A 56,842-nucleotide genomic window follows, 5' to 3' on the forward strand; every position below is an offset into this window, starting at 1 on the left:
GGTGATCGTCGCGATCAACAAGGACGAGGAAGCTCCGATCTTCCAGGTCGCGGACTATGGCCTCGTGGCGGATCTCTTCGACGTGCTGCCGGAATTGAAGGCTGCCGTCGAGTAACACCTGCGGCAAATTGATCACGGACCCCGGGGCGAATAACAGTTTTCGCTCCGGGGTTCTTGCTGTTCGGCGCAAGACTTGCCAAAAATAGCCGCAACCCGTCCAATCGGGATGTTTTCTAAAGATCGGATTTTCAGGATGGCAGTCGAAATCAAGAAAGTCGGCGTAATCGGCGCTGGTCAGATGGGCAGCGGCATTGCGCATGTGTGTGCACTTGCGGGCTTCGACGTGGGATTGAGCGATCTCTCCATGGAACGGATCGAATCCGGCCTGGCTTCGATCAACGGCAACCTGGCGCGCCAGGTGTCCAAGTCCATGATCACCGAGGAAGAGCGCAACGCGGCGCTGGATCGCATCAAGGCAGCCGAAGACCTCGATCTTCTGCGTGATGCAGACCTGGTGATTGAATCCGCCGTCGAGAACGAGCAGGTCAAACGCAAGATCTTTTCGCAGCTTTGTCCGATCCTGAAGCCCGAAGCGATCCTGGCGACCAACACTTCGTCGATCTCGATCACGCGTCTTGCCGCTTCGACCGATCGTCCGGAACGCTTTATCGGCATCCACTTCATGAACCCGGTTCCGGTCATGGAGCTGGTCGAGCTGGTGCGCGGCATAGCCACGGAAGACGAGACTTTCGAAGCCTCGAAAGGGTTCTGCGTCCGTCTCGGCAAGCAGATTGCCGTCGCAGAGGATTTCCCGGCCTTCATGGTCAACCGTATCCTTCTGCCGATGATCAACGAAGCGATCTATACGCTCTATGAAGGCGTCGGTTCTGTTGATTCCATCGACAAGGCCATGCGTCTCGGGGCCAATCATCCGATGGGGCCTCTGCAGCTTGCGGATTTCATCGGCCTCGATACCTGCCTGTCGATCATGCAGGTGCTTTACGAAGGTCTGGCGGACACCAAGTATCGTCCGTGCCCACTGCTCGTGAAATACGTTGAAGCAGGCTGGCTCGGCCGCAAGACCCAACGCGGTTTCTATGATTACCGCGGCGAGCACCCGGTTCCGACCCGGTAATCGGTTCGCCAGCCACCGCAGAAGCCCCGGTAACGATGAACCTAGCCCGCTATTGCCTGACCAGCGCCGCCCCGGACCCGGGCAAGACGGCGCTGGAACTGGTCGGGGCCGGTGGCGCCCTTCTGGAAACATGGAGCTATGGCTCGCTGACGCGGGCCGTTCTTTCGGTTGCCGCGGGTTTGCGCGCCACGGATCTTTCGCCCGGTGACCGTATCCTTCTCAGGATCGGTCACTCCAGTGATTTTCCGCTGGCGTTCTTCGGGGCGATTGCGGGTGGTTTCGTGCCGATCCCGACGTCTTCCCAACTTACTGCATCCGAAGCAGAAGCGATCCTGGCCGACAGCGGCGCGCGGATGGTGCTGCACGATGGTCACACCGTGCTGCCGACCGCGGGCAGCGCGATGTTGCTGGGTCCAGAGGCCTTGGTCGAACTGAAGCAGGCAGAGCCGGGAGACTTCGCGGAGACCCACGCTGACGACCCGGCTTTTCTTGTCTATACGTCCGGTACCAGCGGCACGCCGAAGGGCGTCCTGCATGCGCAGCGCGCCGCCAGTGCGCGCCGGCCCATGTATTCCGGCTGGTATGGCATCGGCGCTTCCGACCGGCTGCTTCATGCCGGAGCATTCAACTGGACCTATACGCTTGGTGCCGGCTTGATGGACCCCTGGGCCAATGGCGCGACCAGTGTTGTTTATGATGGGCCCCGAGACCCGGACCTCTGGCCGGAACTGATGACAGACACAAGGGCGACGCTGTTTGCGGCCGTGCCCAGTCTCTACCGGCGTATCCTGAAGTATGGCGCTGTTACGCCCGCCTCCTTTCCCGACCTTCGCCACGGCCTGACGGCCGGAGAAGCGCTTCCGGCAAGTCTTTATCGGGAGTGGAGGGAACGCACCGGCCGCGAACTTTATGAAGCGCTCGGTATGAGCGAGATCTCCACCTATCTCTCCAGCAGCCCCAGCGTTCCGGTAAAGCCGGGTTCCCCGGGTAAACCTCAGGAAGGCCGGAAGGTTTCCATTCTCAGCGAGTTGGATGACACGCCGGTGCCGGTGTCCGGAACGGAGACAGGGCTTCTGGCTGTTCACAGGGATGAACCGGGCCTGATGCTGGGATATTGGAACCGTGCCGAGGAAACAGCGGCCGCATTCAGGGGCGACTGGTTCCTGACCGGCGACAGGGCGCGTACGGATGAAGACGGCTATTTCTGGTACGAAGGCCGTGCTGACGATCTGATGAACGCTTTCGGCTACAGGGTGGCCCCGGAAGAAGTGGAGCGGGTGCTGGCAGCTGACCCGCAAGTGCAGGAGGTGGCCGTGACGGCGGTGCCTGCGCGCGAAGGCGTCAGCCTGATAACGGCCTTCGTGGTGCCGGCCCTCCCCGGACAGCTGGATGCCGACCGTCTTGCCGCTCATGCGGCAGAAAACCTGGCGGAATACAAGCGTCCCAAGGTTTACAAGGTGCTGGAACAGTTGCCACGCACACCGTCCGGCAAGGTCCGGCGCAGTGTCTTGCGGGAGGGGCACTGACATTCGTTAACACCTGATTAAGGGTAGGGGGTTAGGATGGCCACAACCTCAGGAGTTAATGATGGACAGCGTTGGCATTGCCACGACATTCGTTGCGCAGACCCAGGCACAGACAGCCCAGACGCTTCAGGCAGAGATGATGAAGATGGCCGCCCAGCAGGACGCCAATCTGGTGGCGCTGCTGCAGCAAGGGGCTGACAATCTTCAGGCTCAACAGGCCACAACACCTCCCGGTCTCGGCGGACGGGTAGACGTCAGCGCCTGATCCCGTTCCTTTGCAGTTTTGTTAACGGCCCGTGCGGATTTGCCCCGCACGGGCCGTTTTCGTTGCGCCGCCGGGTGACTTTTTTCGGAGGAAGCCTGAAAAGGGCCTCTCGAGAGATGCTTCTGAAAGTTACGGTCTTTCAGATGCTTATCCATAATTACGTAAAGTTTTAAGAAAAATATTCCGATCAATTCAGTAATTGAGTCAGCAACTCTGAGAGTTGTTTTGGAAATTTACCTTTGAATTCAGGTATTTCATTCAAGATGAACATTGAAATCGTATCCAAGGATTGGAACGACCATGCCTGAAGCAATAGGATATGGAGCATCCCAGGCGTATCAGCCGAACCAGGCCAACACGCGTGCGGGCCAGGTTGCAGAACAAGCCGAAGCGTTCAAGACCAAACGCTCCGAAGCTGCAGCCGTGATCGCGCAACGTCAGGCGAGTTTCAGCACGAACCGGGCAGAATTTCTGAGCCGGCAAGCTGAGCAGCTGGAAAATCGCGCGGAAACGCGTCGGCTGGAAGATGGTGTCGGACTACAGGTCAACATCCTGGCCTGATGTGACGCATCATCCGGACAAGCCGACTGGAAGCGTAAGACGAACGAACAAAAGCCGGAGCGCCCGATTGCAAGGATGACGGGTGACTAACGGCTGCGGACAAGCCTCATCACCACGGCGAAGGAGTAACCCATCATGCCGAGTGCTATCGACAGTTCCTCTTCCTCGGCCGCCTACAGCGCTGCAAGTGTTCGCAGCGAACTTGCTGCCAATGCGGTAAGGGACCAGAACCAGCAGGAGCGCCAGGTCGCCGAGCGGCTGGAGCAGGCTCAGGCAACCCAGGAAGAAGACCGGCGCGAGTCGCGCCGCATTCCAGGTCTGGGCAACGCGGTCGACATCAGCGTCTGAACCGGAGGAGGTCACCTCCACCGGCTTCGAAAGGTCTGATGATCTTGATACTTCTGGCGGCAGCCGGACGTCAGGCGTCCGGGGCCGCCATTGCGTTTTTAATAAGCGCCTTGGCCTCGCCGGAGGCCCATTCGGCGGGGCCGTACATGGTACCGATCTCGCAGCCCTTCGGGCTAACCAGAATGGTTGTCGGCAAACCGGTTGCCCGCGCAACCTTGCGCAAGTCCTTCAGAAGATCGTTCGAGCTGTCCTGATAAAAGGCGAGATTGCCGACGCCGATCTCGTTCAAAAAGTCTTTCGGCTTTTCCGGTCCGCCCCGGTCGAGATTGACCGCAACCACCTCGAAATTGTCGTCTCCCATCTCCGCCTGCAGTTCGTCCAGCGCCGGCATTTCCTTGCGGCACGGGGCGCACCATGTTGCCCAGAGATTGAGGAGCACTGTCTTGCCGCCGAAGTCCGACAGCGCCATCTGCTGGTCGTCAGGCCCCTTGAAGGTCAGGTGCTGAAGGTCCAGCGGTGCGCTTGCGGGAAGGAAGGCGGCCACTTCTCCAGTGGCGAAAGGCTTGGCTGCCGCCGCAAAATCGAGCGCAGCCGAACAGCTTTGCGCACCGGCGATGTTGCCATTCGGTCCAGCGATCACGTATAGAGCCGCTACGGCGGCCACTGCACCCGCAAGCCCGGCGGCGACAATGCCGCGTCTGTTGGTTTTCGCTGGTTCGGTTGGCTTTGTCATTCGTTCACACCCCGCAAGGGGGCGCCTTCTAAGGGACAGGACATGAGCAATCGCATGTGGGGAGGCCGGTTCGCTGAGGGACCGGACGCCATCATGGAGGAGATCAACGCCTCCATCGACTTCGACCGGAAGCTATATAAGCAGGACATCGACGGCTCGAAAGCCCATGTGCGCATGCTCGCGGAAAAAGACATTGTGACGCGGGACGATGCCGACAAGATCGTTCAAGGTCTAGACACAATCCTGTCAGAGATCGAAAGCGGCAAATTCAAGTTTTCCCGCGCGCTTGAAGACATCCATATGAACATCGAGGCGCGCCTTGCCGAGCTGATCGGCCCGGCTGCCGGACGCCTGCATACGGCGCGCTCGCGCAATGACCAGGTGGCGACCGATTTCCGCCTGTGGGTGCGCGACACGCTCGATACGCTCGACGACCAGCTGGGTGAGCTGATGCAGGCTCTGGCGGAAAAGGCGGAAACCCATGCCGCCGACGTCATGCCCGGGTTCACGCACCTGCAGTCGGCCCAGCCGGTGACCTTCGGACACCACATGCTGGCCTACGTCGAAATGTTCGGCCGCGACAGGGGCCGTGTGCGCGACGCGCGCAAGCGCATGAACGAATGCCCGCTTGGTGCGGCGGCGCTAGCCGGCACGTCCTTCCCGATCGACCGGCGCATGACCGCCAAGGCGCTCGGCTTCGACCGTCCGTCTGCCAATTCGCTCGATGCCGTTTCCGACCGTGATTTCGTCATCGAGGCGCTGGCGACGGCGTCTCTCACCGCCATGCACCTGTCGCGCCTTGCCGAGGAAATCGTCATCTGGTGCTCGGCGCAGTTCGGCTTCGTGAAACTGTCGGACAAGTTTTCGACCGGTTCGTCGATCATGCCGCAGAAGAAGAACCCGGATGCGGCGGAACTGGTGCGTGCCAAGTCGGGCCGCATCTACGGTTCGCTGCAAGCGCTTCTGGTGATGATGAAGGGCCTGCCGCTCGCCTATTCCAAGGATATGCAGGAAGACAAGGAGCAGGCTTTCGACGGCCTGGCCAGCGTTTCCCTGGCTCTTGCGGCCATGACCGGCATGATCCGCGATCTGGAGCCTGTCACCAAGGCGCTGAAGAAGGCCGCGGGCTCGGGCTATTCGACTGCAACGGACCTCGCCGACTGGCTGGTTCGCGTTCTTGGTCTGCCGTTCCGCGACGCTCACCACGTGACCGGGCGCATCGTGGCGATTGCCGTCGAGAAGGGCATCGAACTGCACAAGGTTTCGCTGGAAGAGATGCAGGCGGTGGAACCGAAGATCACCAACGAGATCTTCCAGGTGCTGTCCGTCGACAAATCCGTACGCAGCCGAACCAGCTATGGTGGCACGTCGCCGGTAAACGTACGCAAGCAGGCACGCCGCTGGCTGAAAGAGCTGGCCAAGGCCTGATGGCCCATTGAAGGTCGGCTTTCCCCGCAACGCACGGCGCGAACTGGTCTTGCCGAACGCGCCGTGTCATGCGAGGAGAAGGACCGGTATGTGACTTTGTAAGAACTCCCGTGTCCGCCCGGACGCGGGGCAGTCGATCCAAAAAGGCATGATGGTGATGACAATGCGGTTCAAAACCCTGGCTCTGGTCGGTCTTTGCCTGAGCGTGACCCTGGCAGGGTGTGGCCGCAAGGGCGGGCTGGAAAACCCGGGAGCGCCTGTGCAGCAGGCGGACGCCGCGGTTGATCCTGCTGTGGCAGCACCGGTTCAGCCGGAAGCGCCGCAAAGCGACAAGCCCTTTTTCCTGGATTTCATGATCCGATAAACCATTCGCGCAGCGGCAGAGCCGGCTGCGCATCGGAGCGAGCCGGCTCTGCCGAGGCAACCGATACGCTCCATCGTTTCAATGCCGATCAGCTTCCGCACGGTCTGGTAACACCGACCGGCCCTGAACCTGATCCAGCCGCATGAGGGCCGTCCCTTGCATCACTTCGATTACAAGAATGGCGAGCTGTTTGCCGAAGACGTGGCGATCGAGACGATCGCGCGTGAAGTCGGCACACCGTTCTACTGCTATTCCACGGCAACGCTCACCCGTCACTACCAGGTGTTTGCCGCCGCATTCAGCGATATTCCGTCGTTGGTCTGCTATGCGATGAAGGCAAATTCCAACCAGGCGGTCCTGAAGACGCTTGCACAGCTTGGTGCCGGCATGGACGTGGTCTCGGAAGGTGAATTGCGCCGTGCACGGGCTGCGGGCGTTCCTGCGTCGAAGATCGTCTTTTCGGGGGTCGGCAAGACCGAGGCCGAACAAGCCTACGCGCTTCAGGAAGACATCTTGTGCTTCAACGTGGAGTCCGAGCCCGAGTTGCGCCAGCTTTCACGGGTTGCCACTGCAATGGGCAAGACCGCACGGGTGTCCATGCGCATCAACCCGGACGTCGATGCCAAGACCCATGCCAAGATTGCGACCGGCAAGGCCGAGAACAAGTTTGGTATTCCCTGGCAGCGTGCACGTGACGTTTATGCCGAGGCAGCGGCTCTGCCCGGTATCAAGGTCACCGGCATCGATATGCACATCGGCTCGCAGATCACGGAGCTGGAGCCTTTCGACAACGCATTTGCGCGTCTAGGCGAGCTGATCACGGATCTGCGCTCGCAAGGCCACACGATCGACCATGTCGATCTCGGTGGCGGACTGGGCATCCCCTATATCACCGATAACAATCCGCCGCCGCATCCGGACGCTTATGCCCAGGTGGTCAAGAAGCATGTGCGCGAACTGGACTGCATGGTCATGTTCGAGCCAGGCCGCATGATTGCCGGCAACGCCGGCATCCTGGTCACCGAAGTCGTCTATGTGAAGGAAGGCGCCGACAAGAATTTCGTCATTGTCGATGCCGCCATGAACGACCTGATCCGTCCGACGCTTTATGAGGCCTATCACGAGGTGCGCCCGGTGCGCGAACCGGGGAAAGAAACAGACCGAATCAAGGCCGATATCGTCGGTCCGGTGTGCGAAACCGGTGATTTTCTGGCCCAGAACCGGGATATGCCCAGGGTAGAAGCCGGGGATATGCTGGCGGTCTATTCGGCCGGCGCCTATGGCGCAGTCCAGTCCTGCACCTACAATTCGCGGCTTCTGGTGCCCGAAGTGCTCGTAAATGCAGACCAATTTGCCGTTATCCGCCCCCGGACCAGCTACGAAGACCTGCTCGGTCTGGACCGGATTCCGGACTGGCTCAAGGGTTCGTGAACAGATCGGCTGACAATTAGTTGAACCGACAGGTTGCCGGACAGCCCGCTATGCCTCACCTTATTGTATGGTGGGCAGGTCCAGCGGGCTGCGTTTCCGGAGAAACGGGCAGTTCGGGGGGCAAAACCGGAGGTGCCATTGAGCCCGAGCGACAGCGATCCCGATCAAGAACGACAGATTTCTTCCGAGACCTACGGCTGGCGGGCCTTGATCCGATCCCGGCTGGACAGGCTGGTGCGCCAAAGCCGCCGTGCCTTGTTCATCGAACGCCTGTGGCGTGCTCTGCTTCCGGTGCTGGTGGTACTCGGCCTGTTTGTCGGGCTGTCCTGGCTTGGTCTGTGGCTGGTCCTTCCCGCCTGGGCAGGCCCGCTCGGGCTTCTCGTATTCGCTGCCGCCACCGTTTGGGCGGCGCGGGATCTCTTCCACCTTGCCTGGCCGACGCGCGAGGATGCGCTTTCCCGGGTCGAAAAATCCTCGGGCCGTACCCACCGTCCCCTGACAACGCTTGAAGACGAATTGTCGGTCGGTGCGAGCGATCGCGAAAGCCAGGCCATCTGGGCGTTGCACCAACGTCGCACAGCCGAAGCAGTTGCAGCGATCCGTTCGAAAGCGCCGGATCCGCAGGCCTTCCGACGCGATCCCTGGGCGCTTCGCGTCCTGGCCGCCAGTGTACTCCTGATCGGCTTTTCGACAGCAAGTGGCGATCATTTCGGCCGGCTGGTCTCGGCCTTTCAGAACCCGTTCAAGACAGTGGAACCGCCCAGCCGTCTCGACGCCTGGGTCACGCCACCGCTCTATACCAGCGAGCCACCGATTTACCTGACGGGCGAAAGCGCCCAGTTGCGCGACCCGGGTGCGCCGATCTCCGTGCCGGAAGGGTCGATACTTGTGGTCCGCACGCAAGGCGCACGTGATCTCAAGATGACCTACGCCCGTGCGGAAGACGCCGAGCCTAAGGTGATCGAACCTGAACTTGGGACAGAAACGGAAGATCCGGATCTGAAAACGCTTTTGCCGGTTGAACGCCGGCTCGAGCTGGAAACCACCGGTATCGTCGAGCTGCTCAATGGCGAAGAGCCGATGCTGAGCTATGTCTTTGCGGTGAAGCCCGACGATGCGCCGGATATCCGGTTGACGGACGATCCTGAAGAACAGCTCAGCGGCGCGCTCAAGTTTTCCTATCTAGTGAATGACGACTATGGCGTTGTGGCCGCCGAGGCTCGCATCGCGCCCCTGCCTAATCCGGACAACAACAACCGGGCTCCGCGCCCGCTTGTGGAAGCACCCCAGTTCCCGCTTTCACTGCCGCCGCGCGCCGGCACAGCCAAGACGGCGGAAACCATCCGGGACCTGACGTCGCATCCCTGGGCCGGTTCTGAAGTCAATCTGTCGCTGCTGGCGCGTGACCAGGCCGGTCAGGAAGGGCAATCGCCCGCGTACCGCATTACCCTGCCCCAGAGACGCTTCGGCAAGCCCTTGGCCCGCGCTGTCGTCGAACAGCGCCGTAATCTTGCGCTTGATGCCGAAAGCCAGGGCGAGGTCATCATCGCGTTCGACGCCCTGATGCTGGCGCCGGAAATGTTCGACTTCAAGCCGCGCAACTATCTGGGCATGCGCTTTGCCTATGGCTCTCTCGTAAACGCAAAGACAGACGAAGACCTGAAGGCCCTGTTGCCGCTCTTGTGGGACCTGGCCCTGTCGATCGAGGACGGTGACCTTTCCGCAGCCGAACGCAAGCTGCGTGATGCCCAGGAGGCCCTGCGCAAGGCGCTGGAAGAAGGGGCGAGCGACGAGGAAATCGCCAAGCTGACCCAGCAGCTGCGGGAAGCCCTGAACGAATACATGCAGGCACTGGCCGAGCAGATGCGCCAGAACCCGCAGGCCATGCAGCCTTTCGACGGCAATCAGCAGACGCTCAGCGAACAGGACCTGAGCGAAATGCTGGACCGGATCGAGGAGCTGGCGCGTACCGGCTCCCGTGATGCTGCCCGCGAGCTGCTGGCACAGATGCAGCAGATGCTGGAAAACCTGCAAGCAGGCCGGCCGCAGATGATGCCCAACAGCATGTCCAGCGAAATGATGGAGATGCTCAACCAGTTGGGTGAAATGATCCAGCGGCAACAGCAGCTGATGGATGAAACCCACAAGTTCAACCAGGACCAGCAGCAGCAGCGCCGTGGTCAACAGCAGCAACCCGGTCAGCAACAACAGGGCCAGGGACAGCAGCTGACCCAGGAGCAACTGGAACAGATGCTTCAGCAGCTTCAGGAGGGCCAGGGTGACCTGGCACAGCGGCTGCAGGAACTCATGGACCAGCTTAGCCAGAACGGCATGGGCCAGAACCAGGCGCTGGGCGAAGCCGGCGAGTCCATGGGCGAGGCTCAGCAGTCCCTGGGTGATGGACAGGGTCAGCAGGCGCTCGGCGAGCAGGGCAACGCCCTGGATGCCCTTCGGCGCGGCGCTCAAGGCCTGACGGAGCAGATGATGGGTCAGGGCGAAGGTCCGGGATCGCCCAACGGCGCGTCGCCGATGGACGAAGACCCTCTTGGCCGTCCGCGGCGCACCGAGGGCCCGGACTTCAACAACCGGGTGCGCATCCCCGACGAAATCGATGTTCAGCGGGCGCGCAGGATCCTGGAAGAGCTCCGGCGTCGCTTCTCCGATCCTTCCCGGCCGCAGCTGGAGCTCGATTATCTGGAACGGCTCCTGAAGCGGTACTAGGCCCGTTTCTGACAAAGGTTCACGACCCCGCTTCGGCGGGGTCAATTGTTTTTGACGGTGATGTTTGTGTTTGTGGCCCATCCTTCGAGACAGCGCTTCGCGCTTCCTCAGGATGAGGTGGATCTTGTGGCAACGAGATATCCGAATGTGGCTGGGCTCTCCGCGGGGCTTACAAAAGGCCTCACCTCAAAAAGACAACCTTTTCCTGAGGAGCGCACGTGCGCGCGTCTCGAAGGATGGGCCGCTTGCTCAATTCTCTGTGTTCTGAAGGAATACGGTGACTACCGGCGTGATCAGCCCAAACAAAAACCCCGCCGAAGCGGGGTCTTGGGTTTCGGAATTGCGGCGGCAGGCCTTACGCGTAGCGGCGGGTCTCGCTCGGCAGATCGCCGGAAATGGCGTTGCGCACGGCCTTGCGGATATCGGCCAGCGAAAACGGCTTGGTGACCACGTCATGGACCAGGGATTCCAGGCCATTGGCCCGTTCACGCTGGTCGGCAAAGCCGGTCATGAGGAGGATCGGCAGCCGTGGATAGTCGCGCGCCGTATGCAGAGCCAGGGCGATGCCGTCCATGACGGGCATCTTGATGTCGGAAAGCAGCAGGTCGAAGCTGCCCTTCTCGCGGGTCAGAACTTCGACGGCTTCGCCGCCATCCTCGGCCGCTTCAACGGAATGACCGTCAAGCTCCAGGGCACGCTTTACGAAGCTGCGGACAGCTTCATCGTCTTCAGTAAGAAGAATGCGAGCCATGCTCACTCTCCTGTGTTGCCGTCAGCCGCTCCGTCGTCCGGGGCGACAACGTATCCAATATAGGGCAACTGCCGCCAAGCGTGGCCCATATCCATACCATATCCGACGACAAACTTATCAGGACAGGCAAAACCGACATAATCGGCAGATATGGCAGCTTTACGGCGCTCGGGTTTATCCAGCAGAGCTGCGATCTTCACCGAGTGTGCGCCCCTGTTCAGCAGCCGCTCCCGCGCGAAGGCGAGCGTGCGACCGGATTCCAGGATATCATCCACTAAAATAATATCGCGCTCGTTAACGTCACTTTCAACATCGCGCAAAATCCGGATGGTGTCGGAGCCTTCAGTCCCGGCGCCATAAGAGGACAGGTGCATGAACTCCATTTCCGGCTGCAGCCCTGCCCGGTGCATTGCCCGCACAAGATCGGCCGCAAAAATGAAGCTGCCTTTCAGAACCGCGACAACCAAAAGATTTTGCGGTTTGCCCTCGGCGATTTCCTCTGCGAGCGCGCCAACACGTTGGGCAATGGCGTCTTCATCGAACAGAGTATGGATATCTGATGTCATGGTCACTCTAGAACTACCTGGCGTTGGCCGCGTTCAACAAACCGGACCTGGATATCGGACGCGGTTTTCGGAGGGTCGGCTAATATCGTCCTGAACCGGGTTTCGTCCAGTGCGTTTAGCGATTTTGTTCTGGGCTCGACAGTCCAGGCATAAACTTCCTGCATGTCCGCACCACGGATCGACAGGCGCACGGCGGGCACCGAGTTCAGTTCATCAAGCAGGTTGCGGATCGATCCCTCGACCACGAGAACCTTCTTGCCGTCCTCGACCTCGGTGAAGGTGCGCAGGTTGCGGAATTCAAGTCCGCGCAGATTGACTTCAAACCCGATCATCCGGAACAGGCTTGCCAGGTCAGGAGACTGTTTGACGAGCGAGTCTCGCATGAGGACAAACAAAACACAGGCCGCAACCGCGACGCCGAACAGCGCAACGCCGCCAATGCGCCGATAATTTCGCCGCAGGATCCAGTTGAGGATCGCACCGATCTGGTCTCGCCGGAACTTGTTCGGATTGACGATGATCTTCGGCCGCTTGGCCATGGATTCGATGTCGGCCTTGTTTTCAGGCTCACCGGTCCGGGCGTCTTCCTTCAGATCCGCAGCGAATTTTGCCTCGTCGCTGGCCGTACGGGCGGCTGCGGGTTCGGGAGCGACGGCCGCTTCGGGTTCGTCGTCCTCGTCATCCGCTTCCGCGTCGAACGTTTCTTCTTCCGCGTCGGCTGCCCAATCGGCTTCGTCCTGTGCGGGATCTTCTTCAACGGAAGGAGGTGCAATTTCGTCGTCGTCGTTCTTTGCGCTGAACGCAACATCGCCTTCTTCGTCATCGTCGGGCGAAACGAACCAGCGGTTGCCGCACTTGGCGCATTTGACGCTACGCCCTTCCGGGCCAAGCGCCTCTACCTTAATCTCGTAGGACGTACTGCAGTCCGGACATTTGATCTTCATGTGCGAAGACCTTTCGCCATGGCATGCTCTAGCGGTTCACTTTGGAACCGGGGGGTCGAAATCCGGCACGAAATATTGGACAAGGGCCAAGCAAATCCTATGACGGGCTTTCAGGTCCTTAATGGACCTTTATATGATTAATGCACCGTTAACGGCCAGGCTATAGCGTTCGGGCCATCAACAGGAGTAATTTTGTGATCCGCTTTGAAAATGTCGGATTGAGATACGGAATGGGATCGGAAATCCTGCGCGACCTGACTTTTCAGATCGAGCCGCAGTCGTTTCAGTTCCTGACCGGTCCCTCGGGGGCAGGCAAGACCAGCCTGATCCGGCTCCTGTTCATGTCCCTGCGCCCGACCCGAGGTCTGATAAAGGTTTTCAACCGCGATCTGAGCGTGATCGACAAGCAGGAATTGCCGAAGCTCCGGCGCAAGATCGGCGTGGTGTTTCAGGATTTTCGCCTGCTGGACCATCTGACAACCTATGAAAACGTGGCCCTGCCACTGCGCGTGGTGGGAAAGGACGAATCCGAATACCGCTCCGATGTGATTGATCTGTTGAAATGGGTCGGACTTGGGGATCGCATGCATGTGCTGCCACCGGTGCTGTCGGGTGGGGAAAAGCAGCGTGCGGCCATTGCGCGGGCGCTGATCACCCGGCCGGAGGTGCTGCTCGCGGATGAGCCGACCGGTAACGTGGATCCGCCACTTGCACGTCGTCTGTTGCGCCTTTTCATCGAATTGAACAAACTCGGCACCTCTGTCGTCATCGCGACCCACGATATCGCGCTGCTGGAACAGGTGGACGCCCGGCGCATGGTGCTTGCCGACGGGCGCCTCTCAATTTTCGATTAGGCGGCATGATGGCTCAGTCCGACGACACAGACAAAAAACAGGCAAGCGCCGCCAGTGTTCGCCCGCCCAAGCGAGCCGAACGACCGAAGCGTGGCCGAAAGCCGACGCGCAAGGCCGCACCCAGGCCGAAGAACGAAGCACCCCAGGGGGACGATGCCAAGTTGCGGCCCTCCGCGGCGATCGTTCCGCCACAGGCAGTCGCCGGGCGGGCTCTCACGCTGGTGGTGGCCATCATGAGCTTTCTGGCCTGTTTGACGGTCGGTGCAGTGTCGGTGGTGTGGGACGCAGCCGATGCGTGGCAGAACGATCTGGTGCGTGAGATCACCATTCAGATCCGCCCGGCCGAAGGCGTCGACATGCTGCGGGAGATCGACAAGGCCGTTGCGCTTGCGCAGGAGTTTCCGGGCATCGATTCCGTACGGGCACTGTCCGATGCCGAAACCAAGTCACTGCTGGAGCCCTGGCTGGGCGAAGGCCTTCAGCTTGACGGCCTGCCGGTGCCGCGGCTCATTCAGATCACGGTCGGGGATCCGGAACTTCTGAACCTGTCGCAGTTGCGCTCGATGGTCTCGCAGAGCGTGACGGGCGCGAGTGTCGACGATCATTCCGTGTGGACATCTCGTCTGTCGGCCATGGCAGGCGCGGTGGTGCTGGGCGGCTTTGCGATCATGGTGCTTGTGCTCGGCTCGATGGTCTTGAGCGTCGTCTTTGCGACCCAGGCAGCCATGGCCGGCAACAAGGACGTCGTCTCCGTTCTGCATTTCGTTGGAGCGGAGGACGGTTTCATCGCTCGTGAATTCCAGCGCCACTTCCTGATGCTGGGCCTGAAGGGCGGTGTTTCCGGCGGTGTTGCGGCCATCCTGGCCTTTCTGACGGTTGACATGCTGACCCGGCAGAGCTCCGGCCAGGCGGGGTCGGACCAGATGTCGGCTCTCTTCGGCGGCATCTCCGTCAGCCTGCCCGGCTACCTCGGTGTATTCGGTGTGGTGTTCCTCGTCGCGATCCTGACAGCCCTGACTTCTGGCCTCGCCGTCAAGGCCCATTTGGCAAAAGTGGATTGATTTTATCGCACAATGCCGTGAAATTGGCCGAATCACTTATCATAGTCGCGCCATGACCCATGCTGACACAGTGTTAGACCCCGTTCTGGACGACGGTTCTTCCGTCGTTGGCGATCGGCGTGTGTCCGTATCAAAGGACAAGGGCACAGCACGCAGGAACGCCACAAGCGGCGATGCGCGCAAGAAACGCTTCGGTCTCAGAATCCTTTTCGTTGCCGTCATCACGGCTCTTGTTGCGGGAACCGTCGGACAGTTTGCCATGTTCGCGCAGAAGGTTGCCAATGCCAGAGTGCCGGCTTCCGCAAATGCGGATGCCATTGTCGTGCTGACGGGCGGGCATGCCCGCGTCAACGAGGCAATCCGCCTCCTGGAAGAAGGCCGTGCCAACCGGTTGCTGATTTCGGGCGTTCATCCCGGCACCACGCGTGAACAGCTTGCCGCCGTTACAGCGTCCAGCATGCCGCTGGAAAAAAACAGTGTCGATCTTGACCGGGTCGCGCTCAATACAGCGGGCAATGCGGTGGAAACCGCCAACTGGGTCAAGAAGAACGGGTTCTCGTCCCTCCTGGTCGTGACCAGTGCCTACCATCTGCCGCGTGCCAAGGTGGAACTTGCCGGCGCCCTGCCGAATGTCGCCCTGATTGCCTATCCGGTCTTTTCCAAGGACCTGAAGCTGGACAGCTGGTACAGGGAACCGGCAACGATGCGGCTTCTCATGCGCGAATATGTGAAGTATATCCTCGCCCGACTCCGGATTACCGTGCAGGGTGTGCGCTGACAGCTGTCGGACCACGGCCGAGCGGTGGCTTCACCCACGACCAGTCTTTATGGTGCCATGGTTTTTCTGCGCTCTACCCTTTTCCAGATCCTGTTCTATCTCGTCACGTTCGTGCTGATGATCCTGTTCGCACCAGTCATGCTGCTGCCGCGGCGCTGGGGCTGGTGGGTGGTGCCGACCTGGTCACGGGTGTTGCAGCTGCTGATGCGTGTCTTTGCGGGCATCAAGGTGGAAGTCCGGGGACGGGAAAACCTGCCTGACGGTGGTTTCATTGCCGCCATGAAGCACCAGTCCGCCTGGGAGACAGTGGCACTGATCCCCCTTTTCAGAAGCCCGACCTTCATCCTGAAACGCGAGCTGCGCTGGATACCGATTTTCGGCTGGTACACAGCCAAGTTCAAACAGATCCCGATCAACCGGGGCAAGCGGTCCGAAGCGCTGGCGGCAATGATGCTGGCCGCCAAGGAGGCGATTGCCGAAAAGCGCCAGATCCTGATCTTTCCGGAAGGCACCCGCCGGCCGGCCGGGGCAGAGCCGAAATACAAGTTCGGTATCGCGCATCTCTACCGCGACCTGAAATGCCCGGTTGTCCCGATCGCTCACAACGCCGGCCTCTACTGGCCTCGCGCCTCGTGGAAGGTCTATCCGGGCACGGTGATTGTCGAGATCCTGCCGCCGATCGAGCCGGGCCTGGCGCCCAATGCCTTTTACGAAAGAATGGTCACGGATATCGAAACGGCCAGCGATCGACTGATCGAGGAAGCCCGCACGGCCCGCAAGCCCTCGCCGGTGCTTGAAGAAGTCGACACGCGCCGCAAGGCACAGCCGGCCTGAAAAAAAGACCGCCCCAATGCGTTGAGACGGTCTTTCAGTTTGAAGGGGTCCAGGCGAGATGATCGCCTGAACCTGACTTCGGGCTGCCTTATTGTGCTGCCTTGCCGGCTTCGGCCGACTGCAGGCGCATCAGGCCCAGATGGAGTACACCACCCAGGACCGCGCCGATGACCCAGCCGTAGCCGGAGAGTTCCGACAGGGCCGGAACCCACACCGTTGCCACCGAAAACAGTGCGGCGATGGCAAAGGCAAAGATCGCCTTCATGTTCCAGCCGTTGTTGTAGTGGTAGCGGGCGTCCGGATCGGAGGAAAACAGCGCCTCGACATCGATGTTCTGCTTGCGAACCAGGTAGTAGTCCGCGACCAGAATGCCGTAGAGCGGTGCCAGGAACGCGCCGAGCGTATCGACGAAAGCGGCAATGCCGATGTTCGAGATGACCGACACCCACAGCGCGCCGATGAAGAAGGCAATGACAGCTGTGATGATGCCGCCGGTCTTGGCCGAGATCTTCTCCGGGTTGAGGTTGGCAATGTCATAGGCCGGCGGAATGAAGTTTGCCACCAGGTTGATGCCGACCGTTGCCGCAAAGAAAGTGACGGCAGCGATCAGCGTCAGCAGGACGTTGTCGACACGGTCGACGATATCAGCCGGGTTCACCAGCTTTTCTCCGAACAGCACCACGGTGCCGGCCGTCACGAACAGGGCGATGAAGGAGAAGAAGGCCATGGAAACCGGCAGGCCCCAGAAGTTGCCGCGCTTCATGGCGCGTTCATCCGACACGAAGCGGGAAAAGTCGCCGAAGTTGATCACAACGGCGGCGAAATAGGCGATCATCGTGCCGACCACCGCGACGAAGGCAGCAACAGGCCCACGCGGGTCGGTCGCTTCGCTGCCTTCGAAGATGGTGCCGAGAGCCGAGAAGATGCCGTTGCCGGCTTTCCACCAGATCACCAGGCACAGCGCGATCATGACGATGTAGACGAACGGACCTGCCCAGTTCAGGAACTTGCCGACCCAGTCGATGCCTTTCATGAACAGGGCAACCTGGAAGACGCAGACGATGAGATAGGAAATCCAGCCGACCGTTGTCATGCCGAGGAATTCCGCGCCGCCCTCAGTGCCGAGTAGCGTGTTGAACAGCAACGCAACCGCCGTGGAGGCGAAGTAGGTTTGCACGCCATACCAGAAGATGGCGACGATACCGCGTACGAGCGCCGGGAAACGGGCGCCGTAAACGCCCATCGAGGCGCGGGCGATTACCGGATAGGGCACGCCGTGCTTTACCGACGGGCGGCCGGTGAGATTGACCAGCACCATGACGAAGAAACCGGCCAGCACGATAGCCGCGAAAACCATCCAGCCGTTGAGGCCGTAGGTGATGAACAACGATGCAGCCAGCGTGTAGCCGAACAGGCTCTGGATATCGTTGTTCCAGACGTTGAAGATTTCGAAGGCGCCCCACTTGCGCTCCGAAGCTGGGATCGGCGCCAGGTCCTCGTTGTAGAGGCCTCCGTCTCGCGGACCCGATTTGCCAGATAAATTCGCCATAGTCTCCTCCTTGTGGCCGCATCCCCAGCGACCTCGGTGTTTTTCCGGACATTCGCAGGTCTTCTTGCGTTCTCCCGGACGCAGGAAGCTCTTGGCTGTGCATTGCAAAAAGTTTGTGCTTGCATCTAACATTTTACAAAGCATGTTAGGTAACAGACTATACGGAATTTCAAGCAGGTCCTTTCGGCTTTGCTTGGAAATGCCAGTGGCGACAACCTGCGATCATCCGGACCGGATCGACGGAGCTGCAATGAAGGACGCAAACAGAGGTGAATTGCTGAACGACAAGGCTTTTCAGGCGCTTGTCGAAGCCTTGCGCAGCGGTTCGCTGCGTAATGGCCAGTTCCTGTCGATGTCCCAGCTTGTCGATCAGCTGGACTATCCGATCGCGCCCGTGCGCGAAGCCGTCAAATACGCCAGCTCTCAGGGGTTCCTGACGACGGTGCCCAAACGCGGCCTTCAGGTGATGGAAGCTAGCCCGGACAACATTCGCGAATGTCTGGACGTGCGTCTGGTGCTGGACCAGGAAGGTGCGCGCCGGCGGATATCACAGGGAAATCTGGAGGGCCTCGACGCCTTGCGCCGGCGTCACGAGATCATGCGCGACGAGGTGCGGACGGGGCCTGCGGCCAGCCTGCCGCCCAAGGCGATCGAGGTGGACCTGTCCCTGCACACATACCTTGGCGAGGGACTTGGAAATTCGCTGCTGTCGGCTGCCTATGCCGCAAACCGTATCCGGATCGCCGTCATCCAGCATGCGCGGCCGTTTCTCGCGGATCGGATCGCCTCGGCCATGGACGAGCATCTGGCGGTTATCGAGGCGCTGGAAACCCGGAACGAGGCCGCTGCGGTGCAAGCCTTGAAATATCATTGCGAGCAAACACTGCGCTGGTGGGGTGTTCCCTGAACGTTAGCATCCTGCAAGACCTGTACTGCCGTCCCTGAGCCTGGCTCAGGCTTTCAGGCGCTCGGCCAGCCAGGCAAGACCCGTATCGGGAATGCCCATTTCCTGGAGGTGGGCGGCGGTGTTGATGACATAGTCCGGATTGGCGCCGGACTTGCCGACAGCGCCTCTTACGATTTCCAGCTGCTCTTCCAGAGGCAAGGAACCCGCATACTGGGCATGGCCGTGATCGACCATGTAGACCAGCGCTTCCACCTTCTCGCCGCTGTCGAGCTCGACGTGATGATGGTGCTCCTTGTAGACCATCGTCGTCTGTTCCCGGGCGCGCAGATATTCCAGCACTTGCGGCCAGATATCCCCGGAGACCTGATAGGCGATGCCCCGGCATGCGCCGCCGTTGTCGAGGCCGAACACGAGACCCGGTCTCTGCTGCGTACCCCGATGTACCCAGGAATAGACGCAAAGCGAGCGATGTGCACCGCGCAGCAGCGCCGGTTCGGCGCGCTGGTGATCAAATCCTGGGTTCCACATCAAAGAACCGTAGCCAAAGACCCAAAAATCGCTCATATCGACCTGTCTTGTGTTACCGCAGCTGCGGAGATAGCAAGCTGCACCGGTCGTTTCAATGGCACTCCGGCAGCGCCTGTCTTGCAGGTGGCCCTTGTCGGTAGTGTGACCGGTCCGGAAATCGCCGAACCAGAAGAGAGTGTCACCCAGTGTCCGATATCAAGACCAAGCCGCCGAAACCCACCAGACGCGGATATATTCTGCTGGCCGGAGCCATCGTTCTGGTGATCGCGGGCTGGTCGGCCGCCTGGTTTTATGGGCAGTCCGTCCTTCGGGAACAACTCGACCGGCAAATTGTCCGCATGGCGGACCAGGGCCTGGATGTGAGCTGCGCGGATCTTGCCATTGCCGGCTATCCGTTCCGCTATGAAGTCTCCTGCGCGGATATGCGCTCGGCCGATCGCTGGGGAACAGCCGCATCGCTCGGCGGGTTGAATGCCGTCGCCTTGATCTATAATCCGTGGCACGTGATCTTCGAGGCAAAGTCGCCTGCGGCCATGTCGGTGCCGGTGAACGGCCTCGAAGGTGGCCTGACCTGGCAGACGGCCCGCGCCAGCGTGAAGTTCAGCGACAATGCACTCGGATCGTTTGATGCGGTGATCGACAAACCGGAAGCAGCGTTCGACACCGCCCTCGCCCGGGGCCTGTTTGCGGCTGAAAAGTCCGAAGTGCATCTGCGCAAGCAGCCCGATAGTGCGGCGACGCTGGAAAGTTTCGTCACGGTTCAGGACCTCAGCCTCAAATCTCTGCCTGAACTTCAGCAGACGATTTCCCTGCGCAGCCATGCCCGTATCGAAGGTGGCACAGCCCTGCTTGCAGGAGCAGACCTCGTTTCGCTTGTGCGGGCGCAGGGCGGAGAATTGCCGGTCGAACTGGTGCTTACCGAAATACTGGTCGGGGCTGGCAAGGCCACGGCGAGTGGCAATCTGGTGCTTTCGGGTGACGGCACCTTGAGCGGTTCACTGGAGCTGAACCTCGGCAATCCGGACGCGCTTCTGGACAGCGTGAAGCCCTTGTTCCCGCCTGAAGACCAGACTTTTTCACTGCTGCAGAATGTGGTGAAGAGCCTGGAGCCCGCCGCCAGGGAAGTCGACGGTGTGCGCACCATCACGCTGCCGGTCTCGGTCGACCGCGGCGTGGTTCGCATCGGTTTTCTGCCGCTTGGCCAGATCCCGCCGTTGTTTCCAGCGGGATCCTGATCATTTGATGGCCTCAGTCCGCACCCTGAACAGCGGCATGCGGACTGAAACCTGCCTGAAACCCAAGCCCGGTCAGTCGCCGGCTACACGGTCGATCGGGATCAGGTAGCTCTTGCGATGATCGGGTTCTGCGATCTTTTCGTAGAGCGCAACCGCCGGGGTGTTCTTGCCCGGTACGAGCCAGCGCAAATGCAGCCATCCGCGGCTCTGGCCTTCGCTGACCAGGGTTTCGATCATCTTGCGGCCGGTGCCCTTGTTGCGGTGGTCGGGATGGACATAGATGTCATCCATCTGGCCGATCCTGAGACCCGTGATGAGTTCCGGCAGGTCGAAGAAAACTGCGAAACCGACCAGCTTGTCGCCTTCGAAAGCTCCCAGAACCTCTGCCGTCTTGTCCGACAGAATGCGTTCGGCGTAATAGGCGTCGGGACGACGCGGTGCACCGCGCCGCAGCGCCTGTGCATTTTCGGCAATAAGCGGCGCAAGCTTATGAGCATCATCCAGCCGAAGGGCCCTGATTTGCGTTGTCGTCATGATTTCCCCGGAAAGCAAATCGATTAAGAGTGTGACTTTGGCCCACCATGTCCCGAAACGGGTTCGCTGATCAAGGACTTCGATCAATTAATGGCTGCGGCATTGCTGACGGTCGGCTACGCACGCCCTGTCCGGGGTCTGCGGCCTTTCGCTTGCGGCGATTTCGTGCCATGAGCGATGCACGGAAAAGACGGGAACAGGAAATGGCGGACAAGCAAAAGTTGAGGGCGACGCTGATCGGACTTACAGCTGTGCTGATGTGGGCGACCCTCGGCCTGTTTGGTGCCGGTTCCGGAAGTGTGCCTCCGTTCCTGTTGAACACGCTCTGTTTCGGCTTCTCCGGCATCATGGCGCTGATCTGGCTGATCGCGACCGGCAAGACCCGGTTGCTCAGGCAACCGCTTGGCGTTTGGGCATTCGGCACGTTCGGCCTGTTCGGCTTTCATTTTTTCTATTTCACCGCCATCCGCAACGCGCCGCCTGTGGAAGCAAATCTGATCAACTACACATGGCCGCTCCTGATCGTGCTGTTTTCCGCCCTGTTACCTGGTGAACGGCTTCGTCTGCATCATGTCATTGGAACGGTTCTGGGCCTGGCCGGTGCAGTGCTTCTGATCACCGGCGGGGAAGGTGTCGGTTTTTCCTCCGGCTCGATGCTCGGCTATGGGGCAGCGGTGGCCTCGTGTCTGTTCTGGTCCAGCTATTCCGTGCTGTCGCGCAGACTGGGTGCGGTGCCGACCGAAGCCGTTGCAGGGTTCTGTCTGATGACCGCAATCCTTTCGGGTGTCTGCCATCTGGCGCTGGAGGAAACGATCCTGCCTGCATCGTCGCTGGAATGGGCATCGGTGCTGGCTCTTGCCGCTTTCCCGGTGGGACTTGCGTTTTTCACCTGGGACATCGGTGTCAAGCATGGCGATATTCAGGTTCTGGGCGCAGCGGCCTATTCGGCGCCGCTCCTGTCCACCCTGTTGCTGATTGCCTTCGGCTTCGGGGCGCTGACACCTGCCGTTGGCATCGCCTGTGTGGCGATTACGCTGGGGGCGGTGATTGCCGCAAAGGACATGATCTTCAAACGCCGGCAGAAAGTGCCGGTGAGCATGCAGGCAGACGAACTTCCGTGATCGGCGGCAACGTCTGCGTTTGGCGGTACCCCGGTGCACGAACGCGGCCGTTCCCCCTTCGGCGAATTCCCCTGGCCGCCGCGATCCACTAGGTTAACCGGAAATCCGTTTTCCCGACTTGCAGGATCGACCCATGACAACACAGCCAAGACCCCGCCGTTCCGCTCTCTATATGCCCGGCTCCAACGCCCGGGCGCTGGAAAAGGCGGCAACGCTGGATGTGGACTGCCTGCTGCTGGACCTTGAAGACGCGGTTGCTCCCGATGCCAAGGACATGGCGCGCACCCAGATTGTCGAGGCCGTTTCGGCCCGTCCCTATGGCAATCGCGAGGTGGTGATCCGCATCAACGGGCTGGAGACGCCCTGGGGCGAAGACGATCTGGCGGCAGCGGTGAAGGCCAATCCGGATGCCATTCTGGTGCCCAAGGTCAACAGCCCGGCCGACCTGCAGATGGTTGCGCACAAGCTATCGCTTCTGGGGGCGTCTGCGGACCTGAAACTCTGGGCCATGATGGAAACGCCGCTCGCCATGCTGAATGCAGCCGCCATCGGTGCCTGCGGTCTGGACCCGGCTGTGCGGCTGTCCTGTTTCGTGATGGGCACCAATGACCTGGCCAAGGAAACAAGGGCACGTCTCACGCCCGGCCGCATCGCCATGACGCCCTGGCTGATGACCTGCGTTGCGGCAGCGCGCGCCGGCGGCATCGATATTCTGGACGGTGTCTACAATGCGTTTCAGGACGAGGAAGGTTTCGCCGCCGAATGTGCCCAGGGTGTCGACATGGGCATGGACGGCAAGACGCTGATCCACCCGAAACAGATCGCCCCCTGCCACGCAGCCTTCAGTCCGTCGGAAGAGGAAGTTGCCTGGGCACGCAAGATCAATTCTCTGTTCGATGAGCCTGAAAATGCGGGCAAGGGCGCAATCCAGGTGGACGGCAAGATGGTTGAAAGGCTACATGCGGACATGGGCAAGCGGGTGATCGCCATCGCCGACGCCATCGCTGCCCGGACCTGACACACAAGAGAGCTCTCATGAAACTCTACCGCTTCATCACCGGCATCGACGACAGCGAATTCTGCCACCGGGTTACCCAGGCTCTCAACAAGGGCTGGCAGCTGTCCGGTTCTCCTTCGCTCACCTACGACGCAACGCGTGGCGCGACCATTTGCGGCCAGGCAGTGACAAAGGAAGTCGAAGGCGTTGAATACTCCCGGGACATCAAGCTCGGCGACTACTGATCGCAGTTGGTTCCCTGAATCAGGTTGCTCTGCGCGATCGCTGAAAATTCAACGGCCCCGGAAGTTCCGGGGCCGTTTCGCTTTGTCGGGTCATGAAGTTCGGGTCGCTACTGCATCCCCTTCGACAGAAAGTCCTCGACGATGTTCGACATGTTGAACGACGCCCCGCCCTGGACCGGGGGATAGTCGGCAAGGCTCTGCAGATGCTGACCCATGAGCACGCCCATCGGCTGGATAAGCCACGATATCTTCTGCATCAGATGTCCGTAGCCATCGGTTGAATCGTAGCTTTCAAACGGATCCGCTCGGATGTTGAACACCAAAGGTGCTGTCCGCGGAACCAGGTTGGCGTAATAATCTTCCTTGGTCGAGAAGTGGAATTTCCACGGTCCCATCCTGATCGCCGTCAGCACGCTTTCGTAATAGTGGAAGATGTGGTTGCGATTGGAATTGGCCTGTTCGCCCTTCCAGTAAGCCAGGTTGTTGACGCCGTCGATGAACTGCTGCTTCTCGGCCATCACTTCAGCCTTGACGTCTTCAATGCCGGCTGCGGCTGCCAGGGTGGTGAACATGTCCTGGTGTGCCTGAATTCCGGTAAGTGTCTTGCCGGCTTCCAGTATGTTCGGCCAGCGAACCATGGAAATGACACGGACGCCGCCTTCATAGGTGGTCATCTTTTCGCCCCGGAAAGGAGTGGTGGCGCCGTGGGGCCAGGAAGAATGCTCCGGCCCGTTGTCGGTCGAATACCAGACAATGGTGTTTTCGCTCAGGCCCTGTTGGTCGAGCCAGTCAAGCACCAGGCCGATATCATGGTCGTGCTGCAGCATGCCCGAGCCGTGGTAGTCGGCTTCGGTCGTATAGGTTTCTGCGGCGTAGCGCCACTCGTCGTTCAGCCGCGTGTAGAGATGCATGCGGCTGGTGTTCAGCCAGACAAAGAACGGTTCGCCCGCTTCCTGGGCGTTTTTCATGAAGTCCTTGGCCAGAGGGATGACTTCGCCCTCGTCGAAGTTCTTCATTCGCTCCTGGGTGAGTGGACCGGTGTCCTCGACCGTCTGCTTGCCTATGACACCAAACCTGGGCTGTTCGGTATCGTCGAAGGTTTCCGATGCAAAGCTGTGTATGACGCCCCGTGTTCCGAACTGCTTCTCGTATTCCTCAAGGCTGCCGGAAAAGGCTTCGCCGAAACGCTGGTAGTCGCGCTGTTCGGCTTCTTCCTGCGTATTGAGATGATAGAGATTGCCGAAGAATTCGTCGAAGCCATGGACGGTGGGCAGGTGCTCGTTCCGGTCACCCAGATGGTTCTTGCCGAAATGTCCCGTGCGGTAGCCGATCTGTTTCAGTTCTTCCGCAAGCGTTGGCGACTCTGCTTTCAGACCGAGCGACGACCCGGGTTGACCCACGGTGGTCATGCCGGACCGGATCGGGTACTGACCGGTCAGGAACGCCGCACGGCCTGCGGTGCAGCTCGGCTGGGCGTAGTGATCGGTGAAGCGGAGGCCTTCATTCGCCAGGCGGTCGATGTTGGGCGTGGTGTAACCCATGGTGCCCATGCCATAAGCGGAAACATTCTGCCAACCGACATCGTCGCCCCATATGACCAGTATGTTTGGTGGTTTTGACTCTTGCGCCATGGACGTTGTGCACGTCATGAGAAGTGCGATGGGCAAGCCTGCAAGCAGATGTCGAAAAGACATGATCCCCGTCTCCCTTGAACACATTCGGTGAGTTCCTCTGGCAGAGTAGGCGCAGCACGGCAGTTCGCCAAGCTGTGATAGTACTTACGCTTAATGCACGGAGTGGTCGTATTCGGGATTTGTCCGGGATTTTTTAGTGTTCTGGTGTCGCCAAACAGATTCAGGCCTCAGCGGACACCATGGCCCTGTCCGCAAGGCCGTCCTGAAGCAGGTCTTCAACGAACCAGGCCGCGAACTGGTGACGGCCCGAAACACCGGCCTTTGCGTAGATTCTGGTCAATTGAGCGCGCACGGTTCCCTGTGCCGCGCCCCGCAGCTGGGCGATCTCCGAAAGATCCAGCCCTTTCAAGGCCAGGAGGCCGACATCTCTTTCAGCAGGTGTCAGGCCCCATTCGGCAAACTGGCCGTCAATGATCCGGGCAAGATCGCCGCGGGCGGCTCCAAGGCCGCGCTCCTGATTGCGCAGTCTTTCCAGGGTGAGCCGCAGCTGCCAGCCGGCCAGGAAAATGCCGACGATCAACACGAAGGCGACAAAGAATTCGAAAATGGAATGCGGGCTGCTGACGTCGGTCACAAGATCGGTAAAGGCATCGCCGACAAAGAAGATCGCGGCCACGGATTGCAACAGCATGAAGGCGGCAAGGGCGGTTGTCTCACGCCGTCCCTGCCGCAGGTTGATCCCTGAAAATGTCATTTGTCCTTGATCCGGCCAACCAGCATGGGCCGAACCAGATTACGCTTCATCACACGACTTTCAACTGCGACACCTGCGACATGGATCAGGGCCATCACCAGCATCAGGTTGGCGGCGATCTCGTGAACTTCCTCCGCGGCTTCACCCAGGGACGATTTCTCTTCGCCTTCGTCGTCGTCTTTCTTGACGAGCACCGACCAGTCTCCGGCGGCAACCGCCGCCTTTTCCTCGGCAATCGTGATGGGGCTCTTGGCACCGGTCATGTAAAGGCCGGTTCCGGTTACCGCCACAAGGCAGGCCCAAAGCGCATAGACCATGATCGCTCCGGCGGGATTATGGGAGCGATAGTGGCGCGGTTTGCCCCTGACGAGGTCGATGAGGTGAGACACCGCAGCCCGCGGGTCGGGCAGAAAGGAGGAGAACCTGGCTTCGGCAGGCCCGAGAAATCCCCAGACGAAGCGAAGCGCCAGCAACCCCAGAACGCCCCAGCCTATCCAGATGTGGATGGTGCCGCCGCCCTTGTTGATGAGGCCGTTGGCGATGACTGCGGCTGCGATCAACCAGTGGCTGATCCGCACCAGCGGATCCCACAATTCGGGGGGGCTTTGCGCCCCCTCGTTCGATTGCGGGGTGTTTGAGGCACCCATGATCAGTCTTCGTTCTTGACGTTGGTGACCATGCCGGATTTCGGGTCGATGTAGACTTCCCAAAGCTTGTTTTCCGCATCGGTGCATTTCGCTTCGATCTTGCCGTCCTCGGCCTCGAATTCCTTGACGGTGCAACCGGCCTTGGCCAGCGCCGCGGTGGCTTCCTCGGGATTTGTGCCGACCATGTCACCAACGGCGGGCATGGCCTGCGCGGCGACCGGAGCAAGGCAGAGGCAGAGTACGGCGAGAGATTTCTTCAGCATGATTGTGTCCTTCATCAGGTTTCTGCGACCGTTGCGGTCTTCGTCCTGATTGGCCGCAAACTCGGCTTCGGTCGATTGACGGACTGCTGACGCCGGGCATCATAAGCAGGTGCTTACGCGCGGATTTCGATCCTTCGACAGCCGTCCCTAAGGTCAAACCAGGCAAATGGTCTTGCCAGGGTTGAAACGGCTGAAATGAATTGCGAAGTCATGGGAATAAAATTGCTCCGGCAAAATTCCAAGCCGGTATTTTCAATTTGCTTCAAGGAAACAGGCCGTTGCGCATCTTTTCCCTTCTGGCCCACCCCAGGGACAACAGCTTCTGCCATGCGCTGTCGAAACAGGCGCGTGACGCTCTGGAGGCCGAGGGACACCAGATAGATCACCACGATCTTTATGCCGAAGAGTTCGATCCCTGTCTGACAGCAGAGGAAGCCTATTCGATCGGCGATACCCTGGAAGAAGTGCTGTCCCGTTCAGAGGACGCCGTCGTTGCGCGGCACAGGGAAGGTATTTCGAACGCTGATGGTCTGCTGGTCGTCCATCCGAACTGGTGGGGCAAACCGCCGGCGATCCTTGCAGGCTGGATGGACCGCGTGCTGGTGCCGGGCGTTGCCTATCGGCTGCAGACTGCCGACGGTCTGCCGGAAGGGTTGCTGTCGATCCGCAAGGCCGTCGTCTTCAACACATCCGACACCGAGGCGGAGCGAGAGCGGCTTGATCTTGGAGACCCGCTGGAGCTGATCTGGGGCCGGTGCGTGCTGCCGTATTGTGGCGCTCTGGATTATGAGCGCCACGTCTTCAGGCCTGTTGTCGGCAGCTCCTATCCCCAGCGGCAAGACTGGCTGGAAGAAACCGCCCATATTTGTCGAAGCGCCTTTGATGGTTGACTAAGCTGTCACGAGATCCTTCAGGACGTCGGCCGCGAGCTGGAAGGATTTCACGCGGGCACCGTGATCGTGGATCATGCCGGTGATCATCAGTTCGTCGGGCTGGTAGCGGGTGATGATTGCCGACAGTTGGTCGCGGATCGTCGCCGGAGATCCTGTTGCCGAGCAGGACAGGGCGTGTTCGACCTGCGCCAGAACGGCGGGCGGAATTTCGGCGGTGATATTTTTCACCGGCAGGGGTAGTTTGCCCGGGCTGCCCATGCGCAACCGGGCGAAGGCGAGCAACTGGGAAGAGCGCAGGTAATCTGCCTCTTCGTCGGAGTCGGCAGCAAAGACGCCAGCTGCCACCATCACATGCGGTCTGGCGAGCTGCGGTGACGGCTGGAAGGTTGCCCGGTAGATCTCCAGCGCTTCTTCCAGCATGTCCGGTGCGAAATGGGAGGCAAAGGCATAGGGCAGCCCGAAGGCCGCCGCGAGTTGCGCGCCGTAAAGGCTCGAGCCAAGGATCCAGATCGGAACCTGCGTGCCTTCGCCCGGGATCGCGCGCACCCTGCTGGTTTCAGAAGCGGGTCTGAAATAGCCCATCAGCTCCTGGACATCCTGCGGAAAACTGTCCTCACCGGCCATGTGACGACGCAGGGCCCTGGCCGTCGCCATGTCCGTGCCCGGGGCGCGGCCCAGGCCCAGGTCGATCCGGCCCGGGTAAAGCGTTGCCAGCGTGCCGAATTGCTCAGCGATGATCAGCGGCGAGTGGTTGGGCAGCATGATACCGCCCGCGCCGACGCGCATGGTGGAGGTTGCTGCCGCCACCTGGCCGATGACAAGCGATGTTGCGGCGCTGGCGATGCCCGGCATGTTGTGATGCTCGGCCAGCCAGTAGCGATGGTAGCCTGCCTGTTCCGCGGACCGCGCCAGATCGACCGTGTTTGCCAGAGCCGCGGCCGCTGTCTGGCCTTCCGGCACAGGGGACAGATCGAGAAGGGAAAAATGCTGCATGGATATCTCCGTTGGAGCTCCATGTAGGATCTGAAAACCCACCCGCCAAGGTCAAGTTTTGTCGGCAGCCTGCTTTGGTGCAGCCTTCCCAAGCGCTTAAACGGGTATGGCTCCCGGGGTCAGCGGGATCTATTCGGCGAATGTCGCTTCGAACACACGCTCGTAGATACGCTTCACCGCTTCGGTCTCTTCAGACCCCTGCCGGGCAAGGTTGCCGAGACCTGGCGCGGCGTTGACCTCCAGGACAACGGCATCTGCGTTGGCTGCAGTCGGCAAGATCAGGTCAACGGCGGCATAACGCAGAGACAGGGCCTGTGCGGCCTCACGGGCAAGGGTGGCAAGGTCCGGGGCGAGCGAGCCGGTGACAATTCTGGCCGTGCCGCCTGCGGACAGATTGACCACGGGCAGAAGCGTGACCGTCTGGCCTGACGCGGGAATCGTTTCCAGCATCAGCCCTTGTTGCTGCAGTTCGAGGACGAGGCGGGGGTCGGCAGCGTCGAAGCGCGGATCGGCGCCGATGATCTCGGCAATGCTGCGATGACCGTCGCCCATGATCTGAGGCGGATGGCGTTCGATGGCGCACAGCACATCGTCGTCCAGAACGATAATTCTCAGTTCCTGTCCGCGGATTTCCGGTTGCACCAGCAGCTGGTCGTTGCTCTTGGCGAGGGTGTGCAGGGCCGTTTGAAGGGTGTGACTTGTGTCGATCCGCACTACGTCCCGCCCTTCCCGACCACAGTTCGGTTTGACGTAAAGCGGGAACCCCTGGTTCCCGACAAAATCCAGAAGGTCTTGCGGCGCAGTTCGGCCCATGCGGATGTCGTGTGCGAACACCAGATGTCCGTCCGGCACTGTCAGGCCTGCGGCCTTCAGAAAGGCCGCGGCATAGGCCTTGTCGGTAGCGATTTCCGCTGCACCGAGCGTGTTGAGGTCGAACCTTGTGCCCTTGAAGAACCAGCGCTTGCCGGACGGGCTTTCGACCATACCGGCATGGCCATGGCCGTCGCCCGCCGTCAGGCGGTAGCCTTTGCGGGCGCAATAGACTTCAAGCAGGTCAAAGACGAGTGCGCGCCGGCCGGCCGTTTCCGTCATGCTGGGGCCAGCCGGGCTGTCAGTTGTTTTTCTGGCGGGCGTTGGCCAGATAATCGATCTTGAAAAGTTCCGGATTGGTCGGGCCATTGGACACAACGTTATAGACCGCAACGGAGGTGTCGTAGCCCTGCTGGTCGGTAACGGTCCACTGCTTCAATGCGTAGTCCTTGGCATCGAAGATCAGCGTCAGCGTACCGGAGTTGAACTTGGTCTTGTCCAGGATCGTGACGGTGATCAGGTCTTCTTCCACCAGAACGTTGGTGACGTTGGTGTCCTTCTGCAGGTCGATGTCGTCTGACAGCAGGAAGCGCAGCGGCGTCTGGCCAAGAGGCCAGATGTCCTGGGTGTTCAGCTTGCGGTCGCGCACGGACACCGACTTGCCGTCGGCCACAATGTCGAGCACGGAAGGCTTGTTGTAGTAGAAGCGCACCTTGCCCGGGCGGGCCATGTAGAACTTGCCGTCGGACTGGTTTCCGTCAGGACCGAACTGGATGAAGTCGCCATGCATGGTCTTCACCGAGTTGAAATAGGAGTTGAGATCCCTGAGGGCATTTTGTTCCTGCTCGGTCAGCGCCGCGGCGGGCAGCAGTGCCGACAGGGACAGAGCCGCAGCAATGCCAGCTGCCAGCATAGGTTTGATCAGGCGGGAAGCGAAGCGTTTCAGCATGATGCAATGTCCTAAATCGTTCTCTGTGTGACACGTTTCCCCCTAGCTAGGGAGCGTGTGTGGCAAAGCTTTGGCAGTTTACCATCAAAAATCTTCTTCCACGCCGTTCTGCACGAGAATTTCGCGTTTTCCGGCATGGTTGGCGGCGCTGATCAGGCCTTCGTTTTCCATCCGCTCAATCAGCGAAGCAGCACGGTTGTAGCCGATCGAAAGGCGCCGCTGCACATAGGAGGTCGACGCCTTCTTGTCGCGCAGCACGATGGCAACCGCCTTGTCGTACAGATCGTTGCCCTCGTCGCCGCCGGCAAGTCCGCCGCCACCGTCGTAGGGGCTTTCGGCCTCGTCATCTTCCTCGGTCACGGCTTCCAGATATTGCGGCGTTCCCTGAACCTTAAGGTGCTTGACGATATCCTCGACCTCGTCGTCGGAAACGAACGGCCCGTGCACACGCTGGATGCGCCCGCCGCCGGCCATGTAGAGCATGTCGCCCATGCCCAGAAGCTGTTCGGCGCCCATTTCACCCAGAATGGTGCGGCTGTCGATCTTCGACGTCACCTGGAAGGAGATACGGGTCGGGAAGTTGGCCTTGATGGTGCCGGTAATGACATCCACCGACGGCCGCTGCGTGGCCATGATCAGGTGAATGCCGGCGGCACGGGCCATCTGTGCCAGCCGTTGGATAGCACCTTCGATGTCCTTGCCGGCCACCATCATCAGGTCGGCCATCTCGTCGACGATGACGACGATATACGGCATCGCCTCGAGCGGCAGCTGCTCTTCTTCGTAGATCGGCTGGCCGGTGTCGCGGTCGAAGCCGGTCTGAACGGTGCGGGTGAAAGACTCGTTCTTTTCCAGCGCCTGCTTGATGCGGGTGTTGTAGCCGTCGATGTTGCGGACACCCATCTTGGACATCTTCTTGTAGCGGTCTTCCATCTCGCGGACGGTCCACTTCAAGGCGACGACGGCTTTCTTCGGATCGGTCACGACCGGTGTCAGCAGATGTGGAATGCCGTCGTAGATCGACAGTTCCAGCATCTTGGGGTCGATCATGATCATCTTGCACTGCTCGGGCGTCAGTCGGTAGAGCAGCGACAGGATCATGGTGTTGATCGAGACCGACTTGCCCGAGCCGGTGGTACCGGCCACAAGCAGGTGAGGCATGCGGGCCAGATCCGCGACAACGCTTTCGCCATTGATGGTCTTGCCCAGGGCAAGTGCCAGCTTGGCCTTGGACTTTTCGAAGTCCTGGGCGGCCAGCAGTTCACGCAGGTAAACCGTCTCACGGCGGGCATTCGGCAGTTCGATACCGATGGCGTTCTTGCCCGGGATCACCGCCACACGGGCGGAAATCGCGCTCATGGAGCGGGCGATATCGTCCGCAAGACCGATGACACGCGAGGACTTGATACCAGGTGCCGGTTCCAGTTCGTACAGGGTCACGACCGGACCGGGACGAACCTCGATGATTTCGCCGCGAACGCCGAAATCCTCAAGCACGCCTTCCAGGATGCGGGCGTTCTGTTCCAGCGCATCGGCGGACAGACCCGGCACCTTGCCGGCCACCTTCGGCTCGGCCAGCAGCCGCAGCGGAGGCAATTCGTACTCTTCCGGGGCTCCGAGGAAGGATGGCTGGGCTTCCTCGATCGCACGTTTGCTCTGCTTCGGACGCGGTGCCTGCGGAATGACGCGGCCGTTCGTTGCCGGTTGCGCAGGCGCCTGCTGAGTCTCCGGCGCGGCAATGCCGACCGGGACCGCAGGACGACCGTTGACGGGGCCCTTGTCGATCATCAGATCGTCCGGCTCGAAGGTGTCGCCTTCCTCGTCGTAGTATTCTTCCGCATAAGGTTCGTCACCGTCGTCCGCGTGACGGCCACGCTGGTAGAAGTCGTCCAGGCCGTCGTCATCTTGCGGCATCAGTCGACCGGCAAGGGCCTTGCGGAATGCCTTCAGGCGGCTGCCCTGGCGGGTGTCTTCCGGTTCGTAGTCGGTGTCGTCCTCATCCTCGTCCCAGTATTCTTCTTCATCCTGGGCATGGCTGCGCTTCAGGCCGGTCAACCGGCGCACCTGTGCGGCAGCCTGAAGACCGAAATGCTCCATCTGGCCGACGAAGGCACTCATGAAGATACCGATGCGGGACTCGCCATCGTCGTCGTCAAAGTCGAGTTCATGCTCGGCGACCTTGCCATGGCCGACAGGGCCGGCCACGGGCTCAATCCGTTCGGACGGAGCGCCGACGCTGCCCAGCCAACCGGCAGCTGCCAGCAGGCATAGGATAGCCGGTACGCCAAGACCAAGCATGCCGACGATCGTGGCGGCGCCGCTTGTCATGTTGTCGGTAACGAGCGCGGGCAAATGGTGAACGGTGTCGCCGAAAAAGCCGCCGAGACCGGTCGGCAGCGGCCAGCTCTCGGGAACCGGCAGCGACGCCAGGGCACCTGCGGCAAGGCTCGTGCCGATCAGCCAGTAGACCAGGCGCTTGCGGCCGATGCCAAGCGCGTGGCCGGTCAGAAGCCGCCAGCCCCACAGAACCAGAGGAATCAGGAACACGGCCGTCGCCAGGCCGATGGTCTGCATCAGAATGTCTGCAAGCACAGCGCCCGGTGTTCCCAGGGCGTTGCGCACCTGGCCGCCGGTGGCATGATTGAAGCTCGGGTCGCTGACGGACCAGGTGGCCAGGCTTGCCGCGAGCATTGCCGCCAGCGCAATGATACCGAGGCCCGCGGCCCCGACAAGATTGCGCCGGATGAACCGCTTCAGCGGGCTCTCGGTGTCCAGTAGGTCAACCGAAGATCTGCGGCCGTTGCCGCGAACTGCGCTGGCCCGCCTCATGCCTTGTCCCCCAACCATTTTGCCAGACGCTCCAGAGCGATCTCTGTCTGCTCAAGAGGAGCCGTCAGGCTGATGCGAATATAGCTCCGCCCCGGATTGCTGCCGTCCGACTGGTCCGAGGCAAGGTAGCTGCCCGGCAGCACCTTGAGCCCGATTTCAGTCCAGAGTGCCTTCGTGACCGCAACGGCGTCGCCCCAGCGGCTGATATCCAGCCACAGGAAGAACCCTGCGTCAGGCGTAACCGGACCAAGGATCGGGCCGAGGTGTTTTTCGGCAGCTTCGAATTTTTCGTTGTAGAGCCTGCGGTTTTCAATGACGTGGGATTCGTCCTGATAGGCCCGGACGGCAACTGCCTGTGCCGGCAGCGGCACCTGCGGTGCGGCAAGGCCTCTGAACTTCGCCCATTTTTTCAGGAACTCTGGATCGCCTGCCGCAAAACCGCAGCGCAGGCCCGCCAGGTTGGAGCGTTTGGACAGCGAATTGAGGACGATGATGTTGGCAAAGCCGCCGCCCTGCTCTTCATTCAGATCCCTGGCCGCTTCCAGAATGCCGATTGGCGGCGTCTCGCGATAGATTTCCGAATAGCATTCGTCTGCAAAGATATAGAAGCGATGCTTGCGGGCGAGACCGATCAGGCGCTGCCAGTAGGCGGTATCGGCCACAAACCCTTCCGGATTTGTGGGCGAGGCGACATAAAAGGCGACGGTCCTTTCCAGCAGCTCCGCATCGAGACTGTCGAGATCCGGCAGAAAATTGTTTCCCGCAACCGCGTCGAGCAGCACGGCCTCCGCATCGGCGACATGCGCTGCGGCAGCATAGGTCTGGTAGAACGGGTTGGGCAGAATCACCACAGGGTGGTCCAGACCCTTGTTCAGCTGATCGCGGGCGGCAATGGCGCCGAAAGAAAGCCCTTCGCGGGAGCCGTTCAGAGGCAGCACACCATGGTCGGCGTCGATCAGCCCACCCAGATTGTATCGGCGATCCAGCCAGGATGCGATCGCCGAACGGAATTCAGGCGAGCCGTCGATCGGCGGATAACGGCGGAAACCGGCCATATTTTCGGCCAGAACTTCCGCGGTAAAATCAGGAATGGCGTGTTGCGGTTCGCCAATCGTCATGACAATCGGGTCGAGCCCCGGCGCCTCGCCGCTCAGCAGTTCGGCAAGGCGTTGAAACGGATTGGAGCTCGGCAGGGACACACCGCGCTGGTAGGCTTTTTTGCTGGCAAGCATGAATGATCCGGCACTCGTTACGCATAACTTTGCTCAGACCCTATAGCCGGTGTGGTAAATCCCTTATTAACCAAGCGGGGCAGGGCACAGGAAATGCTGCAAATGGTTGCGGATTTTCCCGCACTGCCTGCCCGGGCGTCCGACCCGTCCATAGGGACAATTTCACCCCACCGACCTAGGTTGGCGGGAATTGCCCGGAAGTCCTTGATCGTCAACGAAGACTCTGTAGAAATTGAAGGCATCGGCGCGGTCTGCAGAAATGAAATATGCCTGACCTTTTTCAAAGTGCGCCTACCTGGACAGGTTCTACGATGTCGAAAACAACAAAAAATCCGATAAGCGTCGTTTGCTTCGGCGATTCTCTCACCTGGGGATTCAATCCGGTCGACAAATCCAGGTACGGCCACGACATCCGCTGGACCCGGCTTCTGCAGAAAGAACTGGGTGACGGGTTTTACGTGGCCGAAGAAGGCGTCAACGGCCGAACAACCGTGTTCGAGGATCCGGTCAAGGGCGACAAGAACGGTCTTGCGCATCTGACGACCGTTCGCAAGACGCATATGCCGATCGACATTCTGATCATCATGCTCGGTACCAACGACCTTCAGGCCCGTTTCGGCATGAACGCTGAAACAATTGCGATTGCCATGGGGCGCCTCCTGGATTTTGCCCGCAGGCCAACCGACGATGTCGAAGGCCGGGCGCCAAAGGTGCTGCTGATGTCACCGCCGCCGCTGGCACCGCTGGCAGGCACACCCTTCGTGGCACAGTTCAGCGAACAGAGCGTCACGGAATCCCATCGCCTGGCCGCCTGCTACCGGGAGAAAGCTGCTGAATATGGTGCAGCTTTCTTCGATACAGGAAAGGTGATTTCCGCCAGCCCGATTGACGCCGTCCATTTCGATGCGGAGCCACAGGCCGATCTCGCCAGGGCAGTGGCAGCGGAAGTGCGCAAGCTGGCAAACTGAATTGGCAGACTGGATTGCCTGCCGCCGTTAGAGGTGTCTCCGACAGGCGGAGCGGCTGACTATTCCCTCAGAAATCCGAGGTCAGTCCCTTGATCTCCCAATCGTCGTAGCGGGTGGGCTCCAGGCCGCCGCGTCCGTTGATCTCTTCGGCCATGTTCTGCTGTCTTGCGTCGATTTCCTTGCGCCGTTCTTCGGCTTCCTTGAGGGCGCGCTGGGCTGCAGGTGGCAGGTCCTCGAATTTCCGCTTCGGCGCTTCCTCGACATTGGTCTTCAGGGAGGGAGCCTCGTTCTGGCTGTAGCGGTTCGTCGGGTTGTCCGGTGTTTCTGTCATGGCTCTTCGGGTCGTTCAGTTTGCAGTCTTGTCTGGCGTATATAGGGTAATCTTGCCAAGAATGGCAGCACTCCCCATCTGTTGGACGGATACAAAGGCCATTAAGCGCCTTCTTGCAAGCAGTCGAAAACAGGACAGAAACGGAAACAAGCGGCGATGAACTACATTCGCACGGCAATGCTTCTGGCGGGGATGACCGCCTTGTTCATGGGGATCGGTTTCATGATCGGCGGTCAGTCGGGCATGCTGATCGCACTGCTCATTGCGGCTGCCATGAACCTGTTCAGTTACTGGAACGCGGACAAGATGGTCCTGCGCATGCATCATGCCAGGGAGGTGGGAGAGCGCGAAGCGCCGGACTTCTACCGGATGATACGGCAGCTGGCACAGAATGCCGAGCTGCCCATGCCCAAGGTCTACATCATCGACAATCCGCAGCCGAATGCCTTTGCGACCGGCCGTAACCCGCAAAACGCTGCCGTTACAGCAACCACGGGCCTGCTCGACATGCTGACGCCCGAGGAGATTGCCGGTGTGATGGCCCATGAGCTGGCCCATGTGAAGAACCACGACACGCTGATCATGACAATCACGGCGACAATCGCCGGTGCGATTTCCATGCTGGCCAACTTTGCCTTCTTCTTCGGCGGCAACCGCAACAATCCGCTGGGCATCGTCGGGGTTATCCTGATGATGGTCGTGGCGCCGCTGGCGGCAATGGTCGTGCAGATGGCGATCTCCCGGACGCGCGAATATGCGGCCGACCGGATGGGCGCACAGATCTGCGGCGAACCCATGTGGCTGGCTTCAGCACTTGCGAAGATCTCGCGCGGGGTGGAGCACATCCATAACCCGGACGCGGAAGCGAACCCGGCAACCGCGCATATGTTCATCATGAACCCGCTGTCAGGCGAGCGGATGGACAATCTGTTCTCCACCCACCCGAACACCCAGAACCGGATCGACGAACTGCGCAAGCTGTCGGATGCAGGTCTGGGCACCGGTGGCAGGGGCGGCAGAAGCGGTCCCATGTCGTTTACCCGCCAGGCTCCACAGCAGGCCGGCCCGTGGAGCGGCGCCGGTCCGACGGGGCCGTCCTCCGCGCCGCGCCGTCCAAAAGGGCCGTGGGGATAGGCCACAGTCCCCCGGAACGTCAGCTTCTTTGACAAAAACAACTTTGCCGGATGACCACCCGGCTTTAGTATGACCAGATGCGCCGCGACCGGCAGACCGGTCTGCGGCGCTTGATTTTGATACCGGCCGTAACAGCAGGGCCGGGCGCGTGAATGGATTGAGCCTTGACCAAACGGCCGAACAACAAACAGAAGCCTTCAGGCAAACCGGCACCCGAACAGGCCGAAAAGCCGGGGTTTGCCGCACGCAAGGTGGCTGCCGATATTCTTGGCAACGTCGTTCACAAGAAACGGCCTCTCGATGGCGAGCTGGATATCACGTCCGGCCACTCCGGATTTCGCGCGCTGGCCGGCAATGATCGTTCGCTGGTTCGCGCAATCATCGGTGCGGCCTTGCGCCATCGGGGTGAAATCGCTGAAATCCTGGATCGGTTGCTTGATCGGCCGATCCCTGAAAAGACAGGCCGGATCCTGGATATCCTGCATGTGGCCATTGCCCAGATGCTGTTTCTCGATATTCCGGACCGTGCTGCCGTCTCTCTTGCTGTTGATCATGCCGGTCTCGACCGCCGGGCTCGTCCTTACAAGGGCCTGGTCAACGGTGTGTTGCGCCGGCTCGGGCGCGAGCGGGACGAAGTGACCGGTGATCTCGATCCGGCGGTGCTGAACACACCGGACTGGCTGATGGAAAGCTGGCAGGCAGCCTATGGAGTGGAGACAGCGCGCGAGATCGCGCGGGCTCACGAAAGCGAAGCGGCGCTGGATCTGTCGGTGAAAGCGGATCCGGAAGAGTGGGCCCGGAAACTGGACGGCCAGATTGTGGGTGCGGGCAGCATCCGCCTCGTGCGCAAGGGCGCTGTCGATGCACTTGAAGGCTATGGCGACGGTCAGTGGTGGGTGCAGGACGCCGCTGCGGCACTTCCCGCCCGGCTTCTTGGTGACGTGAAGGATCTGCGTGTTGCCGATCTTTGCGCTGCACCGGGCGGCAAGACCGCGCAGTTGGCGGCCGCGGGTGCCAGCGTAACCGCGGTCGATATTTCAAAGGCGCGCCTGAAACGTCTTGAAGAAAACATGACGCGGCTCGGCCTGAGTGTTGAAACGGTTGCGGCGGATTTGCGGGCCTTTGAGCCGGAGGATCTCTTTGATGCGATCCTGCTCGATGCGCCCTGCAGCGCGACAGGCACGATCCGCCGGCACCCCGATGTGCCCTGGATCAAGAAGCCTTACGACATTGAAAAGCTGACGGAAATCCAGAGCGAATTGTTGGACAGGGTGATGGGCTGGGTCAAGCCGGGTGGGCTGGTTGTCTATTGTACCTGTTCGCTGGAAGCGGCGGAAGGCGAAGCTCAGGTGGCCGGTTTTCTGGAGCGGCAGGCCGGAAAAATCGAACTGGTTCCGGTCGAGGCCTCAGAGGTGGGCGGCCTTTCCGAATGTGTCACAAATGAAGGCTATCTTCGCTGTCTGCCCTGCCATAGCGCCACCTTGGATCCGGTGAGCAAGGGCATGGACGGCTTTTTTGCCGCAAGGTTCCGCCGGTTTTAACGCAGAATAAACTGTTCACTTGCAATGATTCTTTAAATGAAATGCTAACCTTAATGGTTCGTTTCCTGAATTAGACACCGGAGATTCCCCATAAACGCGCAGAAACCATCAGTTTTGGAGATGGTTTGGTGAATACTGCAAGCCTGAGTGAAAGAAGCCGCATCTGGCGGCTTGTGGCCCTGCATATTTGGCAACGCTCCTTGAAATGGATGCATGGCGGGCCGCTGTTCCGCATGCAGCCGTTTTCGGCTGTGCCTGCGCGCCTGCTCATCGCGCCGCAGGATCTGCGCACTGCCGACGCGACCAATGCTGCCGATATTTATGGCGGCCGCTTCCTGTTCTCCGGCCATCTGGTGGAGACGCAAGGCAGATCTCCGTTCGAGCTTCAGGCCGTTCACGAAGACTGGCAGCGTGAGCTTCACAGCTTCGGCTGGATGCGGGACCTCCGCGCCGCCGACAGCCAGATTTCCCGGCAAAATGCCCGGGCGCTGGTGGAGGACTGGATCAAGTTCTGCGGTCGTTGGCACGACATCGGCTGGGAAGCGTCGGTCGTGACCCGCCGCATTCTGTCCTGGCTGGCGCATTCGCCCTTCATTCTTCAGGACGGCGATCACGAGTTTTATCGCAGTTTCGTGCGGTCGCTGGCCCGCCAGGTGCGTTACCTGCGCCAGACCATCAACGAAACGGAAGACGGCGTCGAGCGCCTGCATGCAGCCCTTGCCATGGCATCCGCCTGTATCTCCATGGCCGGACAGGGCCGCTTTGCACGCCAGAGCATCCGGCGTCTCGATCAGGAGCTGACACGCCAGATCCTGCCCGATGGCGGCCATATCTCGCGCAATCCGAAAGCGCTGATCGACATTCTCGCGGACCTGCTGCCGGTTCGCCAGGCCTTCGTAGCGCAAGGGCTGGAGGTTCCGCCGGCGATGGTGCAGTCGGTGGACCGGATGATGCCACTGCTGCGCTTCTTCCGTCATGGCGACGGGGCCCTCGCCCATTTCAACGGCATGGGCTCGACGCCGAGCGACCTTGTCGCCACCATCCTTGCCTATGACGATGCACGGGGCGCCCCACCGCAGAATGCGCCGCATTCGGGCTATCAGCGCTTAACCGGTGGCAATTCCGTTGTCCTGATCGACACCGGCCCTGCCCCGGCCATCGGCGTTTCCGGCGACGCTCATGCAGGCTGTCTTTCGTTCGAATTCTCCTCCGGCAACAACCGGATCGTCGTCAATTGCGGCGTCTCGCCCAAGTCCAATCCGGCCTGGCGCCGGGTCAGCCGCTCGACGCCTGCCCATTCCACGGCGGTGATCGAGGATACGTCCTCCTGCCGGTTCCTGTCGAACCGGCCGTTCGGGCATATTCTGGGCGCACCCATCCTGTCCGGTCCGGTCAGGGTGCCGGTGGAGCGGGAAGACGATGCGGCCGGCAGCCGGATCACGGCCTCCCATGACGGTTATGCCAGCGAGTTCCATGTCCTGCATGAGCGTGACATTCGCCTTGCAGGCGACGGCACGGTGCTGGACGGCATCGACACGTTTTCGGCAATCGGTCCTGTGGACAGCGAAAACCGCTACGCAATCCGCTTTCACCTGCATCCGGGCCTGCGCAGCTCGCTCATCCGCGGCGGATCAGCGGTGCTCCTGGTGTGCCGGGACGGCGAAGCCTGGGAATTCGAAGCGCCCGGGACCGAGGTCATGCTGGAAGAAAGCATCTATCTTTCGGATGTCTACGGCCACCGCAAGACCGAGCAGATCGTGATCTCCGGTGCCGTGCTTGAGGCCCCCTCCGTGGGGTGGCAGTTCCGCAAAACGGCGACGGCCAAACTCAGCCGGCGCGGCACCAGCGATTTTGACGAGCCGGACGAACTCCCGCTGGAAGAATAGAGACCTTCCGCTTTTGCTGAAGACGTGATAGGGCGACGGCAACTCCCGGACCGTCCCCAATTGCGAGGCAAATTCATGGCCATTGTGTCCAAAGCCGTACCCGTTCCCGAGCTGGTTCCCGTCAAGCGCGCCCTTCTGTCCGTCTTCGACAAGACCGGTCTTGTCGACTTTGCAAAAGCGCTGTCCGAGCGCGGTGTCGAGCTGGTCTCCACCGGCGGTTCCTACAAGGCGCTGAAGGAAGCCGGGCTTAAGGTTCTGGACATTTCGGAAGTCACGGGCTTTCCGGAAATCATGGATGGCCGCGTGAAGACGCTGCATCCGAAGGTGCACGGCGGTCTGCTGTCGATCCGTGATGATGCCGACCACCAGAAGGCGATGAGCGAGCATGACATCGTCGGCATCGATCTCTTCTGCGGCAATCTCTATCCGTTCGAGGACGTTGTCGCCTCCGGTGCCGACTACGCCACCGGCATCGAGAACATCGACATTGGTGGACCGGCAATGACCCGTGCGGCCGCCAAGAACCATGCCTATGTTACCGTGGTCACCGACCCGGCCGACTACGATGCAGTGATTTCCGAGCTTGATGCCAACGGCGGCAAGGCCCCGCTGGCCCTGCGCAAGAAACTGGCGCAAAAGGCCTTTGCCCGCACGGCTGCCTATGATGCCGCCGTCTCCAACTGGATGGCGGATCAGCTGGACGAAGCAACGCCCGCCCACCGTGCGGTTGGCGGTTCGCTTGCCGAAGTCATGCGCTATGGCGAAAACCCGCATCAGACGGCAGGTTTCTACACCACCGGTGAGCAGCGCCCGGGTGTTGCCACGGCCAGGCAGCTTCAGGGCAAGACCCTCTCCTACAACAACATCAACGACACCGATGCCGCGTTTGAGCTGGTGAGCGAGTTCGATCCGGCCCGCACCAGTGCTGTTGCCATCATCAAGCACGCAAACCCGTGCGGTGTGGCCGAAGGCGCAAGCCTGAAGGAAGCCTACGAGCTGGCCCTGCGCTGCGATCCGGTCTCGGCTTTCGGCGGCATCGTCGCCCTGAACCAGACGCTGGATGCCGCTGCGGCCGAGGAAATCGTCAAGATCTTCACGGAAGTGATCATCGCGCCGGATGCGGACGACGCGGCACGCGAAATCATCGCGGCGAAGAAGAACCTGCGCCTTCTGGTCACCGGCGGCCTCGCCGATGCACGCGCCAAGGGTCTCTTCGTCAAGTCCGTTGCCGGCGGCCTCCTGGTCCAGTCACGCGACAACGGTGTGGTCGATGACCTTGACCTCAAGGTCGTTACCAAGCGCGCGCCGAGCAAGCAGGAACTGGCCGATCTGAAATTCGCCTTCCGGGTCGCCAAACATGTGAAGTCCAACGCCATCGTCTATGCCAAGGACGGCGCCACCGTTGGTGTCGGGGCCGGTCAGATGAGCCGGGTGGATTCCGCACGCATCGCTGCCCGCAAGGCCCTGGACGCGACCGAGGCCGCTGGTCTTTCCGAACCGCTGACGAAGGGATGCGTGGTCGCCTCCGATGCGTTCTTCCCGTTTGCCGACGGTCTTCTGTCGGCCGCTGAAGCCGGAGCAACCGCCGTTATCCAGCCGGGTGGATCCATGCGCGATGACGACGTGATTGCGGCAGCCGACGAAGCAGGCCTTGCCATGGTCATGACCGGCATGCGTCATTTCCGGCACTGATTTCGGGTATTCGCCGATGAATTGAAGTGCCGGTTTTCATTCGAACCGGCACTTCATCTGAGCTTGTAAAACATTAGCAAGCTAACGATCCAAAATTACTGTCAAAAATGACAGGGGTCATTAAGAAAAACCCTCCCATTGAAGACCTTGTTAACGCCCAACGGGTAGTCTGCAGCAAGCTGTGGCAGGTATTCGCCTGCCGTTTTCTTGCGATTCGCGGAGATTGCCGGTGTTTAGAAGAGCGAAGGTCACAACAAAGCTCATTGGGGCCAGTGCGGCGACCCTGACGGTTGCCCTTGTGGTCGGCATCAGTTTTATCGGATGGGAAGCGTCCCGCATTACGGGAGATCTTGCACGGTCCGAAGCCGAGACAGTGGCACGCGAGCAGGCGCAATTCGTCCAGCGAGGCCTGGAAAACGGCCTGAAATCCGCACAGACGCTGGCAAGTTCCCTCGGCGGCATGAAGAAGGCCGGATCTGTCGACCGTGAAGCCTGGAACGCCGTCGTTGAAAACCTGACGCTGACCAACAAGGACCTTTCGGGCACCTGGGGCGTGGTTGCAGGAGACGAGCTTGACGGCAAGGATGCCGAGTTCAAGGGCGACGAGAAATGGGCCGAAGACGGCGAATGGCAGCCTTATTACTTCCGCAAGGCGGATGGAACGCTGGCCTACCGGCCCATCGAGAAAATCGCCATCGGTGATCTGAGTGCAACCAGCGACCTCTGGTTCAATGGTGCCTATGTGTCCGGCAAGGACTACATGACGGAACCCTACAGCTGGGAAGCCGATGGCAAGACCGTGACCGGTGTGTCGTTCTCTTCGCCGATCCGAGACGGGTCCAAGGTGATTGGTGCTGCCGGTGGCGACATCCTTCTGACCCCGCTGTCCGAAGTGCTTGGCCAGCAACGGCCGTTGGACACGGGATCGGTTCACCTCCTGTCGCAGAACGGTGTCTGGATTGCCCACGCCGACCCGGCCGTTCTTGGCAAGCCATGGATGGAAGGGCAGTCGGAAGCCGACCTTGCCGTACAGGACAAACTTCTGGCGGCGGTCAAGAACGGTGAGCCTTTTGCCTATGACGGATATTCCAACACGCTCGGCACGGAAGTGCACCGCATCGTCATGCCGGTGCATGTGACCGGTACCGATGCCAAGCTTGCCGTGGTGGTCAACGTGCCGCTGGCAACCCTCAATGCGGCGTCGTCTTCGATCACGACCATGATTGTCGGCGTCGGCGTCGTGTTGCTCATCGTCGTGGCACTTTCCATCTATCTTGTCGGTAACACGATTGTCCGCCGTCCGCTGGAGCGCGCCGTGCGCAGCATCCAGGCGCTCATCGATCGCCGTTACGACGAGCCGATCCATGATACCGACCGCCAGGACGAAATTGGCGAGATCAGCAAGGCGCTGGAAGTCTTCCGCGACAAGGCCCGGCAGGCCGAGGAACTGGCCGCCGAGCAGGAAGAAGCGCAGCGTCAGCAGCTGGCGCGCGCAGGCCGGATCAGCGAGTTGTCGCAGGATTTCGACCGCCAGATCTCAGAGCTGACCCAGACGGTGATGCACCAGGTGCAGGACCTCAACGCGGCGTCGATGACGTTGACGGCGGGAGCCGACGACACCAGCGAGAAGAGCACGGCAGTGGCTGCCGCTTCCGAGGAAGCGTCGTCGAACGTGGAAACGGTTGCGTCCGCGGCTGAGGAACTGATGGCATCGGTCGGTGAAATTTCCCGCCAGATGACCCAGTCCACCGAGATTGCCTCCCACGCCGTGGAACAGGCCCAGTCGACAAACCGCAAGATCGAGGGGCTCGCGGAAGCAGCCAACCGGATCAGCGAAGTGGTCAAGCTGATCACCGACATTGCCGAACAGACCAACCTGCTGGCGCTGAACGCCACCATCGAGGCGGCACGTGCCGGCGAAGCGGGCAAGGGCTTTGCCGTTGTTGCCGCCGAGGTGAAGGAGCTGGCCAACCAGACCGCCAAGGCGACCGAGGAAATCTCCCTGCAGATCCAGTCGGTGCAGACGGAAACCGCCGGTTCGGTCGATGCCATCAAGGGCATTTCCGAAACCATCGAAAAGATGAACGAGATCTCCTCGTCCATCCAGGCTTCGGTCGAACAGCAGGGCCTTGCCACCGACGAGATCGCCCGCAACATCCAGGAAGCCTCTAACGGCACCCAGGAAGTGGCGCAGAACATCGTCAAGGTGGCAGCCTCCGCCGACGACACCGGCAATGCCGCCCGTCAGGTCTCGGCCTCCGCCAACGTCCTGCAGACTGAAGCCGACCGGCTCAAGCAGGAAGTCGAAGGTTTCCTCGCCAGCGTTCGTCAGGTCGCCTGACGCGAGACTTGCAATATCTGAACATGAAGCGCGCCGGATTTTCCGGCGCGTTTTTTGTTTGGGCAACGCACGCAACGTTTCCTGGAAAATGCGTTTGTTAGCGCTCCCGCACCCGCAACAACAAAAGCAGGCCAACGCCGAAAAAGACCAGGATGACGGACATGCCGGCGGGTTGGCTGGCAGTCAGGGCGGTTACCACGCCGACGGTAAGCGGGGCCAGGAAGCTGGTGACCTTTCCCGAAAGCGCCAGAAGGCCGAAATACTGGGTCACGTGCTGCGGCGGGGCTATGCGGACCAGAAGACTGCGGCAGGAGGCCTGTAACGGGCCGGACACCGAGCCGATGACACCGCCGAGTGCAATGAACACCTGCTCAGGCAGCGATGCAAAGAGAGCACCCTCGGGGGCAGCGGCGGTCTTGATGACAAAGAACACCGTCGTCCTGTCGATGGAGATCATACCGAGGCCACAGATCATCAGAACGATGAGCGAGAAGACAATCACCGGCTTGGCCCCGAAACGATCATCCATTGGCCCGCCCAGCAACAGGCCCAGTGTTCCGGTAATGGTCAGGATGATGCCGAAAGTACCGATTTCGATGGATCCCCAGCCAAGCTGGCCGGCGGCATAAATTCCGCCGAACGCGAAGAGGGCGACAAGACCGTCCTTGAAGATCATGTTGGCGAGAAGGAACAGGAAAATGTTCTTGTTGGTGCGTGCCTGCGCCAGGCTCATGCGCAGGTTTGCAAGGCCCGTGCGCACGGCAGGGCCGATCCTCGACTGATGCGGCACATCTGGCACGAACAGGAACATCGGCAGCACGAAGATAAGATACCAGAGCGCCGAGAATGGCCCGACGGCGCGATCGCCTTCCTGTGTCGCCGCATCAAGACCCAGAACCGGCTGGAAACCCAGCAGGGTCTTGCCGGACTCGGGGCTGGCGGCGAAAAATCCGAGGGCGATCACCAGCGTGACCAGACCACTGGCGTAGCCGAGCGCCCAGCCGAAGCTGGACAGGCGTCCGATGCGTTCCGGCGGCACCAGCGAAGGCATCATGGCGTTGTTGAAGACAGTCGCGATTTCGATGGATAGCGTGCCGATGGCAAAGGCGATGAGCGCGATGGCGATGCCGTTCGGGCTTCCCGGAGCGGCGTACCAGAATGCCCAGCAACAGATGACAAACGGCAACGAGAAGAGAAGGATCCAGCGTTTTCGCCGGCCTGTTGCGTCCGCGACCGAGCCCAGTACCGGTGCTGCAAAGGCAATGCAGAGTCCGGCGGCCGCAGTTGCGTATCCCCAAAGCGATTGGCCTTCGGCCGGGGTCGCGGCCAGCGTCGAGGCAAAGTAAGGCGCGAAGACGAATGTGGTGATCAACGTGAAAAAGGGCTGTGCCGCCCAGTCGAACAGCGCCCAGGAGAGAACGGCGCGCCTGTCGGTAGATTGCAACGGGATGTCTGAAACGGTTGTCATGGAAAAGGGCAACTCGCTGCCTGGGGGATCACGACCGGGACGAGCCCAACTCATTCATGCATATCGCTTCCCGCTCCTGAAGCCCACAGGTGTTTGCGAATATCCGGTGTCAGTTGCAGGAGAGAGTTTCGGTTGGCGTATGCGGCCCATCCTTCGAGACGCCGCTTGCGCGGCTCCTCAGGATGAGGGTGTGGGAAGGTAGGCCTCTCACCAGCCTGGCAACACATATCACCTCATCCCGAGGAAGCGCGTAGCGCTGTCTCGAAAGGGTGGGCCTCGCTCTCCGTGGGCCTCCAGCGATCCAGAAGCGGACAACGAAACGTCCGTGTGCAAGGGCCTCAAGGCCCCAACCGCGTCATCCCGGACGCAGCGCAGCGAAGATCCGGGATCGGTGAGCCAAAGACCATCTTGGTAAGGTACGCTTTGCCTTGGGTGCCGCTGGCTCTCCATTCCCCGCTCGCGCATAGCGGTGCCGGGGCGACGGCAATACCGCTGAAAAGCCAAGGCCGGCAGCAGAACTGCCGGCCCCATAACGCGATTTCCGATTGCTTACGCGGTGCCGCAGATTTCCGCGAGCAGGCTTGCCGCCACGGAGAATTTCGACACGCTGAGACCGCCGTCGAGGATTTCGGAAACCGAGCGTTTGCGCCGGCCCACTTCCGCCTCGTGTTCCTCCAGCCAGCTTGTAAAACCGCCGGCGCGAACCGCCGCGATGGCCAGGGCGCGCTGCGCGGAGACCAGCATGGCCCGTGCCCGGTCGAGTGCGAGGCCGTCGTAGTAGTCCCGGACGTCGAGATCGTTGGCGAGCTCGAGCATCGCACCGAGCTGGAAGTGGTGAGCAACTTCGAAATAGGCCCTTGCAGCCGTATCCAGATCAGCCCCGGTTTCTTCCGACACGATGACGATATCGGGAATGGCCCGCTCGGCCGGCAGCCAGGCGATCCGCCGGGCGAGGCTTTCCGGAACACCCTGCTCCACGAAGGCTGCGGTGCGCTCCGCCAGGACCGCGGCGGGTTCTTCCGGCAAGACCGCTTCCAGGCGGTCGCGCAGCGCGGCGATACCGGCACGGAACCGCTCGACAACGGCAAACAGGCCCTTGTCGAAGGACACGTTGCGCTTGAACCAGACGACCCGTTCCAGAAGCAGCGACTGGATTTCCGAATAGAGCTCCAGCTGCAGAGCGCCGTCGATCTTCGTGTCGAGCTGGTCGATCTCCGTGTTGAGATCGGTCAGGTCGTAGCTGTTGCGCACGGCAACGAAGCCCTGAGCGATTTCGGTCGCGGTTGCGTCGGTCTGGTCACGCAGACGGGTGATGAAGGTCGCCCCGCCCCGGTTGATCATCGAGTTGGCCAGCATCGTGGCGATGATTTCACGCCGCAGGCGGTGGCCGCTGATCTCGTCCTTGTAGGTGTCGGCCATCTGGTCCGGGAAATAGCGGAACAGTTCGCGCGCCAGATAATCGTCGTCCGGAACCGAGCTTTCCAGCAGCGCGTCGTAAAGCGTGATCTTGGCATAGGCCAGCAGCACGCCCAGTTCGGCGCGGGTCAGCAGCAGCCCGGCCTTGCGCATCTCGTCGAGTGTTGCCTCGTCTGGCAGCTGTTCAACCACCCGGTCCAGAAGGCCTGCCTGTTCCAGCTGGCGCATCATGCGCACCTGGTAGCCGAAGTCTTCCATGCCGCGCAGTTCGGTCATGGAGATGGCCAGGGTCTGCAGGTAGTTGTTCCGCAACACGAGTTCGGCGACCTCGTCGGTCATTTCGGCCAGAAGTTCGTTGCGCTGCTCGATGGTCAGCTTGCCGGATTTCACCGCGGCGCCGAGGGCGATCTTGATGTTGACCTCCATGTCCGAGGAGTTCACCCCGGCGGAATTGTCGATCGCATCGGAGTTGCAGCGCCCACCCTTCTTGTTGAACTCGATACGGGCGAGCTGGGTCAGGCCGAGGTTGGCACCTTCGCCGATCACCTTTGCGCCGATTTCCGATGCGGTGATGCGGATCGGGTCATTGGCGCGATCGCCCACATCGGCGTCCGTTTCCGACTTGGCGCGAATATAAGTGCCGATACCGCCGAACCACAGCAAGTCGACTTCCATCTTCAAGATGGCGGTCATCACTTCCTGCGGCGTTGCACTGCCCTTGTTCAGGTTGAGCAGGGACTGCATTTCCGGTGAAAGCGGAATGGACTTCAGCTGGCGCGAGAAGATGCCGCCACCCTTGGAAATCAGGTCTGTGTTGTAGTCCTTCCAGGACGAGCGACCGAGGTCGAACATCCGTTTGCGCTCTTCCCAGGTCTTTGCCGGGTCCGGATCCGGATCGATGAAGATGTCGCGGTGATCGAAGGCCGCGATCAGCCTGGTTGCCTTCGACAGCAACATGCCGTTGCCGAAGACGTCGCCGGACATGTCGCCGACACCGGCCGCCGTGAAGGGCTGGGTCTGGATATCCCGGTTCATCTCGCGGAAGTGCCGCTTGACCGCTTCCCAGGCGCCGCGTGCGGTGATGCCCATCTTCTTGTGATCGTAGCCGGCGGACCCGCCGGAGGCAAAGGCGTCGCCCAGCCAGAAGTGCCTTCCTTCCGAAATGCCGTTGGCCGTATCGGAGAAGGTGGCTGTGCCCTTGTCGGCTGCCACCACCAGATAGGGGTCGTCACCGTCATAGCGCTGCACGCGCTCCGGCGGCAGGATGTTGTCCTCACCGAGGTTGTCGGTCACGTCCAGAAGGGCGTTGATGAAGATCTTGTAGCTTTCGGTGCCTTCCTTGAACCAGGCATCGCGATCGCTCATCGGCGGCAGGTTCTTGGGCACGAAACCGCCCTTGGCACCGACCGGGACGATCACCGCGTTCTTCACCTGCTGTGCCTTCACCAGACCGAGCACTTCGGTACGGAAGTCCTGCGGTCGGTCGGACCAGCGCAGGCCGCCACGGGCAACCATGCCGAAACGCAGGTGCACGCCTTCCACGCGGGGGCTGTAGACAAAGATTTCCCGGAACGGACGCGGTTGGGGCAGGTCGTCGATCTGGCGGCTGTTGATCTTGAAGGCGAAGGTCGGCTTGGGCTGACCCTTCTTGTCGAGCTGGTAGAAGTTCGTGCGCAGGATCGATTCAATCGTGTTCTGGAACCGGCGCAGGATGCGGTCGTCGTCAAGGCTGGCGACGTCCTCCAGATCGGCGGTCAGTTCGCTTTCCAGCCGTTCCGTGCCGAGGTCCCTGTCCTTTTCGGTGACATCCGGGTTGAAGCGCAGGTGGAACAGTTCCACCAGTTTGGCCGCGATCTTCGGGTAGTTGTTGAGCGTGGACCACATGTAGTCTTCGGAGAAGCGGATACCGGCCTGGCGCAGGTATCTCGACAGCGCGCGGATCACTGCCACGTCGCGCCAGGCAAGCTCCGCCGTCAGCACTAGGCGGTTATAGCCGTCGTCCTCCGCCAGCCCGGTCCAGACTGCCATGAACATGCTTTCCAGCCGGGGTTGCAGCTGATCGGAAAAGACGATGTCTTCGCCGCTGCGCGATTCCAGCGTCATTTCGTGCAGGTAGGACATGGGGGCATCGGCCGGCGTGATGCGGTAGGTTCGCTCGTTGATCACGCGGAAACCCATGTTTTCCAGAAGCGGCACGCGCGCGGAAAGCGGGATCGGCGAACCGCGGTGATAGACCTTTAGCGACAGGCGGCTGTCCCTGGTGCCTGCCTGGCGGTGGAACGTGATGGTGGTGTCGTTCTTGTCGGACAGGGTTTCCAGCTTGACGATGTCGAACACCGCGGACTGGGCGTTGTAGACTTCCTTGTAGCCACCATGAAACGAAAGCGCGTAGCGATCGGCCAGCTTGCGGGCCTGTGAGGGCGCGAATTCGTCCTTGAGCGCATCGCGCACACTGTCGGACCAGGTGCGCACCATGTCGGCAACGGCGGCCTCCAGCTCTTCCTGCTGAGGCGTCGGCGTTTCCCCGCGATCGCGGCCGATGATGTAGTGAACCCGCGCAAGCGGACCTTCTGGATAGGTAACGTACCAGGCCGACACGCGTCCTTCATAGACCGAGGCCAGATAGGTGCCGACGTTCAGGCGAACTTCGGTGGAATAGCGATCACGCGGGACGAAGACCAGAATGGAGACATAGCGGTCGAACTTGTCCGGGCGGGACAGCACGCGAATGCGCGGGCGCTCGTCCAGCTGCAGGATGGCGATGGAAAAGTCGAACAGGCGCTCCCGTTCGATCTGGAACAGCTCGTCACGCGGGAAAGCTTCCAGAACGTTGCGGAGGGCACGGCCGGAATGGCTTTCAGACCCGTAGCCGGCGCGGGCCAGAACGCTGGCAACCTTGCGGCGCAGGAACGGGATGGTGCTGGTCGGTTCGGTATAGGCGGTCGAGGCGAACAGGCCGACGATGCGCAGCTCGCCGTTCATGTTGCCTTCGTCGTCATAAAGCTTGGCGCCGACGTAATCCATGTGCACGCGCCGGTGCACGGTGCTCTTCACGTTGGCCTTGGCGATGATCAGCGGTTCGGGTTTCTTCAGGAACTCGCGAATTTCCGGCGTGATCTGCACGAACTCCGTGCCGCGGCGGAGAACGCGCACATCCGGGTCGGACAAGAGGCCGAGGCCCGTGCCCTCATGGGGGGAAAGCTCGCCCTCCTCGACACCGCCTTCGAACATGTATTCGCGCATGCCGAGGAAAATGAAGTTGTCGTTCTCCATCCACTCCAGGAAGTGGATTGCCTCCCACAGCTCGTCGCTGCTGCCGGGGATTTGCGTGGTCTTGTAGGTGTCGATGGCCTCCGCCAGGCGTTCCTGCATCGGCTTGAAGTCCGACACGACGGAGCGGACATCGGACAGAACCTTGTCGAGCCGCGCCTTGAGGGCTGCGCGGGCTTCGGGCGAATCAATCCGTGTCACGTGGATATGGATGAGGCTTTCCTGCCGGTCGGTCCGCTTCGGTGGTTTCTTGCGAGCCGTGGCGGTTGTCAGTGTGCCGTTGTCATCCCGTTCCACGATGAAGATCGGGTGCAGAACCAGATGCACTTCGATCTTGCTTTCCTGCAGCTCGTCCATGACGGAATCGACCAGGAAGGGCATGTTGTCGTTGACGATCTCGATCACCGAGACGCCCTTGACCTTGCTGCCCTGGGCCTTGAACGCCGGATCGGCGATGCTGACACGATGCGTGCCGAGTTCGTGGTTCTGGAAATCCTGCCAGGCGTCCCGGGCAAAGCCGGTCAGCTCTTCCGCGGTGTAGGCCACGAGGTCTTCCGCTGCGCCCCGGTCATAAAAGGCGCGGGAAAACTCGGCGAGAGCCGGATCTTCCTGATTCAAGGTTGCTTGGACCGCGTCGATGAGTTTGAGTTTCTCGACGTCGTGTTTGTCCGGCATTTTCCATCCCCTTAGGCGATCGTATGGTTTGGCTCTGTCGCTGGCTCGTTCTAAGACTTAAGTTCATATTTCAGCGACATAAACGGTTTCATGACGGGAGGAGCAAATTGTCAAGTAAAGTCACGGCCTTGCAAATCGATTCAAATGTAACATTGAGTGAAAAGACACAGGCTTATTTCGACTTGTGCCAGGAGAAGCTGGGTCTCGTTCCCAACGTCCTCAAGGCATATGCGTTCGACGAAACGAAGCTGCGCGCCTTCACCGACATGTACAACGACCTCATGCTGGGCGAGTGTACACTCTCCAAGCTCGAGAGAGAGATGATTGCCGTTGCGGTATCAGCGGTCAACCGCTGTTTTTATTGCCTGACGGCTCATGGTGCTGCGGTGCGCGAGCTTTCCGGGGACCCCGTACTGGGGGAACTGATGGTGATGAACTACCGCGTTGCGGACCTTTCACCTAAGCAGCGGGCGATGCTCGACTTCGCCGTCAAGTTGACGGAGAAGCCGGCGGAAATCGTGGAAAGCGACCGGCAAGCCCTGCGCGATGTCGGGTTTACGGATCGCGACATCTGGGACATCGCCTCGGTAACGGGCTTCTTCAACATGTCCAACAGGGTGGCTGCGGCGTCCGACATGCGCCCGAATGATGAGTATCACTCAAGGGCCCGTTGAGATAACGGAGCGTCGCGCGGCGGTGACAAGCCGCGCGATTGGGTGTATGACGCTTGCGATTTTGCACCGATCTGCCTGACGGCTTTCGGGCCCTGGGGTTCGAAACTGGCGGCGATCATGAGAGGGAGAGGAACGGGCGATGGTTGCGCGCGTGTTTATTGATGGTGAAGCCGGTACGACGGGTCTGCAGATCCGCGAGCGCCTTGCCATGCGCCGCGACCTTGAGCTGATCTCCATTCCGGACGAAAGCCGGAAGGATCCGGCAGCCCGGGCCGACTACCTCAACAAGGCCGATATTGCCATTCTTTGCCTGCCGGATGCGGCGGCAAAGGAAAGCGTTGCCCTGATCGAGAACGACACCACCCGTGTGATTGACGCCTCCAGCGCCCACCGGGTTGCCGAGGGCTGGGCCTACGGCTTTGCCGAAATGGACCTCGACCAGGCCGACATCATCGCCGCGGCCATGCGCGTCGCCAATCCGGGCTGCTGGCCGCAGGGCCTGATCGCTGCGGTTCGTCCGCTGATCACCGCAGAGCTGATGCCGGCGGACTTCAACCTGACCTATTTCGGCATCTCCGGGTATTCCGGTGGTGGCAAGGGCATGATTGCCGATTACGAAGCTGCCGGAACCAGCGCAAATTCGTTTGCGCCCTATGCGCTCGGGTTCAATCACAAGCACCTTCCGGAAATGACGGAATATGGCCTGCTCGACGCAGCTCCACTGTTCACTCCGACCGTTGGCGATTTCTACAAGGGCATGCTGACGGTGGTTCCGTTGAACCTGGCAGGCCTTGCCAAGGTGCCGACGGGCGAGCAGCTGCATGCGGCGATCGCCGATCATTTCGCTTCTGCACCCGGCGGATTTGTCGAGGTCGCGCCGCTGGAAGCACTCGAGAAATCCGACAGCCTCAATCCGCAGGCGCTCAACGACACCAACAAGCTGCAACTGCACGTCTTTGCAAATGACGCCAGGGCGCAGGCTGCGATCGTTGCCGTCTACGACAACCTGGGCAAGGGCGCGTCCGGCGCTGCCGTCCAGAACCTCAATCTGATGCTCGGTGTCGATCAGACAACCAGCCTTGCCGCGTAAGCGGGCATCCGTTTTCAGGCCTTTCAGGAGAGAAGAAGAATGGAAAAATTTGAGACCCTGACCGGTGTCGCAGCGCCGTTGCCGATCGTGAACATCGACACGGACATGATCATTCCGAAGCAGTTCCTGAAGACGATCAAGCGCACAGGCCTCGGCACCGCGCTGTTCCACGAAATGCGCACCAACGACGACGGATCGGAGAACGAGAACTTCGTTCTCAACAAGGCCGCCTACCGCGATGCCAAGATCCTGGTCGCCGGCGACAACTTCGGCTGCGGGTCCTCGCGTGAGCACGCGCCCTGGGCACTGCTTGATTTCGGCATCCGCTGCGTGATTTCCACCTCGTTCGCCGACATCTTCTACAACAACTGCTTCAAGAACGGCATTCTGCCGATCCAGGTTTCCGAAGACGAGCTGGAAACCCTGATGCATGCGGCAGAGCGCGGCGCCAACTTCACGCTGACGATCGATCTGGAAAGCCAGGAAATCAAAGGTCTTGAAAGCGGCGACATCGCCTTCAAGATCGACAGCTTCCGCAAGCATTGCCTGATCAACGGCCTGGACGACATCGGTCTGACCATGGCGAAGGCCGGTGAAATCGACACCTTTGAAAGCAAGATGGGCAACGACCGTCCCTGGGTCTGAGCCGGACTGCAATGACTTTTGAAAAGCCGGGTCTCACGACCCGGCTTTTTTGTTTTGGTTGCCTCAGGTTCTTCAAGGCGCGCGACTTGTCGCCAAGACCTGATCCTCCACTCACAGGGTCAATCCTCCAGAGTTCGATCACGACAACCGCATTCAGCCGTGTTGTCCTGAAGCCCATCAACCTTGTCATCCCTGCGAAGGCAGGGATCCAGTATTCGTTGGGTTCGCAAGGTTTTCGAAGTCTGATCCCACGGCGTACAGGATCCCGGTCTTGCCGCTGACGCGACAAACCGGGATGACAAAGAATGTGGAAATGAGTGGTTCCAAATCGGATGTCCTGCTCCGACCGGATGCAAGCCGGCCGTGCTGAAAACTTGGTCGACAAATGGGCTAAATGGAGTTTTCTGGTGCGCCGCTCACCGCCTTGGTTCGCTTCTTCACCCCTGCGACTGAACCGCCGCTGCATGATCGCGGAACCGCATTCAGCCGTCTTGTCCTGAAGCCTATCAACCTTGTCATCCCTGCGAAGGCAGGGATCCAGTATTCATTGGGTTCGCAAGGTTTTCGAAGTCTGATCCCACGGCGTACTGGATCCCGGTCTTGCCGCTGACGCGTCAAACCGGGATGACAAATCATCTGGGTATCACGGGTTCCTGTCGGATTGAATACAAAGGGGCGGCGCCGAAAGGAGCTTGCCGGTGAAGCGGGACAGGGAAAGCTGGATAACCGCCTCTCATCTTCTTCACGCAGGCTTGAAAAGCTTTTCAGTGTCCTTGAACGTTTCGTGCGATAGTCCGAACGTATGGATATGATGACCCTGGCACCATACGCTCCCTGGACCGACCGACGCGGCAACCTTTCCGGTCTGCGATTGGCTGCATTCATTGCCGTGCTTCTTCCGGCGTTGCAGATCTTCTACAGCCTCGCCTTCGGACCGGTGCTGCCGGAGCCCTTCGAGATGGAGCTTCATGCCAGTGGCGACTGGACGGTGCGCTTCCTGCTTGTGACCCTGGCGGTCACCCCGCTCCGGAGGATCTTCTCCTGGAACAGGATCGTCGGTGTCAGGCGCATGCTGGGTGTGACAGTGCTTGCCTATGCGCTCTTGCACCTGGGGCTTTACGCTGCGCAGGAAAGCTGGAACCTCAGCAAGGTCGTGTCTGAAATCGTTCTGCGTTTCTATCTGACCATCGGCTTTGTCGCGCTGTTCGGGCTGGCGGTGCTGGGTGCGACCTCCTTCGACAGCGCCATCCGCAAACTCGGGCGGAACTGGCAGCGGCTGCACACCCTGATCTATCCGATCGGCGGTCTCATGCTGTTCCACTTCTTCCTGCAGTCCAAGTCGGACGTCACGCAGGCCACCTTGATGGCAGGCCTGTTCGTGCTGCTGATGACCTACAGACTTGCGGTCAAGGCAGGCTTCAGCCTTGCCAACCCGCTGGTTCTGGCGGTTTGCGCGCTGCTGGCAGCTGCAGGGACTGCCGGGATCGAATTTGCCTGGTACGCCCTTGCCACCGGCATTCCTGCCGACCGGGTGTTCCAGGCGAACTTTGCCCTTTCCGTTGCAATCCGTCCGGCTATCTGGGTCGGGATCATCGGGCTCGGGGTTGGCGTGGCGGCAATGGTTCAATGGATCGGCGGATTGCTCGGCCCCAAGCTGGGGCTGAAACGGGCGTAAAGTATCGCCGAACCTTCACTCACAACCGACATGGCGTGGCTTGGCCCTCGGACCCAAGTCGAGCGCCCCCATCCTGGTCGGGTGGTTCCATGCGGAAAGGTCACGGCATGGATTGCCGGGTCTGGCCCGGCAATGACGGAAAGAGGGGGCTCAGGAATTGGAACCGGTCTGGTTGGTGAGCCACCCCATGAGGGGGTAGGCTGAGTCTCCCGGTTTCCCATTGCCGTCATCCCATGGCTCGACCATGGGATCCATGCCGATCCCCTTATCTTCTGATGAGCTTGGCTGCGACAGGTGAGGATTATCTCTGGGGAATACACAGATCCGCCAAGATCCAGGCTCAGTTGTCGCTGATTGAGTTGCGAGACAATCAGCGTCGGGACTTTCGCCCTACGACTGTTTCTCGTCGTCGCGCACGCGGCGTTCGGCGTTGATCTGCTCCAGTTCGGCCATCTTTTCGCCGATGGGGCGCAGGGCTGAAACCGTCTGGCGGAACTGGTTGGCGCGCTGGTCGAGCATGCGCTGTGCAAGTTCCGGGAATTCCTGGATCATGCGTTTGAAGAGCGCGCGGCGAATGCGGATGATGCGCACGCCGTCAACGGCTTCTGCCCGGCAAGGGCGCTTGTTTTCCGCAAGAAGAGCCGTCTCGCCCAGCAGTGTGCCCTGACCGACGCGCTCGATTTCCTCAAAGCCGTCCGTGGTCCTCGTCTGCAGGCTGACCGTGCCGCTGGTGATTACCAAACCGCCATCGGCGCGGTCGCCCTGATCGAACAGGCGCTGGCCGCGGTTGTAATCCATGCTTTCGGCGCTGAAGGCGAGCAGACGCAGCTGATCGTCCTGAAAGTCCGAAAGCATCGGGATTTGTTTGAGAATCGCAATGTCTTGGGCAAGGCTCATGCCCAAGAAATACGCCGATTACCGGTTACGGCACAAGCTTATATCCACCGGCTTCTGTGACAAGAAGCTCCGCATTGGACGGGTCACGCTCGATTTTCTGTCTGAGGCGGTAGATGTGGGTTTCCAGCGTGTGGGTGGTCACGCCGGAATTGTAGCCCCAGACCTCGTGCAGCAGCACGTCGCGGGTCACGGGCTTTTCGCCGGCACGGTAGAGGAATTTCAGGATGGAGGTTTCTTTTTCCGTCAGGCGAACCTTGGAGCCGCTGTCGTCCTGCATCACCTTGGCGGCGGGCCGGAACGAATAGCGGCCGATGGCGAAGGTGGCGTCTTCGCTCTGTTCGTGCTGGCGCAAATGTGCCCGGACACGGGCCAGAAGCACGGCGAACTTGAACGGCTTGGTGACATAGTCGTTGGCACCGGCCTCAAGCCCCAGGATCGTGTCGCTGTCGCCGTCATGACCGGTCAGCATGATGATCGGTGCCTTGAAACCGCCCTTGCGCAGCAGTTTGACCGCTTCGCGCCCGTCTATGTCCGGCAGGCCGACGTCCATCAGCAGCAGGTCGACGTGCTCTTCCTTGGCCATTGCGATGCCGGACGTGGCCGAATCCGCCTGGATCGTCTCAAATTCATCGTAGAGCGACAGCTGCTCCACCAGCGCTTCGCGCAGTTCGGTATCATCATCGACAATCAAAATCGTGCGGGCGGTCATCGTCGCGTCC

The 56,842-nt window shown here is 60.6% G+C and carries 51 protein-coding genes (1 of these 51 running past the window's edge); 30 read left to right on the forward strand and 21 right to left on the reverse strand.

Going from position 1 to position 56,842, the window contains the following annotated elements:
• The 6 genes from FIV03_RS06305 to FIV03_RS06330 form a co-directional block, all read left to right on the forward strand.
• Positions 1–115: the end of an FAD-binding protein gene (locus FIV03_RS06305; RefSeq protein WP_055660182.1), read on the forward strand. Its footprint begins 818 nt before the window's first position; only the last 115 of its 933 coding nucleotides appear in the window; the start codon falls outside the window, past its left edge; its stop codon occupies positions 113–115.
• A 138-nt stretch (positions 116–253) separates the two neighbouring features.
• Positions 254–1,135 (forward strand): 3-hydroxybutyryl-CoA dehydrogenase, encoded by an 882-nt coding sequence (locus tag FIV03_RS06310; protein WP_023002521.1) that lies wholly within the window; start codon positions 254–256, stop codon positions 1,133–1,135.
• A 35-nt stretch (positions 1,136–1,170) separates the two neighbouring features.
• A complete protein-coding gene (locus FIV03_RS06315) occupies positions 1,171–2,661 on the forward strand; it encodes an AMP-binding protein (protein ID WP_152509032.1) in 1,491 nt (496 codons plus the stop codon).
• A gap of 58 nt (positions 2,662–2,719) precedes the next feature.
• Complete coding sequence (locus tag FIV03_RS06320) at positions 2,720–2,926, forward strand: hypothetical protein (protein WP_152509033.1); 207 nt, start codon at positions 2,720–2,722, stop codon at positions 2,924–2,926.
• Between the two features lie 300 nt (positions 2,927–3,226).
• Positions 3,227–3,487, forward strand: a complete 261-nt coding sequence (locus tag FIV03_RS06325) for a hypothetical protein (protein ID WP_023002524.1) — start codon at positions 3,227–3,229, stop codon at positions 3,485–3,487.
• 135 nt (positions 3,488–3,622) lie between these two features.
• Complete coding sequence (locus tag FIV03_RS06330) at positions 3,623–3,835, forward strand: hypothetical protein (RefSeq protein ID WP_055660176.1); 213 nt, start codon at positions 3,623–3,625, stop codon at positions 3,833–3,835.
• Positions 3,836–3,905: 70 nt separating this feature from the next.
• Here FIV03_RS06330 and FIV03_RS06335 read toward each other — a convergent pair whose 3' ends face one another.
• Positions 3,906–4,568, reverse strand: a complete 663-nt coding sequence (locus FIV03_RS06335) for a TlpA disulfide reductase family protein (protein WP_023002526.1) — start codon at positions 4,566–4,568, stop codon at positions 3,906–3,908.
• 42 nt (positions 4,569–4,610) lie between these two features.
• Here FIV03_RS06335 and argH point away from each other — a divergent pair, with 42 nt between their 5' ends.
• The 4 genes from argH to FIV03_RS06355 all read left to right on the forward strand — a co-directional run bounded on the left by argH (position 4,611) and on the right by FIV03_RS06355 (position 10,512).
• Positions 4,611–5,996, forward strand: a complete 1,386-nt coding sequence (argH, locus tag FIV03_RS06340) for an argininosuccinate lyase (RefSeq protein ID WP_152509034.1) — start codon at positions 4,611–4,613, stop codon at positions 5,994–5,996.
• A 163-nt stretch (positions 5,997–6,159) separates the two neighbouring features.
• Positions 6,160–6,360, forward strand: coding sequence for a lipoprotein (locus FIV03_RS06345; protein WP_145903830.1), 201 nt, complete (start codon positions 6,160–6,162; stop codon positions 6,358–6,360).
• Between the two features lie 156 nt (positions 6,361–6,516).
• Positions 6,517–7,791, forward strand: a complete 1,275-nt coding sequence (gene lysA, locus FIV03_RS06350; RefSeq protein ID WP_152509035.1) for a diaminopimelate decarboxylase — start codon at positions 6,517–6,519, stop codon at positions 7,789–7,791.
• Positions 7,792–7,929: 138 nt separating this feature from the next.
• Positions 7,930–10,512, forward strand: a complete 2,583-nt coding sequence (locus tag FIV03_RS06355; protein WP_209009874.1) for a TIGR02302 family protein — start codon at positions 7,930–7,932, stop codon at positions 10,510–10,512.
• 355 nt (positions 10,513–10,867) lie between these two features.
• On the opposite strand, the gene FIV03_RS06360 is transcribed toward FIV03_RS06355, so the two are convergent.
• Genes FIV03_RS06360 through FIV03_RS06370 form a run of 3 tightly spaced genes read right to left on the reverse strand, consistent with a single transcriptional unit; the run spans position 10,868 to position 12,773 of the window.
• A complete protein-coding gene (locus tag FIV03_RS06360) occupies positions 10,868–11,263 on the reverse strand; it encodes a response regulator (RefSeq protein ID WP_023002531.1) in 396 nt (131 codons plus the stop codon).
• Positions 11,264–11,265: 2 nt separating this feature from the next.
• Positions 11,266–11,829, reverse strand: coding sequence for a hypoxanthine phosphoribosyltransferase (gene hpt / locus FIV03_RS06365; RefSeq protein ID WP_035907880.1), 564 nt, complete (start codon positions 11,827–11,829; stop codon positions 11,266–11,268).
• Between the two features lie 2 nt (positions 11,830–11,831).
• Positions 11,832–12,773, reverse strand: a complete 942-nt coding sequence (locus tag FIV03_RS06370; protein ID WP_152509036.1) for a zinc-ribbon domain-containing protein — start codon at positions 12,771–12,773, stop codon at positions 11,832–11,834.
• Between the two features lie 194 nt (positions 12,774–12,967).
• Here FIV03_RS06370 and ftsE point away from each other — a divergent pair, with 194 nt between their 5' ends.
• Genes ftsE through FIV03_RS06390 form a run of 4 tightly spaced genes read left to right on the forward strand, consistent with a single transcriptional unit; the run spans position 12,968 to position 16,300 of the window.
• Positions 12,968–13,627: a cell division ATP-binding protein FtsE gene (gene ftsE / locus FIV03_RS06375; RefSeq protein WP_031270017.1), complete on the forward strand. Its 660-nt coding sequence runs from the start codon at positions 12,968–12,970 to the stop codon at positions 13,625–13,627.
• A gap of 8 nt (positions 13,628–13,635) precedes the next feature.
• The gene (locus FIV03_RS06380) at positions 13,636–14,688 is read left to right on the forward strand and encodes an ABC transporter permease (protein ID WP_152509037.1); all 1,053 of its coding nucleotides are present in this window, start codon (positions 13,636–13,638) and stop codon (positions 14,686–14,688) included.
• Positions 14,689–14,740: 52 nt separating this feature from the next.
• Positions 14,741–15,466 (forward strand): YdcF family protein, encoded by a 726-nt coding sequence (locus tag FIV03_RS06385; protein WP_023002536.1) that lies wholly within the window; start codon positions 14,741–14,743, stop codon positions 15,464–15,466.
• A gap of 24 nt (positions 15,467–15,490) precedes the next feature.
• Positions 15,491–16,300: a 1-acyl-sn-glycerol-3-phosphate acyltransferase gene (locus FIV03_RS06390; protein WP_209009875.1), complete on the forward strand. Its 810-nt coding sequence runs from the start codon at positions 15,491–15,493 to the stop codon at positions 16,298–16,300.
• 88 nt (positions 16,301–16,388) lie between these two features.
• Here the strand turns inward: FIV03_RS06390 and FIV03_RS06395 are convergent, their stop codons facing one another.
• Positions 16,389–17,849: an NCS1 family nucleobase:cation symporter-1 gene (locus tag FIV03_RS06395; protein ID WP_152509038.1), complete on the reverse strand. Its 1,461-nt coding sequence runs from the start codon at positions 17,847–17,849 to the stop codon at positions 16,389–16,391.
• Between the two features lie 199 nt (positions 17,850–18,048).
• Between FIV03_RS06395 and FIV03_RS06400 the strand changes: the two genes are divergently transcribed.
• Entirely contained in the window at positions 18,049–18,756 is a 708-nt protein-coding gene (locus tag FIV03_RS06400) for a GntR family transcriptional regulator (RefSeq protein WP_286202269.1), read from the forward strand.
• 45 nt (positions 18,757–18,801) lie between these two features.
• Here the strand turns inward: FIV03_RS06400 and FIV03_RS06405 are convergent, their stop codons facing one another.
• On the reverse strand, positions 18,802–19,320 hold the full coding sequence (locus FIV03_RS06405) for a gamma-glutamylcyclotransferase (protein WP_023002540.1): 519 nt from the start codon (positions 19,318–19,320) through the stop codon (positions 18,802–18,804).
• Positions 19,321–19,469: 149 nt separating this feature from the next.
• Between FIV03_RS06405 and FIV03_RS06410 the strand changes: the two genes are divergently transcribed.
• Positions 19,470–20,519, forward strand: a complete 1,050-nt coding sequence (locus tag FIV03_RS06410; RefSeq protein WP_152509039.1) for a DUF2125 domain-containing protein — start codon at positions 19,470–19,472, stop codon at positions 20,517–20,519.
• Positions 20,520–20,591: 72 nt separating this feature from the next.
• Here FIV03_RS06410 and FIV03_RS06415 read toward each other — a convergent pair whose 3' ends face one another.
• The gene (locus FIV03_RS06415) at positions 20,592–21,053 is read right to left on the reverse strand and encodes a GNAT family N-acetyltransferase (RefSeq protein ID WP_077293271.1); all 462 of its coding nucleotides are present in this window, start codon (positions 21,051–21,053) and stop codon (positions 20,592–20,594) included.
• A gap of 203 nt (positions 21,054–21,256) precedes the next feature.
• On the opposite strand from FIV03_RS06415, the gene FIV03_RS06420 reads away from it, so the two are divergent.
• The 3 genes from FIV03_RS06420 (at position 21,257) to FIV03_RS06430 (ending at position 23,416) form a co-directional block, all read left to right on the forward strand.
• Complete coding sequence (locus FIV03_RS06420; RefSeq protein ID WP_152509040.1) at positions 21,257–22,174, forward strand: EamA family transporter; 918 nt, start codon at positions 21,257–21,259, stop codon at positions 22,172–22,174.
• Positions 22,175–22,307: 133 nt separating this feature from the next.
• Positions 22,308–23,192, forward strand: a complete 885-nt coding sequence (locus FIV03_RS06425; protein ID WP_152509041.1) for a CoA ester lyase — start codon at positions 22,308–22,310, stop codon at positions 23,190–23,192.
• Positions 23,193–23,209: 17 nt separating this feature from the next.
• Positions 23,210–23,416, forward strand: coding sequence for a DUF1737 domain-containing protein (locus FIV03_RS06430; RefSeq protein WP_023002545.1), 207 nt, complete (start codon positions 23,210–23,212; stop codon positions 23,414–23,416).
• 107 nt (positions 23,417–23,523) lie between these two features.
• Here the strand turns inward: FIV03_RS06430 and FIV03_RS06435 are convergent, their stop codons facing one another.
• From FIV03_RS06435 to FIV03_RS06450, 4 genes are all read right to left on the reverse strand, one after another.
• A complete protein-coding gene (locus FIV03_RS06435) occupies positions 23,524–25,110 on the reverse strand; it encodes an arylsulfatase (protein ID WP_173013785.1) in 1,587 nt (528 codons plus the stop codon).
• Between the two features lie 160 nt (positions 25,111–25,270).
• Complete coding sequence (locus tag FIV03_RS06440; RefSeq protein ID WP_152509042.1) at positions 25,271–25,804, reverse strand: helix-turn-helix transcriptional regulator; 534 nt, start codon at positions 25,802–25,804, stop codon at positions 25,271–25,273.
• Complete coding sequence (locus tag FIV03_RS06445; protein ID WP_152509043.1) at positions 25,801–26,451, reverse strand: cytochrome b/b6 domain-containing protein; 651 nt, start codon at positions 26,449–26,451, stop codon at positions 25,801–25,803. The genes FIV03_RS06440 and FIV03_RS06445 overlap by 4 nt, the downstream gene beginning before the upstream one ends.
• Positions 26,452–26,453: 2 nt before the next feature.
• A complete protein-coding gene (locus tag FIV03_RS06450; protein ID WP_209009877.1) occupies positions 26,454–26,714 on the reverse strand; it encodes a PepSY domain-containing protein in 261 nt (86 codons plus the stop codon).
• A gap of 278 nt (positions 26,715–26,992) precedes the next feature.
• On the opposite strand from FIV03_RS06450, the gene FIV03_RS06455 reads away from it, so the two are divergent.
• Positions 26,993–27,604 (forward strand): NAD(P)H-dependent oxidoreductase, encoded by a 612-nt coding sequence (locus tag FIV03_RS06455; RefSeq protein WP_229005242.1) that lies wholly within the window; start codon positions 26,993–26,995, stop codon positions 27,602–27,604.
• Here FIV03_RS06455 and FIV03_RS06460 read toward each other — a convergent pair whose 3' ends face one another.
• The 5 genes from FIV03_RS06460 to FIV03_RS06480 form a co-directional block, all read right to left on the reverse strand.
• Positions 27,605–28,600 carry an LLM class flavin-dependent oxidoreductase gene (locus FIV03_RS06460; protein ID WP_152509046.1) on the reverse strand — a complete coding sequence of 332 codons (996 nt, stop codon included), beginning with the start codon at positions 28,598–28,600 and terminating at the stop codon, positions 27,605–27,607.
• A gap of 129 nt (positions 28,601–28,729) precedes the next feature.
• Positions 28,730–29,692: an ATP-dependent carboxylate-amine ligase gene (locus tag FIV03_RS06465; RefSeq protein ID WP_173013786.1), complete on the reverse strand. Its 963-nt coding sequence runs from the start codon at positions 29,690–29,692 to the stop codon at positions 28,730–28,732.
• 19 nt (positions 29,693–29,711) lie between these two features.
• Positions 29,712–30,359 carry an outer membrane lipoprotein carrier protein LolA gene (locus FIV03_RS06470; RefSeq protein WP_152509048.1) on the reverse strand — a complete coding sequence of 216 codons (648 nt, stop codon included), beginning with the start codon at positions 30,357–30,359 and terminating at the stop codon, positions 29,712–29,714.
• An 84-nt stretch (positions 30,360–30,443) separates the two neighbouring features.
• Positions 30,444–33,188, reverse strand: a complete 2,745-nt coding sequence (locus tag FIV03_RS06475; protein WP_152509049.1) for a DNA translocase FtsK — start codon at positions 33,186–33,188, stop codon at positions 30,444–30,446.
• The gene (locus FIV03_RS06480; RefSeq protein ID WP_152509050.1) at positions 33,185–34,420 is read right to left on the reverse strand and encodes an aminotransferase class I/II-fold pyridoxal phosphate-dependent enzyme; all 1,236 of its coding nucleotides are present in this window, start codon (positions 34,418–34,420) and stop codon (positions 33,185–33,187) included. Before FIV03_RS06480 ends, FIV03_RS06475 begins: the two co-directional genes overlap by 4 nt.
• 311 nt (positions 34,421–34,731) lie before the next feature.
• Between FIV03_RS06480 and FIV03_RS06485 the strand changes: the two genes are divergently transcribed.
• Positions 34,732–35,388, forward strand: a complete 657-nt coding sequence (locus FIV03_RS06485; RefSeq protein WP_152509051.1) for an SGNH/GDSL hydrolase family protein — start codon at positions 34,732–34,734, stop codon at positions 35,386–35,388.
• A 67-nt stretch (positions 35,389–35,455) separates the two neighbouring features.
• Here FIV03_RS06485 and FIV03_RS06490 read toward each other — a convergent pair whose 3' ends face one another.
• Positions 35,456–35,719, reverse strand: coding sequence for a DUF1674 domain-containing protein (locus tag FIV03_RS06490; RefSeq protein ID WP_209009878.1), 264 nt, complete (start codon positions 35,717–35,719; stop codon positions 35,456–35,458).
• Between the two features lie 156 nt (positions 35,720–35,875).
• Between FIV03_RS06490 and htpX the strand changes: the two genes are divergently transcribed.
• From htpX to FIV03_RS06515, 5 genes are all read left to right on the forward strand, one after another.
• Positions 35,876–36,853, forward strand: a complete 978-nt coding sequence (gene htpX / locus FIV03_RS06495; protein ID WP_152509052.1) for a zinc metalloprotease HtpX — start codon at positions 35,876–35,878, stop codon at positions 36,851–36,853.
• Between the two features lie 164 nt (positions 36,854–37,017).
• Positions 37,018–38,394, forward strand: coding sequence for a 16S rRNA (cytosine(967)-C(5))-methyltransferase RsmB (rsmB, locus tag FIV03_RS06500; RefSeq protein ID WP_152509053.1), 1,377 nt, complete (start codon positions 37,018–37,020; stop codon positions 38,392–38,394).
• A gap of 128 nt (positions 38,395–38,522) precedes the next feature.
• Positions 38,523–40,280 (forward strand): heparinase II/III family protein, encoded by a 1,758-nt coding sequence (locus tag FIV03_RS06505; RefSeq protein WP_208984644.1) that lies wholly within the window; start codon positions 38,523–38,525, stop codon positions 40,278–40,280.
• A 75-nt stretch (positions 40,281–40,355) separates the two neighbouring features.
• Positions 40,356–41,972 (forward strand): bifunctional phosphoribosylaminoimidazolecarboxamide formyltransferase/IMP cyclohydrolase, encoded by a 1,617-nt coding sequence (gene purH, locus FIV03_RS06510; RefSeq protein ID WP_152509054.1) that lies wholly within the window; start codon positions 40,356–40,358, stop codon positions 41,970–41,972.
• Between the two features lie 229 nt (positions 41,973–42,201).
• Entirely contained in the window at positions 42,202–44,313 is a 2,112-nt protein-coding gene (locus FIV03_RS06515) for a methyl-accepting chemotaxis protein (protein WP_152509055.1), read from the forward strand.
• Between the two features lie 97 nt (positions 44,314–44,410).
• Here the strand turns inward: FIV03_RS06515 and FIV03_RS06520 are convergent, their stop codons facing one another.
• Both FIV03_RS06520 and FIV03_RS06525 read right to left on the reverse strand, forming a co-directional pair.
• Positions 44,411–45,781 (reverse strand): MFS transporter, encoded by a 1,371-nt coding sequence (locus tag FIV03_RS06520; RefSeq protein ID WP_152509056.1) that lies wholly within the window; start codon positions 45,779–45,781, stop codon positions 44,411–44,413.
• Positions 45,782–46,330: 549 nt separating this feature from the next.
• Positions 46,331–51,142 carry an NAD-glutamate dehydrogenase gene (locus FIV03_RS06525; protein WP_152509057.1) on the reverse strand — a complete coding sequence of 1,604 codons (4,812 nt, stop codon included), beginning with the start codon at positions 51,140–51,142 and terminating at the stop codon, positions 46,331–46,333.
• A gap of 107 nt (positions 51,143–51,249) precedes the next feature.
• Between FIV03_RS06525 and FIV03_RS06530 the strand changes: the two genes are divergently transcribed.
• The 4 genes from FIV03_RS06530 to FIV03_RS06545 all read left to right on the forward strand — a co-directional run bounded on the left by FIV03_RS06530 (position 51,250) and on the right by FIV03_RS06545 (position 55,226).
• Positions 51,250–51,816, forward strand: a complete 567-nt coding sequence (locus FIV03_RS06530) for a peroxidase-related enzyme (protein WP_031270047.1) — start codon at positions 51,250–51,252, stop codon at positions 51,814–51,816.
• A 139-nt stretch (positions 51,817–51,955) separates the two neighbouring features.
• Entirely contained in the window at positions 51,956–52,906 is a 951-nt protein-coding gene (argC, locus tag FIV03_RS06535; RefSeq protein WP_152509058.1) for an N-acetyl-gamma-glutamyl-phosphate reductase, read from the forward strand.
• A gap of 39 nt (positions 52,907–52,945) precedes the next feature.
• Positions 52,946–53,551 (forward strand): 3-isopropylmalate dehydratase small subunit, encoded by a 606-nt coding sequence (gene leuD, locus FIV03_RS06540; RefSeq protein ID WP_152509059.1) that lies wholly within the window; start codon positions 52,946–52,948, stop codon positions 53,549–53,551.
• Between the two features lie 808 nt (positions 53,552–54,359).
• The gene (locus FIV03_RS06545) at positions 54,360–55,226 is read left to right on the forward strand and encodes a protein-methionine-sulfoxide reductase heme-binding subunit MsrQ (protein ID WP_209009879.1); all 867 of its coding nucleotides are present in this window, start codon (positions 54,360–54,362) and stop codon (positions 55,224–55,226) included.
• Between the two features lie 390 nt (positions 55,227–55,616).
• Here FIV03_RS06545 and FIV03_RS06550 read toward each other — a convergent pair whose 3' ends face one another.
• Complete coding sequence (locus tag FIV03_RS06550) at positions 55,617–56,123, reverse strand: cyclic nucleotide-binding domain-containing protein (RefSeq protein ID WP_077291410.1); 507 nt, start codon at positions 56,121–56,123, stop codon at positions 55,617–55,619.
• 25 nt (positions 56,124–56,148) lie between these two features.
• Positions 56,149–56,832 (reverse strand): response regulator transcription factor, encoded by a 684-nt coding sequence (locus FIV03_RS06555; RefSeq protein ID WP_023002571.1) that lies wholly within the window; start codon positions 56,830–56,832, stop codon positions 56,149–56,151.
• Between the last annotated feature and the right edge of the window lie 10 nt (positions 56,833–56,842).

The sequence above is a fragment of the Labrenzia sp. THAF187b genome (genome assembly GCF_009363375.1).
Taxonomy (GTDB): Bacteria; Pseudomonadota; Alphaproteobacteria; order Rhizobiales; family Stappiaceae; genus Roseibium; species Roseibium algicola.

What these genes read in the sequence shown, in the direction of transcription:
- leuD (WP_152509059.1), top strand. Translation starts at nt 52,946, where the DNA reads ATGGAAAAATTTGAGACCCTGACCGGTGTCGCAGCGCCGTTGCCGATC.
- FIV03_RS06520 (WP_152509056.1), bottom strand. Translation starts at nt 45,781, where the DNA reads ATGACAACCGTTTCAGACATCCCGTTGCAATCTACCGACAGGCGCGCC.
- argH (WP_152509034.1), top strand. Translation starts at nt 4,611, where the DNA reads ATGAGCAATCGCATGTGGGGAGGCCGGTTCGCTGAGGGACCGGACGCC.
- purH (WP_152509054.1), top strand. Translation starts at nt 40,356, where the DNA reads ATGGCCATTGTGTCCAAAGCCGTACCCGTTCCCGAGCTGGTTCCCGTC.
- FIV03_RS06385 (WP_023002536.1), top strand. Translation starts at nt 14,741, where the DNA reads ATGACCCATGCTGACACAGTGTTAGACCCCGTTCTGGACGACGGTTCT.
- FIV03_RS06430 (WP_023002545.1), top strand. Translation starts at nt 23,210, where the DNA reads ATGAAACTCTACCGCTTCATCACCGGCATCGACGACAGCGAATTCTGC.
- FIV03_RS06330 (WP_055660176.1), top strand. Translation starts at nt 3,623, where the DNA reads ATGCCGAGTGCTATCGACAGTTCCTCTTCCTCGGCCGCCTACAGCGCT.
- argC (WP_152509058.1), top strand. Translation starts at nt 51,956, where the DNA reads ATGGTTGCGCGCGTGTTTATTGATGGTGAAGCCGGTACGACGGGTCTG.
- FIV03_RS06550 (WP_077291410.1), bottom strand. Translation starts at nt 56,123, where the DNA reads ATGAGCCTTGCCCAAGACATTGCGATTCTCAAACAAATCCCGATGCTT.
- FIV03_RS06400 (WP_286202269.1), top strand. Translation starts at nt 18,049, where the DNA reads ATGCCAGTGGCGACAACCTGCGATCATCCGGACCGGATCGACGGAGCT.
- FIV03_RS06345 (WP_145903830.1), top strand. Translation starts at nt 6,160, where the DNA reads ATGCGGTTCAAAACCCTGGCTCTGGTCGGTCTTTGCCTGAGCGTGACC.
- FIV03_RS06470 (WP_152509048.1), bottom strand. Translation starts at nt 30,359, where the DNA reads ATGCTGAAACGCTTCGCTTCCCGCCTGATCAAACCTATGCTGGCAGCT.
- FIV03_RS06485 (WP_152509051.1), top strand. Translation starts at nt 34,732, where the DNA reads ATGTCGAAAACAACAAAAAATCCGATAAGCGTCGTTTGCTTCGGCGAT.
- FIV03_RS06335 (WP_023002526.1), bottom strand. Translation starts at nt 4,568, where the DNA reads ATGACAAAGCCAACCGAACCAGCGAAAACCAACAGACGCGGCATTGTC.
- FIV03_RS06490 (WP_209009878.1), bottom strand. Translation starts at nt 35,719, where the DNA reads ATGACAGAAACACCGGACAACCCGACGAACCGCTACAGCCAGAACGAG.
- FIV03_RS06395 (WP_152509038.1), bottom strand. Translation starts at nt 17,849, where the DNA reads ATGGCGAATTTATCTGGCAAATCGGGTCCGCGAGACGGAGGCCTCTAC.
- htpX (WP_152509052.1), top strand. Translation starts at nt 35,876, where the DNA reads ATGAACTACATTCGCACGGCAATGCTTCTGGCGGGGATGACCGCCTTG.
- FIV03_RS06325 (WP_023002524.1), top strand. Translation starts at nt 3,227, where the DNA reads ATGCCTGAAGCAATAGGATATGGAGCATCCCAGGCGTATCAGCCGAAC.
- FIV03_RS06415 (WP_077293271.1), bottom strand. Translation starts at nt 21,053, where the DNA reads ATGACGACAACGCAAATCAGGGCCCTTCGGCTGGATGATGCTCATAAG.
- FIV03_RS06555 (WP_023002571.1), bottom strand. Translation starts at nt 56,832, where the DNA reads ATGACCGCCCGCACGATTTTGATTGTCGATGATGATACCGAACTGCGC.
- FIV03_RS06440 (WP_152509042.1), bottom strand. Translation starts at nt 25,804, where the DNA reads ATGACATTTTCAGGGATCAACCTGCGGCAGGGACGGCGTGAGACAACC.
- FIV03_RS06320 (WP_152509033.1), top strand. Translation starts at nt 2,720, where the DNA reads ATGATGGACAGCGTTGGCATTGCCACGACATTCGTTGCGCAGACCCAG.
- FIV03_RS06380 (WP_152509037.1), top strand. Translation starts at nt 13,636, where the DNA reads ATGGCTCAGTCCGACGACACAGACAAAAAACAGGCAAGCGCCGCCAGT.
- FIV03_RS06310 (WP_023002521.1), top strand. Translation starts at nt 254, where the DNA reads ATGGCAGTCGAAATCAAGAAAGTCGGCGTAATCGGCGCTGGTCAGATG.
- FIV03_RS06445 (WP_152509043.1), bottom strand. Translation starts at nt 26,451, where the DNA reads ATGGGTGCCTCAAACACCCCGCAATCGAACGAGGGGGCGCAAAGCCCC.
- FIV03_RS06435 (WP_173013785.1), bottom strand. Translation starts at nt 25,110, where the DNA reads ATGTCTTTTCGACATCTGCTTGCAGGCTTGCCCATCGCACTTCTCATG.
- FIV03_RS06420 (WP_152509040.1), top strand. Translation starts at nt 21,257, where the DNA reads ATGGCGGACAAGCAAAAGTTGAGGGCGACGCTGATCGGACTTACAGCT.
- FIV03_RS06315 (WP_152509032.1), top strand. Translation starts at nt 1,171, where the DNA reads ATGAACCTAGCCCGCTATTGCCTGACCAGCGCCGCCCCGGACCCGGGC.
- FIV03_RS06525 (WP_152509057.1), bottom strand. Translation starts at nt 51,142, where the DNA reads ATGCCGGACAAACACGACGTCGAGAAACTCAAACTCATCGACGCGGTC.
- FIV03_RS06460 (WP_152509046.1), bottom strand. Translation starts at nt 28,600, where the DNA reads ATGCAGCATTTTTCCCTTCTCGATCTGTCCCCTGTGCCGGAAGGCCAG.
- FIV03_RS06425 (WP_152509041.1), top strand. Translation starts at nt 22,308, where the DNA reads ATGACAACACAGCCAAGACCCCGCCGTTCCGCTCTCTATATGCCCGGC.
- FIV03_RS06360 (WP_023002531.1), bottom strand. Translation starts at nt 11,263, where the DNA reads ATGGCTCGCATTCTTCTTACTGAAGACGATGAAGCTGTCCGCAGCTTC.
- FIV03_RS06475 (WP_152509049.1), bottom strand. Translation starts at nt 33,188, where the DNA reads ATGAGGCGGGCCAGCGCAGTTCGCGGCAACGGCCGCAGATCTTCGGTT.
- FIV03_RS06480 (WP_152509050.1), bottom strand. Translation starts at nt 34,420, where the DNA reads ATGCTTGCCAGCAAAAAAGCCTACCAGCGCGGTGTGTCCCTGCCGAGC.
- hpt (WP_035907880.1), bottom strand. Translation starts at nt 11,829, where the DNA reads ATGACATCAGATATCCATACTCTGTTCGATGAAGACGCCATTGCCCAA.
- FIV03_RS06405 (WP_023002540.1), bottom strand. Translation starts at nt 19,320, where the DNA reads ATGAGCGATTTTTGGGTCTTTGGCTACGGTTCTTTGATGTGGAACCCA.
- FIV03_RS06370 (WP_152509036.1), bottom strand. Translation starts at nt 12,773, where the DNA reads ATGAAGATCAAATGTCCGGACTGCAGTACGTCCTACGAGATTAAGGTA.
- FIV03_RS06465 (WP_173013786.1), bottom strand. Translation starts at nt 29,692, where the DNA reads ATGACGGAAACGGCCGGCCGGCGCGCACTCGTCTTTGACCTGCTTGAA.
- FIV03_RS06450 (WP_209009877.1), bottom strand. Translation starts at nt 26,714, where the DNA reads ATGCTGAAGAAATCTCTCGCCGTACTCTGCCTCTGCCTTGCTCCGGTC.
- FIV03_RS06545 (WP_209009879.1), top strand. Translation starts at nt 54,360, where the DNA reads ATGATGACCCTGGCACCATACGCTCCCTGGACCGACCGACGCGGCAAC.